The organism is Paractinoplanes aksuensis, from assembly GCF_024137025.1.
Lineage (GTDB): Bacteria > Actinomycetota > Actinomycetes > Mycobacteriales > Micromonosporaceae > Actinoplanes > Actinoplanes aksuensis.
The window spans coordinates 1-55,397 of the sequence record NZ_JAMYJR010000014.1 but is presented as its reverse complement, the minus strand read 5'-3'; the positions used below and the strand labels follow the sequence as shown (position 1 = coordinate 55,397).

Sequence of the window (55,397 nt, the reverse complement as noted above, 5' to 3'; positions counted from 1 at the left end):
GCCCACTTGTGCAGGTTGCCCACCCAGAAGTCGGCCCGGATCGAGGCGACGTCGACCGGCAGCATGCCCGGCACGTGGGCCGCGTCGACCAGAACCGGGATCTCGTGCTCGTGGGCGGCGGCGACGATCTCGCGAACCGGGAAGGCCATCGCCGTCGCCGACGAGAGCTGGTCGATGATCAGCAACTTGGTGCGTCCCGGGCGCAGGGCGGCGCGCACCCGGCTGATCAGCTCGGCGTCGGTGGCCGGCATCGGCAGCGCGACGGTCCGCACGGTCGCGCCGGCCCGGCGGCAGCGGCGCCGGGCCGCCATCGCGACCGCGCCGTAGCTGTGGTCGGTCAGCAGCACCTCATCGGCCGATTCGAGGCGTACAGAGTTGAGCACCAGCGAGACCGCGGTGGTGGCGTTGGGCACCAGCGCGCTGAGCTCGGGATCGGCCCCCAGGAAAGAGGCGATGTGGCGTCGGGTGTGGATGACGCGGTCGCTCAGGCCCTGGGCGAAGAAGCGCAGCGGGTTCGACTCGATCTCGTCGCGCAGGCGTTGCTGGGCGCGCTGCACCCCGATCGGCACGGCGCCGAACGAGCCGTGGTTGAGATAGGACACGCCGGGATCCAGCGAGAACAGAAGGCGGGCGCCGGGGAGGGTCACGGGCGGTTCAGGCGCGCTCACAATCCGATCGTACGGGGTCAGGCTCGGGGGTGCGCTTGTTTGAAGGCCGCCCGCAGGCGCTCGGTGGAGACGTGGGTGTAGATCTGGGTGCTCGACAACGACGAGTGCCCGAGCAGTTCCTGCACGGCCCGCAGGTCGGCGCCGCCGTCGAGCAGGTGGGTGGCGGCCGAGTGGCGCAGGTCGTGCGGCTTGGTGTGCGGCAGGCCGGCGGCCCGCGCGGCCCCGTCGACGATGCGGCGCACGACCGTCTGCTGCACCCGGCCCCCCTTCACGCCCAGGAAGAGCGCGTCGCCACTGGTCGTAGTGGCCAGCCGCGGGCGGCCCCGGCGCAGCCAGTCGTCGAGCGCGCGCTGGGCGGGCAGGCCGTAGGGAACGGCGCGCTCCTTGGCCCCCTTGCCGAAGACGCGGACGACCCGGCGCCCCTCGTCCAGGTCGGCCCGGTCGAGGCCGCAGAGCTCACTGACCCGTACGCCGGTGGCATAGAGCAGTTCCAGCACGGCCCGGTCGCGAAGGCCCTCGACCTCGTCGGCGGCGGTCGCCTCGACCAGGGCCGTAGCCTGGTCGGCCCGCAACACGGTCGGCAGCGTGCGGTGGGCCTTGGCGCTGGCCAGGTGCGCGCCCGGATCGGACGGGATGCGACCGTCGCGGAACGCCCACGCCGTGAAGGCCCGGGCGGCCGCGGCCCGGCGGGCCTGGGTGGCGCGGGCCGCCCCCTGCCGCATGCGCGCGGCCAACCAGGCCCGCAGCAGCGCGAGGTCGACCTCGTCCGGAGTGGTGACCCCGGCCCCCGCGGCATGATCGAGCAGCGAGACGACATCGCTGACGTAGGCCCGCACGGTCTGCTCGGAACGATTGTCGACCCGGCTCAGGTGCCGGCCGAAGTCGTCCACCGCCTCGCGCAGCGCGTGCGGCAGCCTTTCGTGCAGATCCCGCGTCCCCATCGTGTCGACAGTCTTCGTTCCGGGCGTGATCGTCAAGGCCCGCCGTGCGCGTGTTGCCCACCCTTCTTAGACTGCCCTGACCATGGCACCGATGATCCGCGGCCTCGTCGCAGTGGCCCTGCTGGGCGCGCTCTCCGGCTGCTCCCTGTTCGAATCCTCGACCGAGGGCGGCTCGGGTGCCGGCCCGACCTCAACACCGTCGGCAAATGTCGGATTTGGCGGCCCCACTTCGGCCCGCACCGCGCCCGCCGTCGTCGACGAAGCCATGTTCCGCACCCCCTCCCAGAACATCGCGTGCGCACTGACCGAGTCCGAGGTGCGCTGCGACATCGTCCGCAAGACCTGGAAGCCACCGGCCAAGCCCGCCGACTGCGAACTCGATTGGGGCAACGGCCTGGTCGTGTCCGGCGGCGAGGCCACGTTCACCTGCGCGGGGGACACCCTGGTGGGTACGTCGGAGACCACCCTCGAGTACGGCCAGGCGCTCCGTTCCGGCACAGTGCGGTGTGACAGCGACAGCGCGGGCCTGACCTGCAAGGACGACGAAACGGGACACGGCTTCACGCTGGCCCAGTCGCGCTACACGCTCTTCTGACTTTCTGTCGTACCCCCGCCCTAGGGTCAGCGACATGGCTAGCTGGCATGAGATCGAGCAGGACGCACCGGCCTTCGCCCAGCGGGTGAAGGCTCTCTTCGACGCGGGCACCAACAAGACGATCGCCACCCTGCGCCGCGACGGCGCACCCCGCATCAGCGCGAGCGAGGCGGCTTTCCAAGACGGCGAACTCACCTTCGGCATGATGGCCGACTCGGTGAAACTGCACGACCTGCGCCGCGACCCCCGCCTCGCGATGCACGCCCCCACGCTGGAACCACCCACCGACAACCCCGAGTCCGGCCCCGGCGACGCCAAACTCGCGGGCGTCGCGGTCGCCCTGCCCCACCCACCCGACTGGCCCCACGGCGACGACGCGGGCCTGTTCCGCATCGACATCCACGAGGTGGTGCTGACCTATGTGGGCGTCCCCGCCGACCACCTGGTCATCGAGTCCTGGCACACAGGCCGCGGCCACACCCGCCGCACCCGCACATAACAGGCCCAGAAACCCGATCAACCGACCACGATGCGGCGCTCCGGCCAGCTTCTCCCCTCAGCCGCTCCCGGCTGTGCCCGCACCCTCCCCAGCAACCGGCTGCGCCCAGCCCACCAGCAACCGGCTGCGCCCAGCCCACCAGCAACCGGCTGCGCCTAGCCCACCAGCAACCGGCTGCGCCCACAGCTCACCAGCGACCGGGTGCGCTCTTTCTCGACGGTGGGCAGCCCGCGGCACCTTGTTCAGCCGCTCCTGCCCCGTCGACCGTGCCAACGCCCACCAACGCTCGAGCCGGCCGGTCGCCCGCCCGGGATCGGAATGCCTCAGGTCCCGCTGTCCGCGACGACCTGGTTGTCCCGGGAAGTGCGGGTCGCGCCTCACGTCGGTTGTGGCCATCCGAGCGCTGCGATTTGCGCTGCCCGCGCGCCTTCCGCTGCCTGCGACGACGTGGTTGTCAGAGGGGTGCGAGTTGTGCCCCGCGTTACTCCCGGCCGGCCTGGCGCTGCGATTTGCTGCCTTTGCCGCCTGCGACGATGTAGTTGTCGGGGGAGGGCGGGTCGTGCCTCGCGTTGGTTGTGTGCTGCCCGCGCGGCTTGCGCTGCCCGCGCGGCTTGCGCTGCCCGCGCGGCTTGCGCTGCCCGCGCGGCTTGCGCTGCCCGCGCGGCTTGGTCGATTGTCGGGTGGCGGCTGGCCGGGGCCTTTGGGGCGGCCGGGCCGGCCCTAGGGGCGGGTGAGTTGGACGCGGTCGGCGGGGTGGACGGTTTCGGTGCCGTCGGTGGCGGTGACGACCAGGACGGGCACGCCCTCGCCGAGGCGGTATTTGCGGCGCTCGGCGTCGGTGGGCATGCGGGCGCTGGCGCGTTCGCCGCGGGCCAGGGCGATGAGCTCGATCGGCTCGGGCACGCGGACGAAGGTGCCGCGAGGACGGTCGACGGTCACCAGCCCCTCGGTGCGCAGCTGGCCGATCGCCTGGCGGACGGTGGTGCGGCTGATCCCGTATTCCTGCGCGAGGCGCAGCTCGCTGGGCAGCGGCTCACCGGGCCCCAGCGAGCCGGACTCGATCTGGTTGCGCAGCAGATCAGCCAGCTGGCGGAAGACCGCGCGGTCCGCAGAAGGATCGATCATGCCAGCCAGTCTACGTGACCACGATGTTCCATCGGATTGTACGTACGGAGCCATGTAGGTATGATAGCCCTGCCGCACTGAGAAGGCCGAGACTTGATCGGGCGGCTGGACGGGCGGCGGTAAAAGCCGCGCCACGAGGTGCCCCAAAAGCACCCCGAGCACGGCCGAGCCGCCGCCCGTTCGTCCGCTTCAACGTCCACAGTGCCCAGCTGCCGCCAACCGTCGAGCGGCCGGCGGCAAACCAGACAGGGCGGACGCATCAGCTACCGATCTCCGGCGCCGGCCCGCCCTCGTCATCACCCCGCGGGGCGACAGCAGCCTTGCGAGCCCAGGCGACAAACCGCTCAAAGAGATTGCCCGGCACGATCTGCCCCTCAGCCACCAGATCCCCCAGCGCGTCGTACATCTGAGCGGACAGATAGATCGTCAGCGTCGTCGGAAAAGCCCGGAACTCCTCGAGCAGCCGCTCCCGCGCCGTTTCGCAAGGCCAGGATTCCCCACAGGCAGTGCAGTTCCACCCCGGCCGATCATTCAGGTGATCCATCACAGCCGCCGGCCCCAGCCCTCGGGCCGCCGAAACCAGCTCAACCCCATCAGCCGTCACCACGGCCCGCCGCCGCCCCGCCGACGCGGTCACCTCAAGCGGCTGCACCGAAACAATCGGCTGAGCTGAACCAAACCCCCGCACCGAAGCAGCTCGCTGCGCCGGAATAGGCGCTCGCGCTGGACGCAGCTGTTGTGCCGGGATGGGTGGCCGCGCCGGGCGTAGCTGCGGTGTCGAGCCGGCTGGCTGTGCCGGGATGAGTGGCCGTAAGGGACGCGGTTGTTGTGCTGGACTGGACGGTTGCGTCGAGACGCGTGGCTGCGCCGGACCGAGCCGTCGTGTCGAAACGGCTGGCTGCGGCGGGCGCAGTCGTTGTACGGGAGCGCCTGGCTGCGCCGGGACAGGTGGCCGTAGCTGCTGCGCTGGGCCGGGTGGCTGGGCCGGGGAGATCGGCCACATGGGACGCGGCTGTTCTGCTGCAACGGGTGGTTGCGTAGGGATAGGCGGCTTCGCCGGACCCAGTCGCTGTATCGGAGCGGGTGGCTCGGCCGGAGCGAGTGGCTGTACCGGATCCAACTGCTGCGCCGGAATGGGTGCCCGGGCTGAACGCGGCTGTTGTGTTGTGCCGGGTGGTTGTGCCGGGTTGGGTTGTCCTGCCGCGCGGAGCTGCTGTGCTGGTCTGGACGGCTGCGCCGGACTCGGCTGCTGTGTTGGTGCGAGGCGCTGCCTCGGGACGAGTGGCCGTGCCTCGCCGGCTGGCTTCGGCGGGTCGGGTGACTTGTCCCGGACCGAATCTGCCCGAGGGGGCGCGGTGAGGAGCGTCATCGACGAGGTGTCGACGGAGCGGATCCGACTTGGTGGCGTGGTTGTCTTGGGTGCTGCTCGGCTGTCAGCGTCCCCGGTCGGACGCTGTCGTGCTGGGCCGGTATGCGGCGATCCGTCGGGTGGGTCGGGTGGAAGCTCGGTATAGGTCATTTTGGTTCCCCCAGGTGTGCCCGTCGGGACGGGCGGGTGGTGCTGTCTGCCACCGTTGGCAGATCGGCGTAGCCATCCCGTCGCCGACGAGGACGGCACAGGCGATTCGCCACGGTGAAACCTCGACGTGCCGGCGACCCGAACCGGGAAGTTCGGGTGCGAGAGCCACCTGCACCCGAGAGCCCAAAGCGACGCTGGGTGAACCCGATCAGGGATTCAGCTTCGACGGTCTGCCGGTCACGAGCCCATCGGTCAGTTTTCGGCCCGCAGTCACCGGCCCTCGGTGCGTAGCGAGCCGATCGCCCGGCGGTGGCCTCCTGCCGACTTTTCGCGGAGTGTGAAGCCCAGAGCCGATCGCTCGCCGAAGCTGAGCAGCCACCGCCGCCCCGATCGGCCTCGACGCGATGGCCGGCGCGAGGACGCAGGTTGCTCGTCCAGGCGACGCCGTCCGCCGAACCGCTTGGCCTCCGAGTCAGGTCCTGCCACTCACCGCAGTTCCGACGATGGCGATGCTGCCTATCGCGGCTCGATGCCCAACAGCGTGCGTCGCTGCGAGCGGGTCCACCGGTGACTCCGGTATGCCGGCTCCTATGCGCGCTGGGCCGTGTGCGCTGCTCGGTCACGCATCCGGATCGCCGGCGGCAGTCAGTATGGCCAGCGATCCGGATGCGGGGACTCACAGCCAACGAGGCCTGCCACCGTCTCCCGGTGTCGTCGCGTACCTGTGCCGATCGCCATGCGGGATGCCGATGGTGCGTGCTGCCTCTGGCACGCGCCGCCGGCATCTTTGAGCTGGTGGCGGTGGCGATTGACGACGCTGGTGGCGATGCCGACCGGAGGGCTTTGGCGCGGGCCTGTTCGGCTTCGGCGATGCGACTTGGGGGGTCGGGTCACCAGTGGTGCAGGTTGATGTGGCGGTGGGCCATGGCTGGGCGTCCGGGGGTCCGGGTCGTTGAGGTGCGAGACGCCGTCCGGTCGGGGTTCGCGGTCGAGGTTGCAGGGGAAGCCTTCGTGATCGGCGGCCGGTTTGCCGGACCGGGCGCCGCGGAGGGGCCTGCACAAGATGGATGCATGTTCGGCTCTTCTCGTGCGGGACTTGCTCAGGGCGACGGCCCGGCCCGCACCGATATGTCGTCGTGCTCGGGGTGCGGGGCCGGGGTGGCTCGGCCGCCGCTGTGCCTGGCCGGGCTGCGGCGGCCGCCCCCGATGGTGATGTCGGGCCGGTGAGCGGTGGACCGGGGACTGCTGCCCGGCGGCCTCTGGGGTCTCCGCGCTGGAGAGTGGGAGCCGCCGGGCGAGCAGCGTGACAGGAAGGTGGGATCGCTCCCTGTTTTGCCCGGTCTCATGGGGGGTCTGTCGTAGCGGTACCTCCTTTCCTCGATGGGGGCATGTGAGGGCGGGGAAAGGTCTGTGCCGGGTGCCGCACCCCGAGGAGGAAAGGGGAGCGGCGGAGTGGGGACGAGCGCGTCGATGCAGGGGGCGGCGAGGCCGCAACTGCAGCGGCGCCAGAACGACCGCCACACGCGTCGATGTACCGGTCCGAGGGGGACGGGCGGGGTAGTCTGGCGACGCCTTGTCATGGAGCCAGTATAGGTGACATGCGACTAGCTGTCTCCTATCAACTTGATGATTGACTAATAGTCTCACGCCTACGGTCGATCATGTGGCAGCGAAACCGATCCGGCTCATGGGGGCACACGAGATCCGCATCCGTCTGGGTGGGGTGAGCCGGCAGCGTGCGTACCAGATCACCAGCCGCGCCGACTTCCCCAAGCCGGTTGCCGATCTCGCACAGGGCAAGGTGTGGGCGACCGACGACGTCGAGGCGTGGATGAAGGTGCACCGCCGCGATCTGGACGACTCCGAGGATTGACCCCGGCCGGGCGCGTCAGCGCCCGGCGCCACGGGCGACCGCGAGGCGCCCGCCTTTGTGCTGCCCATGAACGGTCACCGTCCTTTCCGGCTGAGGGCGATCCCGGTGTCCCGGCGGTCGATCAGCCCGCTCAGCTCCAGCAGGGACAGTCGCCGCAGCACAGTTCGCAGCCCGAGCCCGGCTTTGACCGCCAGTTCTTCCGGTGTGGCCGTCCCGCGGCGGGGCACGGCCTCGAGCACCAGGGCCGACTCCTCGTCGAGCCCGTCGCGCCGATGCTCGGGTCCGCGGGCCGGGTCGCTCTGGTACTCGCCGATGCGGCCCACGGCTTCGAGCACCTGGGACACGTCGGTGACCAGCGTCGCGTCTGGCCGCTCGCGCAGCAGCGTGTGGCACCCGACCGACATGGCCGACGTGACCGGCCCCGGCACCACCATCGCGGGCCGCCCCAGCGCCAGCACCCGGCCCATGGTCTGGATCGCCCCGCTGCGCGCCGCCGCCTCGACCAGCACAGTGCCTGCCGTGGCGGCCGCGATGACCCGGTTCCGGATCAGGAAGCGGTGGCGCAGCGGCGCCGTGCCCGGTGGCCACTCGCTGATGAGCAGCCCGGACTCGGCGATCTGCTCGAACATCGCGGAATTGCCCACCGGATAGGGCCGGTCGACCCCGCAGGCCAGCACGGCCACCGTCCGCCCGCCGGCCGCGACCGCCGCCCGGTGCGCCGCCGCGTCGATCCCGAACGCACCGCCCGACACGACCGTCCAGTCGTGCGAGGCCAGCCCGTACGCGATCTCCTTCGTCACATGAACGCCGTAGCTGGACGCCGCCCGGGCCCCCACCACCCCGACCGACCGGGCCAGCGCCTCGCCCAGCGACCACGACCCGCGCACCCAGAAGCACAACGGCGGCCGCACATCGGTATTGATCCGCGTCGGAGCGTCGTCGAGGTGCAGGGTGGCCAGCGCCGCCACCCGTTGCGGCCACTCCGCGTCGGACGGCACGACGATCCGCGCCCCCAGCCGCTCGGCCCGCCGCAGGGTCAGGTCGGCCAGCCGCTGGGGGTCGATCTTGGCCGCCTTGGCCAGCGCGGATGCCCGCAGCGGACCGTCCTCGACGTCGCCGCGCAGCAGCCGGTGCAACGTCGCCGCCGCGCCGCCCTCTTGCACCAGGGCCCACACCGCGCGGTTGCCCGGCTCGGCCAGCCAGGTGAGCGCGACCCGGGCCGCACGGTCGTCGTCGTCAGCGGACATGGCTCTCTCCCATTCGCAGCTGGATGGCCTCGCCGACCTCGGCCCGGCCCGGCCGGTCGCGTCCGTCGAGGTCGGCGATCGTCCAGGCCAGCCGCAACACCCTGTCGAAGCCGCGGGCCGAGAGCAGTCCCTTGTCGAGGGACTCGCGCAGGTCGGCGGTGTCGGCGGGGGGCAGCCGCCACGGCGTCCGGCGCAGCACCGGCCCGGGCACCTCGGCGTTGAGCCCCCACCCGCCGTCCGACCAGCGTCTCGCCGCGGCCGCCCGGGCCTGGGCCACCCGCGCGGCGATCTCGGCCGACGAGGTGGCGGGCTCGGTGGACGTGGTCAGCTGAGCGGCGGTCAGCGGCGCGAGGGTGAGCCGGATGTCGATGCGGTCGAGCAGCGGCCCGGACAACTTGGCCAGGTAGCGCCGCCGCACCGCCGGCGCGCACGTGCAGTGCTGGTCGCCGGCCGGGCTCGCACATGGACAAGGATTGGCTGCCAGCACAAGTTGCACGCGGGCCGGGAACTCGGTGGTGCCCCGGGAGCGGGCCAGCACCACCCGGCCCGTCTCCAGCGGTTGTCGCAGCGCCTGCAGCGTCGCCGACGGAATCTCGGCCGCCTCGTCGAGGAACAGCACGCCCCGGTGAGCGAGCGAGAGCGCCCCGGGCCGGGCCAGCCCGCTGCCCCCGCCGACGAGAGCCGCGGACGAAGCCGTGTGGTGGGGCGCCTGGAACGGCGGGCGGCGGACCAACCGGCCGTTCGGCGGCAGCACCCCGGCGATCGACTGCAGGGCGGTCACCTCGAGCGCCGCGGCGTCGTCGAGTTCGGGCAGGATCGTGGGCAGGCGTTCGGCCAGCATGGTCTTGCCTGCCCCGGGCGCCCCGAACAGCGCCAGGTGGTGCCCGCCCGCGGCGGCGACCTCCAAGCCGTAACGGCCCATCTCTTGCCCGGCCACATCGGCCAGGTCGGGGCCGGGCGGCGGGGGCGCGTCGTCGGACGGCGGCGGGTCGAGCAGGGCGACACCGTCGCGAACGTAGTCGACCAGCCGGCGCAGGCTGTCGACCGCCTCGACCGTCATGCCCGGCACGACCGTGGCCTCGCGGGCGTTGGCCAGCGGCACGATCACCCGGCGCAGCCCGGCCCCGGCCGCCGCGGCCACCATCGGCAGCACCCCGCGCACCGGTCGTACAGCGCCGTCGAGCCCGAGCTCGCCCAGCAGCACCACGCCGTCGAGCGCAGCCGACGGCAGCTCACCGGCGCTGGCGAGCATGGCCACAGCCATCGCCAGGTCAAATGCGCTGCCGTGTTTGGGCAGCGCGGCCGGCAGCAGGTTCACCGTGATCCGGCGGTTGGGCCAGACCTGGCCGGAGTTGACCACGGCCGCCCGCACCCGGTCGCGGGCCTCGTGCAGGGCCGTGTCGGGCAGGCCGGTCAGCACGACGGCGGGCAGGCCGGGGGACAGGTCGGCCTCGACCTCGACCACGTGCCCGGTCACGCCGACCAGGCCGACGCTCAGGACGCGCGCGTAGCTCATCGCGGGCCCGGTCAGAACGCCGCGCGGATGTGGGTGACCTGCCCGGCGCCCTCGGCCGGCACGAGCACCTCGACCACGTCGAAACGGATCTCGCGCGGGTGCACGCCCGCCTCGGCCAGCCACCGGAGCGCCAGTTGCCGCAGCTTGCGCACCTTGCGATGGGTGACTGCAGCCGCCGGTGGGCCGAATTGGTCGCCGCGCCGCGTCTTCACTTCGCAGAACACGATGTCGAAACCGTCGCGCAGCACCAGGTCGACCTCGCCGTCGGCGCAGCGCCAGTTCCGGTCGAGGATCACGAGGCCCTGCCCCTGGAGGTGCTGGGCCGCGACCCGTTCGCCGTACGCGCCTACCGCCTGCCGTTGCGTCGTCATGGCGCACAACCTGGTCCGCCGGCCCCGGTCCCGCACCCGGTCCGCCCCCGGATCTGTGGACAGAGCGCAACTGTGGAAAACCGCTGTGTCACCGTCCAGGTGTGTTATGCGCCCAGCGGTGGCGTCCGTGTCCTCAGTCACTTAAGTTGCGAGATCGTGGAAGGACGCCGCTACGCCGATGACGCCGAGCCCAGCTGGTATTCCGGGCCCGGCCAGTACCCCCGTACGCCCGAGTCCGAAGTTTCGGGTTCGATCCCGGCCAACCCGTACGACTCCGGTATCCACGAACGGCCCAGCGGCGCGTTCCGGCTCCCGGATCAGCGGGCGGCCGCGACGACCGGCAGCCATGCGCGCCCGGCCGAGCCGGAAGTGCGGGTTCCCGTACGCGGAACCGAGTACCCGACGATCCGGCCCACCGCCGACGTGGTCCCCGCGACCCCCGAGCCGATGGCCGAGCCGACCGCCCTGGTCCCACCCGTGGCCCCGGAGCGGAAGGAGAAGGTCTATCAGACCCGGCGCCCGGTTACGTCCATCATCGTGGCCGTCGTCATGGTCGTCCTGATGATCCCGGTTGTCCGGTTACTGTTCGACGCCACCTTCACCGGCGACCCGAACGCCCGCGGTATCGTCCCCGCCGTGCTGCTCACGCTCGGCTTCACGCTGACCGGCATCGGGTTGTACTCCGTGGCCCGCAGCGGCCCGGTCGCGCGCGAGGCCTGGCTGCGGCCCCCGGTGGCGTACCTCCCGGCGGGTTTGATCCTGCTGATCGCGGCCGGTCTGGCGGTGGCCTGACCGCGGACAGGGGTCCGGCGAAGCTTGGCGTATGCTGGTTGACGGCGACCGCCTCGTGCGGTCGACCTCGCGTGCCCTCTGTCAGGTCCCTTCCGTCGCGGAACGGGGCCGGCAGCGACGGCCCTCCCTGGTCTCGATCATCTCGGGTCCGACCGTGGCCGCCGACCGGGCACCAGGACGCTTGCCGCCGGCGAGCGTGACAACCAGGGACCACAGGGAGTAACCCACCATGGCCGTCGTGACCATGCGTCAGCTGCTGGAGAGCGGTGTCCACTTCGGGCACCAGACCCGGCGCTGGAACCCGAAGATGAAGCGCTTCATCTTCACCGAGCGTAACGGCATCTACATCATCGACCTGCGCCAGACGCTCGACTACATCGAGAAGGCGTACGCGTACGTGCGGGACACCGTCGCCGAGGGTGGCCACATCCTCTTCGTCGGCACCAAGAAGCAGGCGCAGGAGGCCATCGCCGAGCAGGCGACGCGGGTCGGCCAGCCGTACGTGAACCACCGCTGGCTGGGCGGCATGCTCACCAACTTCCAGACCGTTTACAAGCGGCTCCAGCGCATGAAGGAGCTCGAGGCTCTGGGTGACCTGAGCGGCACCGCCGCCGGGTACACCAAGAAGGAGACCCTCCAGCTCTTCCGCGAGAAGACCAAGCTCACCAAGACCCTCGGTGGCCTCCGGGACATGACCAAGACGCCGTCGGCGATCTGGGTCGTGGACACCAAGAAGGAGCACATCGCGGTCGACGAGGCCCGCAAGCTGGGCATCCCGGTCATCGCGGTGCTGGACACCAACTGTGACCCGGACGAGGTCGACTTCCCGATCCCGGGCAACGACGACGCGATCCGCTCGGCCGAGCTGCTGACCAAGGTCATCGCGGCCGCCGTGGCCGACGGTCTGATCGCCCGTTCCGGCCGTGGCCGGGGTGGCGCCGACGAGAAGCCCGAGCCGGGCACCGTCGCCGCCGGCGAGCCGCTGCCCGAGTGGGAGCGCGACCTGTACGAGGGGGCCGAGAAGAAGGCGGCCGACGCGCCCGCCGCTGAGGCTCCCGCCACCGAGGCGCCCGCGGCCGAGCCCGTGCCGGCCGCCGCGGCTCCCGCCGAGTAATTCTCCGACGAAGCTGACATCGAGAGAGAGTCATGGCTAACTACACCGCCGCGGACGTCAAGAAGCTCCGCGACCTGACCGGTGCCGGCATGATGGACTGCAAGAAGGCGCTCGAGGAGGCGGCCGGCGACTTCGACCAGGCCGTCGAGCTCCTCCGCATCAAGGGCGCCAAGGACGTCGGCAAGCGGGCCGGCCGCACCGCGGCCAACGGCATCGTCGCCCACTCCGGCCACGCGCTGCTCGAGCTCAACTGCGAGACCGACTTCGTCGCCAAGACCCCCGACTTCGTCGCGCTGGGTCAGCAGCTGGTCGAGCTCGGCGAGCAGAGCAAGGTCGCCGACGCCGCCGCCCTGCTGGCCGCCACGCTGCCCGACGGCAAGACGGTCGCCGACACGGTCCAGGAATACTCCGCGAAGATCGGCGAGAAGATCGTCGTGAACCGCTTCGTGATCCTGGACGGCACCGTCGCTGTGTACCTGCACCGCAAGGCGCAGGACCTGCCGCCGCAGGTCGGCGTCCTGGTGGAGTACACCGGGAAGTCGGACGAGGCCGCCGACGCGGACGCCCGCGGCATCGGCATGCAGGCCGCCGCGATGCGCCCGCGCTACCTCACCCGCGAGGAGGTGCCGGCCGACGTCGTCGAGTCCGAGCGCCGCATCGCCGAGGAGACGGCCAAGGAGGAGGGCAAGCCCGAGAAGGCCCTGCCCAAGATCGTGGAGGGCCGGGTGAACTCCTTCTTCAAGGACTTCGTCCTGCTCGAGCAGGCGTCGGTCGTCGACAACAAGAAGACCGTCAAGCAGGTCGCGGACGAGGCCGGGCTGACAATCACCCGGTTCGTCCGGTTCGAGGTCGGCCAGGAGTAAGCGGGCCGCCTGTGAGGCAAGGGAGGCCGGGTACGCGATTCTGCGTCCGGCCTCCTTCTCCCATAAGGTCTCTGCTGAACATGAAGGGAAGGCGGGTCTCATGACGTTGGTGACCGAGCAGGCAGTGGCGGTTGACGATCCGACCCCGCCGCCCACACGGCCGCGCCGGGTCGTGCTGAAACTCTCCGGTGAGGTGTTCGGCGGCGGCGCCGTGGGCGTCGACCCCGACATCGTGCAGGGCATCGCCCGGCAGATCGCCACCGTCATCCGGCGGGGCATCCAGGTCGCCGTGGTGGTCGGCGGCGGCAATTTCTTCCGCGGCGCCGAGCTGCAGAAGCGCGGCATGGACCGCAACCGCGCCGACTACATGGGCATGCTCGGCACGGTCATGAACGCCCTGGCCCTCCAGGACTTCCTGGAGAAGGAGGGCGTCGAGACCCGCGTGCAGACCGCCATCACGATGGCCCAGGTCGCCGAGCCCTACATCCCGCTGCGTGCCATTCGTCACCTCGAGAAGGGGCGCTGCGTCATCTTCGGCGCCGGCGCCGGCATGCCGTACTTCTCCACCGACACCGTCACCGCCCAGCGCGCGCTCGAGATCCACGCGGACGTCGTGCTGATGAGCAAGAACGGTGTCGACGGCGTCTACAGCGCCGACCCCCGCATCGACCCCGAGGCCAAGAAGCTCGACCGTCTCACCTTCCAGGATGTGATCCAGCAGGGCCTCCGGGTGGCTGACCAGGCCGCTTTCAGCCTCTGCGAGGAGAACAACCTGCCCATGCTGGTCTTCGGTGCCCAGGGCGACGACACCATCGTCCGCGCGGTCAGCGGCGAACGAATCGGCACCCTGATCACTGCGTAAGCCACCCGTCCCCACCGAAGAAAGCAAGGAGGCGAGAAGAGCCGGTGATCGACGAGACCCTCTTCGAGGCCGAAGAGAAGATGGAGAGCGCGGTCGAGCACGCCAAGGAGGAGTTCGCCGCGATCCGCACCGGGCGAGCCACCCCCGCGATGTTCTCCAAGATCGTGGTGGACTACTACGGCGCGCCCACGCCGGTGACGCAGATGGCCTCCGTCGGCATTCCGGAGCCGCGCATGGTCATCGTCAAGCCCTACGACGCGTCCCAGCTCGGCTCCATCGAGCGGGCGATCCGCGACTCGGACCTCGGGGTCAACCCCAACAACGAGGGCACCCAGCTGCGCATCCACCTGCCGCAGATGACCGAGGAACGCCGCCGCGAAATGGTCAAGGTCGCGCGCAGCAAGGCGGAGGAGGGCCGGGTGGCCATCCGCAACGTCCGCCGCAAGGCCAAGGAGCAGCTGGACAAGCTGGTCAAGGACGGCGACGCGGGCGAGGACGACGGCCGCCGCGCCGAGAAGGAACTCGACGACACCACGCACAAGTACGTGGCGAACGTCGACGAGCTCCTCAAGCACAAGGAAGCCGAGCTGCTCGAAGTCTGATGTCCTACCTCGATCCGCGTGCCGGGCAGAGCGCCGGCGACGACACCACCGTGCCGGCCTGGCACGCGGGCGAGGACGCCCAGACCAGCCAGCTTCCCCTGGTCCCCACTCCCGCGCCCACCCCCACGACCGAGCAGAAACCCGGCAAACGTCGCGCCGGCGGCCGCGCCGGGCGGAACCTCCCGGCCGCCATCGGCGTCGGGGTCGGCCTGGTCCTGACGGTCCTGATCTCGCTGGTCATCTGGCCCGACGCCTTCCTCGGCGTCATCGCCGTCGCCTCCGCCGTCGGCGTCTACGAGATGGTTCGCGCGCTGCGCGCCTCGGGCGCCGACGCCCCGTTGATCCCGTTGATCGCCGGCTCGCTGCTGATGGTCGGCCTGGCCTGGTACGACGGCGCCGACGCGCTGCTGCTCGGCCTGCTGGTGACGATCGCCGCATCGGTGATCTGGCGCATAGCCGACGGCGCCGCCGCGTTCCGCCGCGACCTGGTGGCCAGCGTCATGATCGCGATTTACGTGCCGTTCCTGCTCAGCTTCGGTGTGCTGCTGCAGCTGCCGGATGCGGGCGAGGACGGCCGCTGGCGGGTCTTGTGCACCCTGCTCGCCGTTGTGCTGTCCGACACCGGTGGTTATGCCGTCGGCGTCTTTTTCGGCAAGCACAAGATGGCTCCCTCGATCAGCCCCGGCAAGACCTGGGAGGGTTTCGCCGGCTCGGTGCTCTCGGCCGCCATCGGCAGCTCGCTGCTCCTGTACTACCTGCTCGAGATCCCGTTCTACTGGGGCCTGCTCTTCGGCGCTCTCCTGTCGATGGTCGCGGTCGCCGGTGACCTGGCCGAATCCATGCTCAAGCGTGATCTCGGCCTGAAGGACATGAGTAACCTGCTGCCCGGTCACGGCGGCCTCATGGACCGCCTCGACTCGATCCTTTTCGCCGTTCCCACCGCCTACCTGTTGTTCGCCCTGATCGGCGCGAACACGTGAACGGCGCGCATTACGGCCAGCGTGCGAGACTGGTTGTGCCATGACGATTCTTCCGGTCATCCCGACCAGCCCCGACCAGCCCGACGCGGTCGCCGTGCGGCGCCGTCCGTCGATGCCCCCGCGTCACCTCGCCGACCTCGACCTCGCGGCCCGCAAGACGGCGGTGACCACGCTCGGCGAGCCCGCGTTCCGGGCCAAGCAGCTGTCGACCCACTACTTCGGCCGGCTCGTCCGCGACATCGACGAGATGACCGACCTGCCGGCCGCGACCCGGGCCCGGCTCACCGACGACCTGCTGCCCACGCTGCTCACCCCCGTACGGGAAATGGCCTGCGACGACGGCGCGACGCGCAAGACGCTGTGGCGTCTGCACGACGGCGCGCTGGTGGAAAGTGTCCTGATGGGCTACCCCGATCGGGTGACGGCCTGTGTGTCGAGCCAGGCCGGCTGCGGCATGGCCTGCCCGTTCTGCGCCACCGGCCAGCAGGGCCTGACCCGCAACCTGTCCGTGGCCGAGATCGTCGACCAGGTGGTCTATCTGGCCGGCGTGGCGGCGAGCGGCGCGGTCACCGGCTCCCCGCCGCGGCTGTCGCGCGTGGTCTTCATGGGCATGGGCGAGCCGCTGGCCAACTACCCCCGCGTGATCGAGGCGGTGCGCCGCCTCACCACTCCGGCCCCCGAGGGTCTGGGACTTTCGCAACGGCACATCACCGTCTCCACCGTGGGTCTGGTGCCCGCGATGCGCCGTCTGACGGCGGAAGACCTCAACGTGACTCTTGCGCTGTCCCTGCATGCCCCCGATGATGATCTGCGCGATGAGCTAGTGCCCGTGAATCAACGCTGGAAGGTGGCCGAGGTGCTCGATGCCGCGTTCGAGTACGCGGCCCGGACCGGACGCCGGATCTCGATCGAGTACGCCCTGATCAGGGACGTCAACGATCAGCCCTGGCGCGCCGACCTTCTCGGCAAGCTTCTGCGCGGCAAGCTGGCGCATGTGAATCTGATCCCGCTGAACCCGACCCCGGGCAGCAAGTGGGATGCGAGCCCGAAACCGGTCGAGCGCGAGTTCGTCCGCCGGCTACGCGAGACCGGGGTGTCGACGACGGTTCGCGACACCCGGGGCCGCGAGATCGACGGCGCTTGCGGCCAGCTGGCCGCGGGCGAGCTCACGGAGGCGAGCGCTGGGGGCGCCGCACCCGACGCGGAGGTGGCACAGTGACTGGGCACAGGTCCCAGCGAGCGGAGTGGGAGACGTTGTGACGAGTCAGGGGCAACGTTTCCGGCGGCGTGCGTTGCGCCGCGGCTACAAGGTCGACGAGGTCGACTCCTTCCTCGACCGCGTCGAGGCCACCCTGGCCGGTGAGCAGGTGGGGCCGCCCGTCGGCGCCCAGGAGGTCCACGACGTCGTCTTCCGTGTGCGCTTCGGCGGCTACGACGAGTGGCAGGTCGACCTGCACCTCGACCGGGTCGAGCGGCAGCTGGCCGAGCTCGAGGACCGCGGCGGCCGTGGCGCGCCCGCGCCCGACCCGATGCGCGACTCACTGCGCGGTGGCCTGTCCACCGGCACCTTCGGCGGTGGCCGCGAGCAGGGCGGCCTGGGCGCGGCGATGAGCGGTGGCGGCGGTGGCGGCCGGATGGCCCCGCCGACCGAGCGCCTGCCCGCCCCGCCGATCCGCGACGACCGCTTCCAGCAGCAGGGCCCGCCGCCGCGGGGTCAGATGCAGCCCGACCCGTACGGTGGTGGCCGCTACGACGAGCCGACCGGCTACGGCCAGCCGCAACAGCCCCAGTTGCCGCAGCGCCCGACCCAGCCGCCGCCGGCCTACGACCGTGACCCCCGCGGTTACGACCAGGGCTACGACAACACGGGTGGCTTCGAGACGCCGACCGGCTTCGACGGCTTCGAGGCGGGCCGGCACGGCAAGACCGACATGACGGCCGAGATCCGCATGCCCCAGCGCGAGCAGCAAGATCCGCGCGGCGGCTACGGCGGCCCACCCATGGGCGGCCCACCGATGGGCAACGCCCCGATGAGCGGCCCGCCCGGCGGCTACGGCGGCCCGCCCCAGCCCCAGCTGCCCCCGCCCATGGGCGAGCCGGGTGGCGAGCTCTACCGGGTCGACCAGCTGCGGCGTACGTTCCAGCCGCGGCGCTTCGGCAGCGGCTACGACCCGGCGCAGGTCGACCGGCTGTTCGAGGGCATCCTGCAGGCGATGACGGGTCGCGGCCCGATGCCGGTGCCCGAGAACGACCTCGACATGCTGCAGTTCGGTCTGGTCTCCGGCGGCTACTTCGAGGCCGAGGTGGATGCCGCCCTGCGTGAGGTGAAAGACATCCTGACCCGTCGGCGCTGACCACGGACATGGAAAAGGCCCGCGACTCGCGGGCCTTTTTCGTGCGCTCGGGCGTTCAGTGGTCTTCGGGACGCAGACCGTTGCGCCGCAGGATGCTGTCGACGACGACCGCGCCGACCAGGCCGAGCGCGAACACGACGAGCCAGATGTTCTCGGTGTTGCCCTCGTGGTTGCCCCAGAAGAAGGCCAGCAGCAGGACGGCGCAGATGATGGCGCCCTTCCGTCCGCGCTTGCGGTTGCCCGGCTTGAGCTGGTCCGGGGCATACACCGGTTCTTGATCGGCAGCCACGCCTAGGTCCTTCCTCCACAGGGCGATCTATCGCGTCCAGTTTCGCACGACGCCTCCGCGCGCGGCCCACCAACCCGGACCCGGTACCTTCGATGCGGTCGGGTTCTTGGATCGAGGGAGTAAACGGTGCGGATCACAGGCACTGGACACGCGAGCATGCGGATCGACACCGCCGCCGGCAGCATTCTGTGCGATCCGTGGGTCAACCCCGCGTATTTCGCATCATGGTTCCCATTCCCCGACAATTCGCTGCTGGACTGGGAGACGCTGGGCGACGTCGACTACCTCTACGTGTCGCACCTGCACCGCGACCACTTCGACGCCGAGCACCTGAAGCGCTTCATCAGCAAGAAGGCGACGGTGCTCCTGCCCGAGTACCCGACCAGCCAGCTCGAGGACGAGCTGCGCGAGCTGGGCTTCACCAGCTTCTTCAAGACCAAGTCGGACGAGGTGCACGAGCTCGACGGCGGTCTCAAGGTGATGATCCAGGCGCTGATCAGCCCCACCGACGGCCCGATCGGCGACTCGTCGCTGTGGGTCGAGCACGACGGCGTCCGGGTGCTCAACCAGAACGACGCCCGCCCGACCGACCTCACCCGGTTCAACGAGCTGGGCCACGTGCACGCCCACATGCTGCAGTTCTCGGGCGCGATCTGGTACCCGATGGTCTACGAGCTGCCCCAGGCGGCCAAGACGGCCTTCGGCAAGCAGAAACGAGACCGCCAGTTCGACCGCACCTGGCGCTACATCGACGACCTGAAGGCCGACCACGTCTTCCCGATCGCCGGGCCGCCTTGCTTCCTCGACGACTCGCTCTGGCAGTTCAACGACATCTTCGGTGACGAAGGCAACATCTTCCCCGACCAGTCGGTCTTCATGTCGGAATACGCGAAGGTGGGCGGTACGAACGGGATCGTTCTGCTTCCGGGCAGCGTCACCTCGCTCACCGACAAATCCGCCGAAACAACGCACCCGACCGATGTCGACGAGTTTTTCGCCGACAAGCAGGCCCATCTCGAAGAGATGCGGGAGCGTAAGGCCCCGATCATCGCGGCTGAGAAGGCGTCGTGGCGGCACCCCGAGATCGATGTGCTGGGGGAGATGAAGAAGCGGATCGAGCCGCTGCTCGAAGAGTCGATCTACATGGCTCAGGGGGTGGGTGGGCCGGTTCGGTTCGATCTGACCGACGGGTTCGGGCCTGATGGGGAGGTTGTCGAGTCGATCGTTGTCGACTTCCCGGGGAAGCAGGTTCGGCCCTATGCCGATGAGAAGGTGCGGTACCGGTTCAAGACTGGGCGGGCGCTGATCGAGCACCTGATGTACATCGATGAGGGTGACTGGGTCAACTCGCTGTTCCTCAGTTGTCGCTTCTCGGCGGCTCGGATCGGGCAGTACAACGAGTTCGTGTACGCGTTCTTCAAGTGTTTGAGTGAAGAGCGGTTGCAGTACGCGGAGGGTTGGTACGACGAGCACGAGAAGGCTGTGGAGGCCGAGGACACGGTTCTGGGGGATTGGACCGTGCAGCGGCGGTGTCCGCACCTCAAGGCAGACTTGAGCCGGTTCGGGATCGTGGACGGCAATGTGCTGACCTGTCAGTTGCACGGGTGGAAGTTCGACCTGCCGTCGGGGCGGTGTCTCACCAGCGTTGGGCACAAGATCCGGGCTTCGAAGGACTGAGACCTCGGGGCGCTGCCCCGAACCCCGGCTATCGCTCAGGCGAGGTCTTTGATGATCCTCTTCGCTGCGTTGTGGCCGGCGGCGCCGATGACGCTGCCTGCTGGGTGGGCGCCGGCTGAGCCTGCGTAGAGGCCGTCGAGGCCGGTGAAGTAGGGCATGCGTTCGTTGAAGGCGACCGTGTTGTCCACGTGGTGGATGTGGCCGCCGGTGATGCCGAAGTGTTGTTCGATGCCGGGTGGGGTGAGCGGCATCATGTCGACGACCAGTTCGCGGGTGCCGGGGGCGTAGCGCTCGCAGATATCGAGCAGCTTGTCGATGTAACCCGGCAGCTCGGCGTCCCAGGTCGAACCCGCGGGCTCGTACGGGACTGATTGCACGAACAGAGCCGACGAGTGATTCCCAGCGGCGTCCTGCAACGACGGGTCGACTGTCGTGTGCAGGTACCACTCGATGGTTGGCTCCTCAGGCAGGCGGCCGGCCTGGACGTCGGCCCACATGCCCCGCAGCGCAGCCATCGGCGAATCGGTGCCCGCCACCCCCGCCAGCCCGGCCGAGCCCGGCAGCAGGTGAATGGTCGACCCGAACGGTGACGCCGTGCCCGGCGGCAGGCAGCTGAACGTCGGCAGCCCACGAAGGGCCAGATTGAGCTTCATCGTCGTGCCCGTGCGCTTGACCGCCGCCATCCGCTCGGTCAGCGCCGACGGCAGCGCTCCGGACGGAACCAGGGACATCAGCTGGTACGGGTCACACGAGCCCAGCACGACCCGCGCCCCGATCGAGCGCCCGTCAGCCAGCACGACCCCGCTGGCCGCCCCACCGTCGACGGTGACCGCCGATACCGGCGTACCCGTCAGGATCTGCGCCCCAGCCGCCCGCGCGGCATCGGCGAAGATGCGGGTGACCGTGCCCATGCCGCCCTCGGCGATCATCCACGTGCCGTCTGAGCCAGGTAGGCGGCACATGTTGTGGGCGAGGAAGTTGTTGCCCGTGCCGGGGTCGTCGGGGCCCGCGTTCAGGCCGGACAGGCCGTCCGTCACGGCGTACATGCTCATCAGCAGTTCGCTCTTGAAGCCGAACCGTGCCAAGTAGTCGGCCACCGAGCCGCGCACCAGGTCGATGAACGTGCTCTGCAGCTGGGGGCGGATGAAGCGGTCGGCCGTCTCTTCGACGCTGCCGGGCTCTTGCAGCCAGGCGGGGGCCAGGTCGGCCCGCAGCGCGCCGATCTCGACCGCCAGTTGCTCGTCGGCGGCGACGTCGCGGGGCGAGAAGAAGTGGGCGAGCTGGTCGCGGGTGGCGGCGTGGTCGCGGCCGAACAGCAGGTAGGGCGAGCCGGCGGGGCCCGGCGTGGGCAGAAAGTAGTGCGGGTCGCGGCGCAGCACGGGAATGGTCACGTCGAGCGTGCGCAGCAGTTCGGGCGGCATCAGGCCCAGCAGGTAGGAGCCGGTCGACTGGCCGAGGCCGGGTGCTTTCGCGAACGGGTGCTCGGTGCGCGCGGCGCCGCCGATCACCTCGGACGCCTCGAGGACGACGACGCTCAGGCCGGCGCGGGCGAGCAGGACGGCGGAGACGAGGCCGTTGTGGCCCGCTCCGATGATCACTACGTCGGACCGGGCGGGGAGGGTGGTCATGACGACTGAGGGTAGCGCGCGTGAACGTGATGTTTCCTCAACTGTTCGTACGTGAAAAAGTCAGTTCAGGATTCACGTCGGGTCTGGAAGGCGCTGGCGCTGCGGGTGGCGGCGTAGCCGGCCAGCACGATCACGTGGAACAGGTAGAGCCACAGGCCCACGGCCACCGTGCCGCCGATCTCGTCGAACCCGCCGAAGGGGGCGCCGAGGTTGATGGGGAGCGCGCAGAAGAGCACGAAGCCGTGCAGGAACCCGGAGAGGTTGGCCGCGGTGAACGACCCCACGAGGACGGTTGACAGCCAGCGCGGGCGGCCCGGCGCCACGTACCGGTAGACCCAGATCACCACCGGCGTGAGGACCAGCCAGGCGGCCAGGAACGACAGGACCACCCCGAGTACGGAGTACCAGCCCCCGCGGACCCAGAGCGCACTGGTCGACGGCAGCGCCAGGAACATGGCCAGCAGCAGGGCGGGCGCCGCGGCGAGCAACGGCAACCACAGCAGGCGGCCGCGCCAGCCGACCAGGGGCTCGCTGCCGGGCGTGCGCAAGGACACGAACGCCCGGCGCAGTCCTTCGCCGTAGAGGGTCGCCGGCAGCAGGCTGGCCAGCGCGAACAGCGGCGTCAGCTGCAACCCGGCCTCGATGAGCGCCGACAGGGCCTGCGGCGCCCCGATCGCGTCCGGCAGCGCCGCGATGGTGTGCCCGGTGAGCCGCCGCACCCGGTCGGCCCCGGCGATCCACCCGGTTATCCACACGGCCAGCAGGGCGATCGGCACCACCGCGATCCCGGCGTAGAACGTGACCGCGGCCGCGTGCAGCGCCAGGTCCCGGCCCTTCAGGGGCTGGAACGGCGCACTCACGACCCGGCGCGCCCGCGCCACCCATTCCGGCATGGTCATCTCCATACCCAGTTGTCCACAGGCCGACGCGGGCCGATGGCGGGCATCCGGGAAGATGGGCGGCATGCGCGACCTCGTACTGCTCGGCTCGACCGGGTCCATCGGCACCCAGGCCATCGACATCGTGCGCCGCAACCCGGAAAGCTTCCGCGTGGTGGCCCTGGGCGCGGGCGGGGGCAACGTCGAGTTGCTCGCCGCGCAGGCGCTCGAGCAGGCCGTCGACGTGGTCGGGGTGGCCCGGTCCAGCGTCGTCCAAGACCTGCAGCTCGCCTTCTACGCCGAGGCCCAGCGCCGGGGCTGGGCCACCGGCGACTTCAAGCTGCCCCGGATCGTGGCCGGGCCCGACGCGATGACCGAGCTCGCCCGCCAACCCTGTGACGTGGTGCTCAACGGCGTGGTCGGCAGCCTTGGGCTGGCGCCCACCCTGGCCGCGCTCGAAGAGGGCCGCATTCTGGCCCTGGCCAACAAAGAGTCGCTGGTCGCCGGTGGGCCGCTCGTGCGCCGGATCGCCAAGGACGGGCAGATCGTCCCGGTCGACTCCGAGCACTCGGCGCTGGCCCAGTGCCTGCGCGGCGGCTCGGCGGCCGAGGTGCGCCGGCTCGTGCTGACCGCCAGCGGGGGCGCCTTCCGGGGCCGCCGGCGCGAGGAGCTGACGAACGTCACACCGGACGACGCGCTCAAGCACCCCACGTGGGACATGGGCCCGGTCGTCACGATCAACACGGCCACGATGGTGAACAAGGGGCTCGAGGTGATCGAGGCGCACGAGTTGTTCGCGGTGCCCTACGACGACATCGAGGTGATGGTGCACCCGCAGTCGGTGCTGCACTCGATGGTCGAGTTCACCGACGGCTCCACGCTGGCCCAGGCCAGCCCGCCCGACATGCGCCTGCCGATCGCGCTCGCGCTGGCCTGGCCCGACCGGGTGCCGGGGGCGGCGGCCGGCGTCGACTGGCGTGAGGCCCACAACTGGGAGCTCCGGCCGCTCGACGACGAGGCGTTCCCGGCCGTACGCCTGGCCAAGCACGCCGGTCGCACCGGGCACTGCCTGCCGGCCGTCTACAACGCCGCCAACGAGGAGTGTGTGGCCGCTTTCGTCGCCGGTCGGCTACCTTTTCTGGGCATCGTCGACACGTTGGAGCGGGTCCTCGAGGCGGCTCCCGGATTTGCCGAGCCGAGTACCGTCGAAGAGGTGCTCGCCGCCGAGTCATGGGCGCGGACCCAGGCGCAGCAGATGATCGCTACGGCGGTAAAGGGAGCTTGATGTACTACTGGCTGGGATTCGCCGCGTTCGCGCTGGCCATCCTGATCTCGGTGAGTCTGCACGAGCTGGGCCACATGATCACGGCCAAACGCTTCGGCATGAAGGTCACCAAGTACTTCGTCGGCTTCGGCCCGACGATCTTCTCGTTCCACCGCGGCGAGACGGAGTACGGCCTCAAGCTGATCCCGCTCGGCGGATTCTGCAAGATCGTCGGCATGACGCCGCAGGACGACGACGTCGCCCCGGAGGACCAGCCCCGCGCCATGTGGCGGTTCCCGGTGTGGAAGCGGACGGTCGTCATGTCGGCCGGCTCGATCACCCACTTCCTGCTGGCCGCGGTGGCCGCCTGGTTCGTCGCGATCTCGATCGGCCTGCCCAACACCGCGTACCCGCAGACGAACGCCGACCAGGCCAAGGAAAAGCCGGTCATCACGATCAGCGAGTGCACCTGGATCGACATCCCGACCACACAGCAGGACTGCGTGGTCGGGCAGAACGGCGGGGTCGCGGGCCCGGCCTACGCGGCCGGTCTGCGCGACGGCGACCTGATCACCCAGGTCGGCGATCGCCGCATCGGCAACTACGGCGACCTCACCGAGGCTGTCCGTGCCCTGCCCGCGGGCCAGGTTCCCTTCCGGTACGAGCGGAACGGCGTCGCCGGCACGGCCGAGGTCACCCTGGTCGCGGCCCAGCGCAAGCCGATCACCGACGACGACGGCCCGACCAGCACGGTCTCGGTGGCCGGCATCGGGTGGGACTTCCGCAGCCTGCCGACCCAGATCAAGTACAACGCGGCCGAGGCGTTCCCGGCGACCGCCGACTACGGCTGGTTCCTGTTCAAGAACACGTTCGAGGCCATGAAGCGGATCCCCGACAAGATCCCGGCGCTCTGGCACTCGATCACCGGCAGCGAGCGTGACCCCGAGACCCCGATCAGCGTGATCGGCGCCAGCCGGCTCGGCGGCGAGGCCTTCCAGCACGGCGTGCCCGAGCTGTTCCTCAACGTCTTCATCTCGCTCAACGTGTTCATCGGCATCTTCAACCTGCTGCCGCTGCTCCCGCTCGACGGCGGTCACATCGCGATCGCCTGGTACGAACGGGTGCGCTCGTGGCTCTACTCCCGGTTGCGTAAACCCGACCCGGGCCGTGTCGACTACTACAAGCTGATGCCTGTCACCTACGCAGTCATCCTGATTGGCGGTGTGTTCACTTTGCTGACCGCCACCGCTGACATCATCAACCCGATCACGATCTTCAACAGGTGATGCGAAAGTGACAGCGATCAGTCTCGGTATGCCGGCCGTGCCCCCGCCGCCGCTGGCCCCGCGCCGGCACAGCCGGCAGATCATGGTGGGCAACGTGCCGGTCGGTGGCGGCGCCCCGGTCAGCGTGCAGTCGATGACGACCACCCTGACCTCCGACATCAACGCCACGCTGCAGCAGATCGCCGAGCTCACCGCCTCGGGCTGCCAGATCGTCCGCGTCGCCGTGCCGTCCCAGGACGACGTGCTGGCGCTGCCCGCGATCGCCAAGAAGTCGCAGATCCCGGTGATCGCCGACATCCACTTCCAGCCCAAGTACGTGTTCGCGGCGATCGACGCCGGCTGTGCGGCGGTCCGGGTCAACCCGGGCAACATCCGCCAGTTCGACGACAAGGTCAAAGAGATCGCCAAGGCGGCCGGTGACGCGGGCGTCCCGATCCGGATCGGCGTCAACGCGGGCTCGCTCGACAAGCGGCTGCTGCAGAAGTACGGCAAGGCCACGGCCGAGGCGCTGGTCGAGTCGGCGCTGTGGGAATGCTCGCTGTTCGAGGAGCACGGCTTCCGCGACATCAAGATCTCGGTCAAGCACAACGACCCGGTCGTGATGATCCGCGCCTACCGCCAGCTGGCCGAGCAGTGCGACTACCCGTTGCACCTCGGTGTGACCGAGGCCGGTCCGGCGTTCCAGGGCACGATCAAGAGCGCGGTGGCGTTCGGCGCGCTGCTGGCCGAGGGCATCGGCGACACGATCCGGGTGTCGCTGTCGGCCCCGCCGGTCGAAGAGATCAAGGTCGGTCAGGGCATCCTCGAGTCGCTGGGGCTGCGCGAGCGCGGCCTCGAGATCGTCTCGTGCCCGTCCTGCGGGCGGGCCCAGGTCGACGTCTACACGCTGGCCGAGCAGGTCACCGCCGCGCTCGAGGGCTTCCCGGTGCCGCTGCGGGTGGCCGTCATGGGCTGCGTCGTCAACGGGCCGGGCGAGGCGCGCGAGGCCGACCTGGGGGTCGCGTCCGGCAACGGCAAGGGCCAGATCTTCGTGAAGGGGCAGGTCATCAAGACCGTCCCCGAGTCGATCATCGTCGAGACGCTGGTCGAAGAGGCGCTGCGGCTGGCCGACGAGATGGGGGCCGAGCTGCCCGAGGAGCTGCGCGACCTGCTCCCCGGCCCGTCGGTCACCGTTCACTGACGTACGGCACGACGGAAGCCCCGCTTCGGCGGGGCTTCCCGCGTTTCCGGGCGCGTGCCGAGTAGTAGTAGCGGCGGGGACGAGCGTGCGGCTGAGCCCCGGTCGACCGGGGGCGGATCACACCGCGTACGTCTAAAAAAGGACCGTGGCGAACGAGCCGGCCGACACGAACCCGCACTTGGCGTAGACCCGCCGTGCTGCCGCGTTGTAGTCGTTGACATAGAGGCTCACTGTGGGTGACACACGTCGCAGGGCGTCGCGCACCACAGTGGCCATGGCCGGCGCGGCCAGACCGCGTCCCCGGAACTCCGGATCGACCCACACGCCCTGCACCTGCGTCGTGCGGTGGGTGACGATGGCCAGTTCGGCCTTGAACACGACCCGGTCGCCGACGAAGCGCGCGTACGCCCGCTTGCCCTTGACCAGCTCGGCGATGCGCCGCCGGTAGCCCCGCCCGCCGTCGTCGAGCAGCGGGGAGACACCGACCTCTTCGGTGTACATCGACACGGCCGCCGGGAACAGCGCGTCGACCTCGTTGGGCCGCACCAGCCGCACCTCGGGGTCGGGCGCGATCGACGGGTCGCGGTCGGCCACCAGCAGCGGCTGGTGGGGGCGGACGTCCCGGGCCCGGCCCCAATGGCCGCCCAGCCTGTCCCACAGATCGAGCACGGCGTCGGACCGCCCGATGATCGACGAGCAGATGCGCGGCTCGGAGCCCAGCACCTCGGCGAACGCCGCGGTCGCGGCCGGCGTGGAGCAGACCGGCACCAGATGCGCGCCGGACCAGACGATCGATTCGACGCGGCGGCCGGGGCCGTAGCCGAAGATCCGCCCGTCCGACCGCCACCAACTGAGCCCGTGCGCCGCCACCCGCTCGGCGATCTGGGCGCCGGCGTAGGGGTCGCGGTCGAGGACTCTCTCGACCTGCGCGCGCTCGGACTCACCGAGCTGGCGAATCGGCACCGTCAGCACAGGTATCACATTGCCAGATCCGCGACCGTCCACACCCGTCCGCAACCCCATCCCGAGAAGAATCACTTGTCGCCGAGCTATTGCCGATATATCGTCTAGCTATCGACAACAGATCGGAGATAGTCATGAGGGACTTCCATCACGGCCACCACGGCTTCCGTGCTCGCGGTTTCACCTTCCCGCCCGGGTTCCCCTTCGGCGGCCCCGGCGAAGGTGGCTTCGGCCCCGGCGGCCCGTTCGGTCCCGGCGGCGGGCGTGGTTCCCGGCGCGGCGGCCGCGGCTCCCGGCCCAACGTGCGCACCGCGGTGCTGGCGCTGCTGCTCGAGCGGCCCATGCACGGCTACGAGATGATCCAGGAGCTCGACTCCCGCACGAACGGCATCTGGCGGCCCAGCCCCGGCTCGGTCTACCCGACGCTGCAGCTGCTCGAGGACGAGGGCCTCATCGAGGCCGAGCCGTCCGGCGGCCGCAAGAGCTACCACCTGACCGACGCCGGCCGGGCCGAGGCCGAGACGGCGGCCGAGAACCCGCCGTGGGCGAGCATCGGTGACGACACGATGTCGCAGGTGCAGGATTTCCGCGATGCGGCGGTCGGCATCATGGGCGCGCTCAAGCAGGTCGGCTTCAACGGCACGCCCGAGCAGCGTCAGCGCGCTCTCGAGATCCTCAACGAGACCAAGCGCAAGCTGTACGCGATCCTCGCCGACGGCGAGTGAGGCGTTCGCAGCTACTACAAGTGAAGGCGGAAAGGCGCATTCCACGGGGGTGCGCCTTTTCTGCGTCTGGTTGGTCCCGCCACTCGGGGGGGCCTTGTGGCGGGAGCTCGGGGGACGGGGATGGGGTGGGGTCAGCGGGGATTGGCGAAGGCCAGGGCGATGGAGGCGGGCTGGCCGGGCCATGTTCCGAACAGGACGGCGCCGGGCGGGGAGACGGCGTGGTTGAGGACGCGGGGAACGGTCAGCGTGAGCTTGTCGGTCTCGATCACGGACGGGTCGGACGGGTCGGTGCTGAGGATCGAGGTCACGGCGCGGTGCTCGGCGAAATCGGTGGAGATGTTGCTGGTCGTGATGGCCATGCTGGGCTGCCGCGGCTCGAGGTGGCCGTCGACCTCCATGAATTCCTGGGCCTGGCCGCTGCCGGTGAGCAGGGCCTGGGCCAGCGCCTCGGCGTAGACCGGGTCGCCGGTGGCGTCGTACACCCAGCGGGTGCCCAGCGTCGAGTGCTCCATGGTGCCGATCAGCCACTCCTCGGCGCCCTCGACCGGGGCCCCGTGATAGGTCAGCGGCACCTGGTAGGTCAGCCCGGCACCCGCCGTGACCAGCAGGGTTTCGATGCCGACCTCGCCTTCGGGGTCGTCGAACCGGTAGGACGCCACCCGCTCGACCGGGGTGCCGGCCCCGCCCGCGTACCACGAGCGGCTCGGGAGCCACGCCGCCAGCAGTTCAACCTTGGTGGGACTCAGAGTCGCTTTGTGGATCAATGCCATGAGCGGCATCGTAGTTTCCCGGCGCCCGCCACGGGCAGCCGCTTTCCGGGCAGAATTGGTAGCGCTCCCACGCCAGGCCGACAATTCGGTCGGGGTCAGCGACCCAGGGCGGTCAGCAGGTCGAGGATCGCGGTCGTGTCGCCCGAGTCCAATGTGGGCGTGGACAGCAGGGCCATGGCCGGCACGGTGATGCCGGCCTCGACGTACGCCTCGACCTTGGCCCGGCACTCGGCCGGCGTGCCGTGCACGATCAGGTCGTCGACCACCTCGTCGGGGATGGCGGCCAGCGCGGCCTTGCGATCGCCGGACGACCAGGCCTGCCACATCGGGGTCAGCACCTCGTCGCGGCCCAGCCAGCGGTGGAACGCGGCGTAGGCCGGCACCGTGAGATAGGCCGCGATCATGCGGCGGCCCAGGCGGCGGGCGTGATCGGCGTCGTCGGTGGGGCAGACGAAGATCCGGGCGGCCACGTCGAAATCGGGCTTGTCGGTCTTGACCTCGGCCAGCGCGGTGTGCACGTCCCGGGCCGAGAGCCAGTTCAGGATCACGCCGTCGGCCTCGGCCGCGGCCAGCCGGAGCATGCCGGGGCGGAGCGCGGCCAGCAGGATCTGCGGGGGCGCGGCCGGTGGGCGTTCGAGGCGGAACCGGCGTACGGAAAAGGTCTCGAACTCGCCGTCGACGAGCTCGCCCGCGAGCGCCGGCCGCAGGAAGCGCAGCATGTCGCGGCTGCGCTGGAACGGCTCGGTGAACTCGGCGGCGTTCCAATCGCCGACCACCACGGGTGACGAGGCGCCGATGCCGAGCTGGAACCGGCCCGGCGCCGTCTCGGCCAGGGCGGCCGCGGTCATCGCGAGCAGGCCGGGGCCGCGGGTGAAGACGGGCGCGACCGCCGTGCCCAGCCGCAGGCCGGGCGCCCAGGCGGCGGCCAGGGTGAGCGGGGTGAACGCGTCCGAGCCGGCCACCTCGGAGGTCCAGAGGTCGGTGAAGCCGGCGCCGGCCAGCGTCCGGTAGACCTCGGCGTGCTCGGACAGCGGGATCCCGCTCAGCGGGACGGTCATGCCCCATCGCATCGACATGCCGATGATCCTGCCTGGCCGGGGAGGTGAGGTCCACCACCAAGGCGTGGCATCGATCCGTACCGGGGGTATGTTTTTGCACTGACCAGTCAGTTTAAATTTCGGGAGCCGTCATGCCGGTGCTCATCGCGCGCGGGGCGGGCGTCCACCGCCGGCGCCACCGTTGGCTCTTTCACGACCTCGACGTGACGGCCGAGGCGGGTGACCTGGTCGCGATCACCGGACCGCCCGGCAGCGGGCGGACCACAGTGCTGCTGGCCCTCGCCCGCCGCTTCCGGCTCGGGGCGGGGAGCGTCGAGATCGACGGCCGGGCGTCGCTCGGTTACGTGCCCGACGTGTCCACCCCCGAATCTGTCTTCACCGTCACTGAGCACGTGCGGGAACGGCTGATGCTGCTCGGCCGCCCGCGCTCCGAGGCGGCCGGCGTCGAGCTGCACGGCCTTGACCCGCGGAAGCAGGGTCAAGACCTTTCCCCGTACGAGAAACAGGTCCTCGGTCTGGTGCTGGCCGAGCTCGCGGCCCCGGCCGTGATCGCGCTGGACGGCTACGACGACGGCCTCGACCATGCCGAGCGGGTCGCCCTGTGGCAGCTGATCACCTCGCTGACCGGCCGCGGCATCACCGTCCTGCTCACCGCCCGCGAGATCGACCCGGCCGAGGTGACCACCGTGATCCACCTCGGCGACGAGTCGGCCCCCGCGAACGAGCCGGTCCCCGCGAACGAGCCGGTCCCCGCGAACGAGCCGGTCCCCGCGGCGAACGAGCCGGAAGAGCAACCAGCCGCTGACGACCCCAGCCGCGAAGAGGCGAAGCCATGAAAGCCCTGTCCACGCTGTCCCTCGCGGGATACGAGCTGCGCCGCTTCCTGCGCGGCAACCTCACCCGGGCTGCCCTCGCCGCGCTGGCCGTGATCCCGCTGCTCTATGGCGCCCTCTACCTGTACGCCTTCTGGGACCCGTACGGCCGCCTCAACCACATCCCGGCCGCGCTGGTCGTCGAGGACCGCGCCGCCACCGCGAGCGACGGCACCAAGCTGCACGCCGGCAAAGACCTGGCCGATGAGCTGATCAAGCGCGAGGTCTTCGACTGGCACGTCACCGACGAGGCCGGCGCCGAGCGGGGTCTCACCGACGGCCGCTACCAGCTGTTGCTGCGCATCCCGGCCGAGTTCTCGGCCGACCTGGTCAGCGCGCCCGACGCGGCCGACCACAACCCGCGGGCGGCCGAGCTGACCGCGGTCAGCGACGACGCCACCAACTACCTGACCGGCGTCTTCGCCCGCACCGCGTTCGACGAGGTGCGCTCGGCCGCCGCGTCGAGCGCCTCGGCCGGCTACTTCGACAAGATGCTGATCGGCTTCACCGACCTCAAGCAGCAGACCGAACAGGCCGCGGACGGCGCGACCGAACTGCGCAACGGCACCGACAGCGCCAAGTCGGGCGCCGACAAGCTGGCCGGCGGTCTCGACGACGCCCGCAGCGGCGCCGGACAACTCCGAAGTGGTCTCGGCGCCGCCGGCCGGGGCGCCGGCGACCTGGCCGACGGCCTGACCCGGCTCAACGACGGGGCCCGCCAGCTGGCCACCGGCACCCGGCAGGCCGCCGCCGGTGGCCGGCAACTGGCGAGCGCGGTCGACGCAGCCGCCGACAAGGCCGAACCCTTGCTGCGCGACAACGCCGAGCAGATCGCCGACGCGGCCACCCTGGTCGCCCGGGGCGCCGACACGCTGGCCGCCAACATCGGGGCGATCGACAACGCCGCCGACCAGGCCGTCCGCAACGCCCGGCAGTTGCAGTCGTACCTGAACGGTTTGCCCGCCGACACCGAGGGCCTGGCCGACGCCAAGGCGCTGGCGGCCCGCCTGGTCACCGCGGCCGAACGCGTCCGCGACACAGTGGACGACGCCGACCTGGGCGCCCTGCGCACCGAACTGCGCCAAGTCGCGGCGACCGCCCGCCAGATCGCCGCCGCGGCGCCCCACCTGGCCGACGACGTGCAGGCCGCACGGGCCCGGGTCGACCAGCTGTCGGCCGGTCTCAACCGCCTCGCAACGGGCGCGGCCCAGCTCAGCAGTGGCACCGCCGAGGCCAAGCAGGGTGCGCTCGACCTGCGGGGCGGCCTCTACCGGTTGTCCTCGGGCGCCCGCGAACTCTCCGGCGGCCTCGGCCGGTTGGCCGGTGGCGGTCACCAACTGGCCGGCGGCCTGGGCCAGCTGCAGGGTGGCGCCGAAAAACTCGCGACCGGCCTGACCGACGGCGCCGGAAAGATCCCCGGGTACGGCGACAACCCCGGTGATCGGGCCGATGTGCTGGCCGACCCGGTGTCCCTCGACCGCAGCGTGCGTCACCCGGCCGGCACGTACGGCGTGGGTTTCGCCCCGTACTTCCTGGCCCTGGCCCTGTGGGTCGGCGCGATGATCACGTTCATGGTGCTGCGCCCGCTCAACCGCCGCTACCTGGTCTCGGAGGCCCCCAGCATCCGCGTCGCGCTGGCCGGCCTGCTCCCCGCGGTGGCGATCGGCCTGGTCCAGGCGACGCTGCTGTTCGTGGTGGTGCACTTCGCGCTCGGACTCAACCCGGTGCACCCGCCGGCCACCTGGGGACTGCTGGCGCTGACGGCGACTGTCTTCGCCGCGATCATGCAGATGCTGGGGGCGGCGCTGGGCGCTCCGGGCCGGATCGCCGCCCTGGCCCTGCTGATGCTCCAGTTGACGTCGTCCGGCGGCACCTATCCGGTGCAGACCTCGCCCGGCTTCTTCCAGGCGATCCACCCCCTGCTCCCCATGACGTACGTGGTCCAGTCGGCCCGCCACACCATCGACGGCGGGCCGTGGGGGACGGTGATCCAGGGCGGGCTGCTGCTGGTGGCGTACGGGTTGGGCGCCTTCCTGCTGACGGTGCTGACCGCCCGCCGCAAACGCCGCCTGACCCCCAGCGACCTCCACCCCGAACTGGTGCTCTGACCTGGCGAACGCGATCCAGCTCAGGCCCGGCTGCACCCGCCGAGCCGAGCTGGCTCATGGAATCGAGCGGGATGCGGCGGCGATCGCTTTGTGGATAACCGAATGCTCGTACCTGTGGACAGGCGGCACGATCGGGTTTGACAGAGCGTAAGGTCACCCCACAACGCCCCGAGGCGGGTGGGGGTTTGGGATGGCACCGGCCTCTTTTGCAAGATCCGCAACGCTTGCGCGGCCACCGAACGGCCACTGCGCTCGCTGTGGCGAGAGCATCTGGCTCTACGGGGCGTGCCGATGAGGGCTGTGCGTTGCACCGAGGGGCGCGCATCGCCGCGGGCTCGGGTCGCGGCGTGTAGCGCAGAGGATTGACTGAGATCGGTACGTGGAGAGGCGAGGGCGCGCGCAAGTGGTGGCAGCAGGGCCGGAATCGGCCGCGGACGGGCGGGCGCGGCGGCGGGTCGACACGCGGCAGCGGCTGTTCGAGGCGGCGGTCGAGTTGATCGCTGAGCAGGGATTCTCGGCCACGACCGTCGATGACATCGCGCAGCGGGCGCAGGTGGCCAAGGGCACCGTCTACTACAACTTCAAGTCGAAGACCGATTTGTTCGAAGAGCTTCTGCGCCACGGCATCGGACTGCTCACCGACGAGTTCCGGGCCGCGGTGAAAGGGCTGCCGCCGCGCGAGGCGGTGGCAGCCCTGATTCGCAGTCAGCTCGAGTACATCCGTCGCTACCGCGCCTTCGCCCAGCTGCTGCTCTCGGAGATGTGGCGCACCAACCGGGAGTGGCAGCAGACCCTGATTCTGCTGCGGGAGCAGGCCATCGGGGTGATCGCCGAGACCGTCCAGGCCGGCGTCGACTCCGGTGATCTGCCGGCCGACCTGGACGTTCGCGTGGCCTCGTCGGCCCTGTTCGGGGTGGGTCTCGTCGTGGCCGTCGACTGGTTGGTCTTCATGCCCGAGCGCCCGATCGCCGAGGTCGAGGAGTCCCTGCTGGCGATCGTGCGCCGGGTCGGTGGAACGACCGCGTAGCTACACCGTGGTGCGGGACCGCCAGGCGGTGGCCCACGAGGTCTTGCCGTTGGTGCGCAGCAGCGAACCCTCGTAGACACGGGCGCCCACCGCCAGCAGCGCGACCGCCGTGACCGCCATGACGAGCAGGGCCAGGAACGGCTCCCAGCCCGCGGCGTCGCCGTTGAAGATGCGGGTCGGCATGGCGACCGGGGCCGAGAACGGGATGTAGGACAGGATCCGCATCGCGAACTCGTTCTCGCCCAGGAAGATGACCGCGAAGAACGGCAGCATGACCGCCATCTGCACCGGCTGCGAGACGCCGTTGAGGTCTTCCGGGCGGGAGGCCAGCGCGCCCACCCCGGCCCACAGCGCGGCCAGCATCACGAAGCCGACCAGGAAGAACGCGACGAACCAGCCGATCGTGGGCTGCAACAGATCGAGCACCCCGGGGTCGATGCCGGCCAGCCGGGCGCCGATCAGGGTCACGATCGCGATCAGCGCCACCTGCACGAACGCCAACAGGGTGAGCGCCGCGACCTTGCCCGCCAGCAGGGCGCGGGTGGGCACGCTGGCGACCAGGATCTCGACGATGCGGGTCTGCTTCTCCTCGGTGACGCTCTGCGCGATCTGCAGGCCGAACAGGAACGACGTGAAGAAGAAGACGAAGGCCAGGGCGAACGGCACGATGTACGCGAGGAAGGGGTCGATCGCACCGGGGTCGAGCAGCCGCACCGGGGGCGCGGTGCTCAGCGCGGTCACGACCTCACCGGGGCGGTCGTCCATGGCGATGACCTCGGGACCGGCCAGCACGGCCGCGTCCACGTCGCCGTCCCGGACGAGCTGCTCGGCCGCGGCGTCGTTCGCGACCACCCGTACCTCAAGGTCTTCCTGCTGCTGCAGCACGGTGGCCGTGGCCTGGTCGGCCACCGCGACCGACGTCGGGCCGCCCGAGAACAGCACCGGGAGCACCGTCACGGCGATCGCGAACAGCAGGAAGAAGATCGTGCTGAAGATGAACGTCTTGTCGCGCAGCTTGACCCGGATCTCGCGGGCGGCGACGACCTTGGTGGCGTCGAACGTGGTCATCGGACGACCTCTCGGAAGATCTCGGTCAGGGACGGGACGACGGGACCGAAGGAGCGCACCGGGCCCCGCTCGAGCGCGGCGTGCAGCACCTTCTGGTCGTCGAAGCCGGGGTCGAGGTCGAAGACGGCGCGCGGGCCCTCCAGGTCGAGCAGGGTGACCCCGGGCTGGTCGCGCAGCCAGCCGGCGTCGGTGTCGACGACCAGTTGGTAGCGCGGCAGGGCGTGCTGGGCGCGCAGCGCGGCGCGGTCGCCGGCGGCCCGGATCGACCCGTCGGCGATGATCACCAGGTCGTCGCAGAGGCGCTCGACCAGTTCGAGCTGGTGGCTCGAGAAGAGCACCGGCACGCCGGCCGAGGCGCGGTCGCGCAGCACGTCGACCATCGTCTCGACGGCGATCGGGTCGAGGCCGGAGAACGGCTCGTCGAGCACCAGCATGTCGGGCTCGTGGACCAGCGCGGCGGCCACCTGCGCCCGCTGCTGGTTGCCGAGCGAGAGCGCCTCCAGCTTCTCGCCGGCCCGCTCGCCCAGCCCCAGGCGGTCGAGCAGTTTTTTCGTACGCTCCTCGGCCGCGGAACTGCTGAGGCCGTGCAGCCGCCCGAGATAGACGACCTGGTCGTGCACGGTCATCTTCGGGTAGAGCCCACGCTCCTCGGGCATGTAGCCGAAGCGCTGCCGGATCTCACGGGTCAGCGGCTTGCCGTCCAGCGTGACTTCACCGCTGTCGGCGGCCAGCACCCCGAGGATGATCCGCATCGTGGTGGTCTTGCCGGCGCCGTTGGCGCCGACGAAGCCGGTCAGTTTGCCGCTACCGACTCCGAACGTGACGTTCCTCAGAACGGCCCTGTCCCCGAAGCTGCGGCTGACGGAATCGACGTTCAGCATGCCTATGACGCTAGGCAAGATGCCCGGCGAATACGTCCGGCGCAAGCATGATCATCCGGGTCCTCCGCGCGGAGGACTACCCGCCCGGGCGGACCACCCCCAACTCGTACGCCAGAACGACGGCCTGCGTGCGGTCGCGGGCCCCCAGCTTGGTCAGGACGCGGCTGACGTGGGTCTTGACCGTGGTCTCGCCGAGGTGCAGGGCGGCCGCGATCTCGGCGTTGGTGGCGCCCCCGGCCAGCTCGACCAGCACCTCGTGCTCGCGCGGGGTCAGCTCGCCGAGCCGGGCCGCCGGTTCGGCCCGCGGCAGCCCGGGCCGGGCGAAGGCCGAGATCACGCGGCGGGTGATCTCGGGCGCCAGCAGCGCGTCGCCGCGGGCCACGACCCGGACCGCCTCGACCAGCGACTCGGGCGAGCTGTTCTTGAGCAGGAAGCCGCTGGCGCCCGCCTCGAGCGCCGCGAACAGGTAGTCGTCCCGGTCGAAGGTGGTGAGGATCAGCACCGACGGGCCACCGCCGGCGGCCACGATCCGGCGGGTCGCTTCGAGGCCGTCCATGCCCGGCATCTCGACGTCCATGAGCACGACGTCGGGGGAGTGCCGGGCGGTCGCCTCGACGGCCTGGGCGCCGTTCTCGGCCTCGCCGACGACCTCGATGTCGTCCTCGAACCCGAGGATCACCCGGAAGCCGGTGCGGACCAGCCGGTGGTCGTCCGCGAGGAGGACCCGGATCACGACGTCACCGCCCGTTGCGCGGGAACCAGCGGCAGCCGGGCCCGCACGCGGTAGCCACCGGCCGACCGGTTGCCGGTCTCGACCGCGCCGCCGAGCAGGGCGACCCGTTCCCGCATGCCGATCAGGCCCATCCCGCCCTCGCCGTCGGGCCGGCCGGCGCCCCGCCCGTCGTCGGCCACGTCGATCTCGAGCTCGCGGGCCAGGTAGCGCAGCCGCACGTCGATGGTGGACGCGCTCGCGTGCTTGAGGGAGTTGGTCACCGCCTCCTGCACGATCCGGTAGGCGGCCTGCGACGTCGAGTCGGGCAGCGGTACGGCCGGGCCGAACACCGCGAACTCGGCCGTGAGCCCGGCGTCACGGGCCCGGTCGAGCAGGTCGGCCACCTGGTCGACGCCGGCCGCCGGGGCCGACACCGGCTCGTCGGCCGTGCGCAGCGCGCCCAGCATGCGGTGAAGCTCGTCGACGGCCGTCCGCGCGCCCTCCTCGACCGAGGTCAGCGCATCGCGGGCGGTGTCGGTGTCGCGGTCCATGGCCCGCCGGGCCGCCGCGGCCTGGATGCCCATGACCGAGACGTGGTGGGCGACGACGTCGTGCAGCTCGCGGGCGATCCGCAGCCGTTCGGTGACGACCGCGCGCTCCTCGGCTGCGGCCCGGGCCTCGCGCAACTTCTCGGCCTGCTCGACCAGGGCGGCCTCCCGGCGGGCGGACAGCCAGGCGGTCTCGCCGAAGAAGAAGGAGAAGCCGAAGACCACCATGTTCATCAGAACCTGGGCGACGAGCGCGGACAGCAAGGGAGGCAGCTCGCCCGTGCCGTCGGCGAAGTCGCTCTCCTGGATCGACCCGGTCGCGATGAGCCACGCTATGGCCAGCCAGCCGAACATCACGGCGATGACCGTGATCCGGAGCCAGCGCGACCGGTTCCTGTCCCGCCCCCACGCGCCCGCGGCGTAGATGGCCGCGAAGATCGCGCCCGAGGCGAACTGGATCTCTTGCGACTCGCGCACCTGGCCGGCGACGAACACCACCGCGGTGACGACGAGGACGAGCTCGGGATGGCTGCGGCGCCAGATGAGCGGGATGCTGATCGCTAACGCGAAGGCCAGATGTTCGGCCGCGCTGCGCTCGACGCCCCACACGAACAACCCGACGCTGCGGCTGAGCATGACGTGGAACAGCGCCGCGGCCGTCACGACGAGGCCGATGACCAGGTCGATGCGGCGCTGGCGAGGGGTCGGCCCGGGCCGCTGCCAGTCGTCGAGGCTGCTCATGCCCCATAGGCTGCCACAGCCGCCCCGGCGGGATCAGGGTGCGCGGTAGTACTGGGTTTTTGCGATGTCGGGGTGGGTCTGGGTGGGGATGTCGGCATCGTCGTCCGAGGTCAGGACGCCGCCGAGCTCGACGATGCGGCGGTGGGCGGCGGCCAGCCGGTCTTCCAGGGTGACGATGCGGCAGGCGGCGCCGATCTGGATGCCCTCGTCGAGCAGTTGGCGGGCCCGCAGGGCGAGTTGCAGCTGGTGACGGGAGTAGCGGCGGTGGCCGCCGAGGGAGCGCTCGGGCTCGATCAGGCCCGCGGCGCCGAGGCTGCGGAGGAAGGCCGGCGTCACGCCGATCATGTCGGCGGCGCGGCCCATCGTGTACGCCGGGAAGTCGGCGTCGTCGAAGGTCGTGCTCACGGTGCCCTTCTTCGGGGGTGTGCCGAGGGGTCACGCACAATCCAAGGCCCCGGCGGGTAACCGGGGCCTTGGCTTTTCAATTCTGGTGCCGGCCGTCGCCGGCGCGTTCGGTCGTCCGCCTGCGTGCCGCTAGCGGACCACCTGAGTAAATGGCATCGGCTGCGATCACCTCTTGTCGGGTCAGGGACGTTGCGCTTAGGCGTTGCTGCGGTATCTCGTCCTCCTTAACCAACTGCAGGGTCTTTGCCATGTGCTTGTCGGCTGTGCGTGGCCGACGCCACAGACTCTATGCCGATGACCGCCGGATTTCTAGTACCAGCGCTGCAGATTTTTTGGACAAATCGCAAAAGGTATTCGTGTTGTCGCAGGTGAGCGCTGGGGCTGGAGTGCGGGGCGCGGGGCGGGCGCACGGCGCGGCGATGCCGCGTGAGAGAGAGGTGACCGCGCCCCGCGCCGCCGCGGGAACGGGGCGCGAGTGGCGGCCCCGGGTGCTCGCGAAGCCGGCCGAGGGCTCGCGTGCAACGTGTGATCTGCGTACAAGTGTGTGGGTTGGGCCGGGGGCCGGGCAACGCAATTAACGCTGATCATTGACGTGTGTAACAGTGCGGCGAGATCATCACGGCACGCCGTGGCCTCGGTCACAGCACCCTTCGGTAAGGGAGCCGCAGATGAGCGTCAACCCCGCACCCAGCACCGACGAAGAACGCCTTGCCCAACTCGGCTATCAGCAGGAACTGCATCGCCGACTGTCCGGCTTCTCGAACTTCGCGGTCTCCTTCTCGATCATCTCCATCCTGGCCGGCGCGATCACCTCGTACGGCATCGCCATGACCGCCGGCGGCCCGATGGCCATCACCCTGGGCTGGCTGTTCGTCGGCATCATGGTGACCTTCGTGGCCCTGGCCATGGCCGAGGTCTGCTCGGCCTATCCGACCGCCGGCGCGCTCTACTGGTGGGCGGCGGCACTGGCCAAACGCAACAAGGCCGCCTGGGCCTGGTTCGTCGGCTGGTTCAACTTCCTCGGCGAGGTCGCGGTCACCGCCGCCATCGACTTCGGCGCGGCCATCACCACGTCGGCCTTCCTCAGCCTGACCTTCGACATGGAGGTCACCACCGGCCGCACGTTCCTGATCTTCCTGGTCATCATCATCGTGCACGGCCTGCTCAACACGTTCGGCGTCAACCTCGTGCGGGTGCTGTCGGACGTCAGCGCCTGGTGGCACCTGGTCGGCGTGGCCGTGATCGTGGGCGTGCTGGCCATCGTGCCGGACACCCACAAGCCGATCTCCGAGGTGTTCACCGAGGTTCACAACGCCACGGGCTTCACGTTCGCCGGGGCCGGGGTGTACGCGGTGTTGATCGGTCTGCTGATGGCCCAGTACACGTACACCGGCTACGACGCCTCGGCCCACGTGGCCGAGGAGACGCACGATGCCGCGCGGGCCGCACCGCGGGGCATCGTGATGTCCGTGGTCGTCTCGGTGATCGCCGGGTTCGTGCTGCTGTTCGCGATCACCTGGTCGATCCAGGACTACGAGGCGCAGCGGACGACCGATCTCGGCCTGCCCCCGGCGCAGATCTTCATCGACGCCGCCGGTCACAACACGGGCACGTTCCTGCTGTTCATCTGCATGGTCGCGCAGTGGTTCTGCGGCATGGCCTCGGTGACCGCGAACTCGCGGATGTCGTACGCCTTCGCCCGCGACGGCGCGCTGCCGGGCTCGCGGCTGTGGAAGAAGGTCAACCCCCGCACGGGTACGCCGACCAACTCCATCTGGCTCTGCGTCACCCTCTCCACCCTGCTGGTGCTGCCGTCGCTGTGGAACACGACGGCCTACCTGGCGGCGACCTCGGTCGCGGTCATCGGGCTCTACATCGCGTACGTCATGCCAGTTTTCCTGCGGCGGATGAACCCGGGCTTCGAACGGGGCCCGTGGCACCTGGGCAAGTGGAGCGCGCCGGTCGGCTGGATCGCGATCGTGTGGGTAGGAATCATCTGTGTGCTCTTCGTCCTGCCCACGGCCAGCCCGATCACGGCGGCTAACTTCAACTACACGATCTTCGCGGTGCTGGTCGTGCTGGCCTTCGCCACGATCTGGTGGTTCGTGAGCGCCCGCAAGTGGTTCACCGGCCCGAAGCAGAATCTGATCGAGAAGGCCCACCACGGCGAACAGACGATGCCGACCGAGAACTGATCGATGGGGCCGGGCTCCCACAGAGCCCGGCCCTCACAGAGGGGACAACCTGATGGATCTCGAGGAACTGGACGTCTCCGTCGACAACGGCAGCATCGACACCGTGCTGCTGGCGCTCACCGACATGCAGGGGCGGTTGCAGGGCAAACGGCTGCACGGCCGCTACTTCATGGACGAGGTGGTCAGCGGGGGCAGCGAGGGCTGCAACTACCTGCTCGCGGTGGACGTCGACATGAACACCGTGGACGGCTACGAGATGTCCTCGTGGGCCAGCGGCTACGGCGACTTCGTGATGAAGCCCGACTTCACCACGCTGCGCCGCGTGCCCTGGCAGGAGGGGACGGCGCTCGTGCTGGCCGACCTCGAGACCACCAGCGGTGTGCCGGTCTACGCGTCGCCCCGGCAGATCCTGCAGAAGCAGCTCGACCGGCTGGCCGCGCACGGGCTCACGGCGTACGCGGGAACCGAACTTGAATTTGTGCTCTACAAGGACACGTACGAGCAGGCGTTCGACAAGGGCTACCGCGATCTGCTGCCCGCGAATCAGTACAACGTGGATTATTCGATGCTCGGGACGGCCCGGGTCGAGCCGCTGCTGCGTCGCATCCGCAACGACATGTACGGCGCCGGGCTGCTGCCCGAGAGCGCCAAGGGCGAGTGCAACTTCGGCCAGCACGAGATCGCGTTCCGCTACGCCGACGCGCTGACCGCGGCCGACAACCACGTGATCTACAAGAACGGGGCCAAGGAGATCGCCGCCCAGGAGGGCATGGCGCTGACCTTCATGGCCAAGCCGAACGGGCGCGAGGGCAACTCGTGCCACATCCACTTCTCGCTGCGCGGACAGGACGGCAAGTCGGCCATGCTCGGCGACGGCCCGGCCCACCTCAGCGTGACCGGGCAGCGGGTGCTGGCCGGGCTGCTGGCCACGATGCGTGAGTTCAGCCTGCTGTTCGCACCCAACATCAACTCGTACAAGCGGTACCAGCCGGGCTCGTTCGCGCCGACCGCGCTGCGCTGGGGTGTCGACAACCGCACCTGCGCGCTCCGGATCGCCGGCCACGGGCAGGGCATGCGGGTCGAGAACCGGGTGCCGGGCGGCGACGTGAACCCGTACCTGGCCATCGCGGCGCTGGTGGCGGGGGCGCTGCACGGGCTCGAGAACGAACTCGAACTGGAGCCGGAGACCCCGGGCAACGCGTACGAGGACGCGACCGCGGAGCGCGTGCCGACCACTCTGCGCGAGGCCCACCAGCTGTGGCTGGGCAGCGAGGTGGCGCAATCGGCGTTCGGGCCCGACGTGGTCGGCCACTACGCCAACATGGCCCAGGTGGAACTGACGGACTTCGACGCCGCCGTCACCGACTGGGAGCTGCGCCGCGGCTTCGAACGTATGTGATTTCGTCGCCCAACATGCCCACCCCGCCCGACCTGGGGGCGGGCCCGACCCTATCCGAGATCGGGCGGACCGATCGGGTTGTCCACAGGCCGATTTCACGTGTGTAAGGATCCAGCTCGTGAGCACAACTGACGTGATCAACCCGGCGACGGGTGCGGTCTTCACGACCGTGCCGTCGCTGGATCTCGCCCAGACCGACGCCGCCATCGAGCGCGCCGCGAAGGCGTTCACCGCCTGGCGAGCTGTGGCGCCCGGTGACCGCGCCCGGCTGCTGCGCCGGTTCGCGGCCGTGGTCGACCAGCATCTGGAAGAGCTGGCCGACCTCGAAGTACGCAACGCCGGCCACACCATCGGCAACGCCCGCTGGGAAGCGGGCAACGTGCGCGACGTCCTCGACTACTACGCGGGGGCGCCCGAGCGGCTCAGCGGCCGCCAGATCCCCGTGGCCGGTGGCCTGGACGTGACGTTCCACGAGCCGCTGGGCGTGGTCGGCATCATCGTGCCGTGGAACTTCCCGATGCCGATCGCCGGCTGGGGTTTCGCCCCCGCGCTGGCGGCCGGCAACACCGTCGTGCTCAAGCCGGCCGAGCTCACCCCACTGACCGCGATCCGGCTCGGCGAGCTCGCCCTCGAAGCGGGCCTGCCCGAGGGCGTCTTCACGATCGTCCCCGGCAAGGGTTCAGTGGTCGGCCGGCGGTTCGTCACCCACCCGGCCGTACGCAAGATCTGCTTCACCGGCTCGACCGAGGTCGGCAAGGGGATCATGGCGGGCGCGGCCGACCAGGTGAAACGGGTGACCCTGGAGCTGGGCGGCAAGAGCAGCAACATCGTCTTCGCCGACGCCGATCTGGAGAAGGCGGCCGCGTCCGCCCCGGGCAGCGTCTTCGACAACGCGGGCCAGGACTGCTGCGCCCGCTCCCGCCTGCTGGTGCAGGAGTCGGTGTACGACAAGTTCCTGGCGCTGCTCGAACCGGCCGTCAAGTCGTTCCGCGTCGAGGAGCCGGCGAACGCGACCGCCGAGATGGGCCCGTTGATCTCGGCCGGTCATAGAGACACCGTCATGTCGTACGTGGAAGGCTCCGATATCGCCTTTCGGGGCACCGCTCCGGAAAGCGACGGCTGGTGGTTCCCGCCGACGGTGCTGCTGGCCCACTCGACGGCCGACCGGCACTGGCGTGAGGAGGTCTTCGGGCCGGTGCTCTCGGTGCTGCCGTTCAAGGACGAGGCGGACGCGATCCGGCTGGCCAACGACACCGAGTACGGACTCTCGGGCTCGCTCTGGACCCGCGACCTGGGCCGGGCCCTGCGCGTCTCGCGCGCCGTGGAAACCGGAGCGCTGAGCGTCAACAGTCATTCGTCGGTGCGCTACTGGACCCCGTTCGGCGGCATGAAGCAATCCGGACTCGGTCGTGAGCTGGGCCCCGACGCCCTACTGTCCTTCACCGACGTCAAGAACGTATTCCTGGCAATGGGAGATTAAGTGGAGCGTTTGCAAGATCGCGTCGCCGTCATCACGGGCGCCGGCAGCGGTATCGGGCTGGCCACGGCCCGGCGGTTCGCGGCCGAGGGGGCCAAGGTCATCGCGGTCGACATCTCGGAGGAGGCCGGTCAGGCCGTCGCCGACGAGACCAAGGGCGAGTTCGTCGCCTGCGACGTGTCCGACGAGGAGCAGGTCAAGGCGCTCTTCGACGGTGTCGCCGAGCGCCACGGCCGGGTCGATATCGCGTTCAACAACGCCGGCATCTCCCCGCCCGACGACGACTCGATCCTGGTCACCGGTCTCGACGCCTGGGAACGGGTGCTCAAGGTCAACACGACCTCGGTCTTCTTCTGCTGCAAGTACGCGATCCCGCACATGCAGCGGCAGGGCAAGGGCTCGATCATCAACACCGCGTCGTTCGTGGCCCTGCTCGGCGCCGCGACCTCGCAGATCGCCTACACCGCGAGCAAGGGCGGGGTGCTGGCGATGACCCGCGAGCTGGGCGTGCAGTTCGCCCGCGAGGGCATCCGGATCAACGCGCTCTGCCCCGGCCCGGTGGCCACCCCGCTGCTGATGGAGCTGTTCGCCAAGGATCCGGAGCGGGCCGCGCGCCGGCTGGTGCACGTGCCGATGGGCCGGTTCGCCGAGCCCGACGAGATCGCCGCGGCGGTCGCGTTCCTGGCCAGCGACGACGCCTCCTTCATGACCGCGTCGCAGTTCGTGGTCGACGGCGGAATCACCGGCGCCTATGTAACTCCGCTGTGATTGTTTAAGACTCCGTTTTCACGGGCACGACCCCTTAACACCCGAATGTCCGGGTGCAGGGGTCGAATCCCCGCTCGCGCCGGTCGATCCCGGTGCGGGTGGGACAGAGGGACCCGGGCGCGGCGCCGCTCTCGAAAGAGGGCGACGCCGCGCGCCCCCTTTTATCGGCCGTTCAGCGGTTGATCCGAATCCTGATCTGGATACGGTGACGAGATGCGTCCGATCATCGGCATCACAACCTATGTGGAATCGGCCACCTGGGGTGTGTGGCGCGACCTCCCCACCACGCTGATCCCGCACGACTACGTGGCCGCGGTCAGCCAGGCCGGCGGCCGTCCCGTGCTCCTGCCCGAGCACGAGGACACGGATGTGCTGGGAATGCTCGACGGTCTGGTGCTGGCCGGCGGCCCCGATCTGGACCCCCGGTTCTACGGGGCCGAGCCCGAACCGCTCACCGTCACCCGCCCCGATCGGGACCGGGCGGAAATGCTCCTGGCCCGCCGGGCGTTGGACATGGAAGTACCTGTTCTCGGCATCTGCCGCGGGATGCAACTGTTGACCGTGGCCGCCGGTGGCACCCTGCACCAGCACCTGCCCGACGTCCTCGGTCACGAGAAGCACCGCCCGGCGCCCGGCGTCTACGGCGAGCACGACGCGTCGTTCGAGCCCGGCAGCCGCATCGCCGGACTGATGGGCGACGACCTCGCGATCCGGTGTTTTCACCACCAGGGTGTGGCCGATGCCGGGAAGCTCACAGTGACCGGACGCGCCGAGGACGGCCTCGCCGAAGCAGTCGAGGATCCCGACCGGCGGTTCGTACTGGGCGTGCAATGGCACCCCGAGGTCGTTCGCGACGAACGGCTCTTCGGCGCGCTCGTTGCCGCCGCACGTCAGCACCGCAGCTCATAGGAGGAAAGCACCAGATGCGCAGGCCCCTGATCGGCATGACCTCGTACGCCCAGCAGGTCCAGTACGGCAGCAACGACCTCATGGCCGGCATGCTCCCCATGACGTATGTGCGCGCCGTGCACGCCGTAGGTGGCCGCGCGGTGCTGATCACCCCGGACGACCCGGGCGCCGACGTCCTGGAATCGCTCGACGGCATCGTCTTCTGCGGCGGCAACGACATCGACCCGGCGTACTGGGGAGCCGAGCGGCACCCCGAGACCGAGATCGACAAGGAGCGGGACGAGTCCGAGATCCTGCTCATGCGGGCCGCGCTCGAGGCCGACCTGCCGCTGCTCGGCGTGTGCCGGGGCATGCAGGTGATGGCCGTCGTCGGCGGCGGCTCGCTGCACCAGCACCTGCCCGACCTGATCGGCCACGACCGCCACCGCGCCTCGTCCGGCACCGACCCGCTGGCCGCGGACGCCTCGGCGTACGGGCGGCACGACCTGATCACCGAGCCCGGCTCCCTCGTGCACGGGCTGCTCGGCGGGCACACGATCGTGAACTCCTTCCACCACCAGGGGGTCGACGACCCGGGCTCGTTCACGGCGACCGGCTGGTGCCCCGACGACCGGGTGATCGAGGCGTTGGAAGACCCGGATCACACGTACGCGTTGGGCGTCCAGTGGCACCCGGAGCGCACGAACGACCTGCGGGTGTTCGCCGGTCTGGTCGAGGCCGCGGCCAAGCGCTCCGGACTGAGGCCGGAGGCCTTCGCCGCGTAACCACTCAGCGCGCCCGGAGCCGTTCGTGGTGTTACGGTGCTCAACCGAACCGGTTGGTCGGACGGGGTGGGAGGGCCATGGCCGCGAGCTCGGACGACGTCCTCCCGGGGCGGCTCCGCGCGGCCTTCGAGCGAGGCGGCGAGATGGGCCGCCGCATGCTCGAGCTCGACTGGTCGGCGAGCCCGCTCGGCCCGCCCGCCGGGTGGCCGCCCGAGTTGCAGAGCGCGGTGGCCACGATGCTCGCATCCCGGGCCCAGATCGTCATCTTCTGGGGCCCGGAGTATTGCTCGCTCTACAACGACGCCTACATCCCGGCCATGGGCGACAAGCACCCCTCGTTCCTGGGCCGGCCCGGCCGCGAGATGTGGGCCGAGGCGTGGTCGGTGCTCGAGTTGCTGTTCGACGGCGTACGGGCCGACGGCGAGGCGTTCTGGGCCGGCGACCACCCGTTCATGCTCGAACGGCACGGCTTCCTCGAAGAGACCTACTTCGACATCTCGTACGACCCCATCCGCACCGAGTCGGACCAGGTCGACGGCATTTTCTGCATCGTCAGCGACACCACCGGCCGGGTGCTGGGCGAGCGGCGGGCGCGCACGCTGAGCGCGCTCGGCTCGCGTCTGGCCGACTCGCCCGACCAGGTGGCGCTGACGGCCGAGGTGGCGGCCGTGTTCGCCGAGAACGCGGCCGACGTCCCGTACGCCGAGCTCGTCCTCGTCGACGAGGACGAGCTCGACGAGGTCACGCCGCCACCTGCGGTCGTCCGGCAGGTGGTCGAGACCGGGCAGCAGGCGTCGGCGACGTTGCGCGAGATCACCGCCGCGCCGCCCTCGGCCGCCGACCAGGCGCTCGTGCTGCCGGTCACCGTCGGCACGCAGCGGGTCGGCGCGCTGATCGTCGGGGTGAGCCGCTATCTGGCGCTGAGCGGGGGCTATCGCGACTTCCTCGAGCTGGCGACCGCGCAGATCTCGCGGGCGGTGGGCAACCTGCGGGCGTACGAGCAGGAAAGGGCCCGGGCCGTCGGGCTGGCCGCGCTCGACCGGGCCAAGACCAACTTCTTCTCGAACGTCAGCCACGAGTTCCGTACGCCGCTGACCTTGATCCTGGGCCCGCTGGAAGACCTGCTGGACGACCCCGAGCTGCCCGACGACCAGCGCGAACGGCTCCTGCCCATGCAGCGCAACGGGCTGCGCCTGCTCAAGCTGGTCAACACGGTGCTCGACTTCTCCCGCCTCGAGTCGGGGCGGTTGCGCGCCGCGTACCGGCCGACTGACCTCGCCGACTACACGGCCCGGCTGGCCAGCACGTTCCGCTCGGCCGTGGAACGGGCCGGCCTGGTGCTGGCGGTCGACGCCCCGCCGCTGCCGGCGCCGGTCCACGTCGACCGCGAGATGTGGGAGAAGATCGTCCTCAACCTGCTCTCCAACGCGGTCAAGTACACCGAGCACGGCCGCATCGAGGTCGCCGTGCGGGTGGCCGACCGGGGCGCGGAGCTGACCGTGCGCGACACCGGGGTCGGCATCCCGGCCGACCAGTTGCCGCTGCTGTTCGACCGGTTCCACCGCGTCACCGGCGTCTGGTCCCGCAGCCACGAGGGCACCGGCATCGGCCTGGCCCTGGTCCGCGAGCTGGCCGAGCTGCACGGCGGGACGGCCGGGGTCGAGAGCGAGCCCGGCCAGGGCAGCGTCTTCACGGTCACCGTGCCCTTCGGCACGGCCCACCTGCCGGCCGACCGCCTGTCCGGCGGGGGCGAACGGGTGGTGGCCGAGTTCGACGCCCGCCCGTACGTCGAGGAGGCCGGGCACTGGTGGGCCGGGGACGAGCCGGCGCCGCTGCCGGTCGCGCCGTCCGCCGCCACCGGCCGTCGCCGGGGCCGCATCCTGCTGGCCGACGACAACGCCGACCTGCGCGACCACCTGGCCCGGCTGCTGCGCCCGCTGTGGGACGTCACCACCGCGGTCGACGGCCGGGCCGCCCTCGAACTGGCCGCCCGCAACGAGTACGACCTGGTGCTGACCGACGTGATGATGCCGCGGCTGGACGGCTTCGGCCTGATCACCGCGCTGCGGTCCGACGCCCGCACCCGGGAGGTGCCGATCGTGGTGCTCTCGGCCCGGGCCGGTGAGGAGGCGTCCAGCGAGGGGCTCGCCGCCGGCGCCGACGACTACCTGGTCAAGCCGTTCTCGGCCCGCGACCTGACGGCCCGGGTGCGGGCCAACCTCGACCTCGGCCAAGCCCGCCGCGAGATCGTCAACCGGCTGCGGGGGCTGGTCGACACGGCGGTCGCGGTGAGCACGGTGCGCACCACGGCCGAGGTGCTCGACGTGGCCGCCCAGCACGTGCGCGACATGACCACGGCCGGCCGGGTGGTGGTCACCGTGCCCGGGGCCCGGGCCGAGGTGGACGCCGGGGCCGACCCGGTGGCCCGGCCCGACGTGGTGCTGCCGCTGCCCGACACGTCCGGCGCGACCGTCGGCGAGCTGCGGGTGTGGGCCTCCCCGCTGGGCACTCCGGAGCCGGCCGTGCTGACCCAGCTGGCCCGCATCATCGGGCTGCGGCTCGAGAACGCCCGGCTCTACGAGGCCGAGCACCGGATCGCCAGCACCCTGCAGCACAGCCTGCTGCCGCAGACCCTGCCCCGGGTGCCGGGGGCCGTCGTGGCCAGCCGCTACCTGCCGGGCAGTTCCGAGGCCGAGGTCGGCGGCGACTGGTACGACGTGATCGCCACCCCCGGCGACCAGGTGTTCCTGGTCATCGGCGACGTGGTCGGCAAGGGCGTGCAGGCCGCGGCGGGCATGGGCCAGCTGCGCAACGCGCTCCGGGCCTACATCCTCGAAGGCTTCGACTGCGGCGAGGCGCTGACCCGGCTCAACCGGCTGGTCGACAACCTGGGCCGGCGGCAGTTCGCGACCGTGGTCTGCGTGCGTTTCGATCCGCGGCAGCGGCGGCTGCACTACTCGTCGGCCGGTCACCCGCCGCCGGTGCTGGTGCCGCCGGGCGAGGCCGGCTCGTTCCTCTACAGCACGGCCCTGGGCCCGCCGATCGGCGCGCTCAGCGACGTCGAGTACCCGACGCTGGTGACCGACGTGCCCGGCAACTCGAGGCTCCTGCTGTTCACCGACGGCCTGGTCGAGGATCGTACGACCGGCATCGACGCCGGGCTGGCCGAGCTGGTCAGCGACGCCGCCAAGCCCGCCGAGCACGTCGAGGACCTGCTGGACACGCTGCTGGCCAAGGCGGCCCGGCGGCCCCGGCGCGACGACATCGCGCTGCTCGCGCTCGAGGCGACCGAGCCCCGCGAGTTCGTGCTGCGGCTGCCGGCCGAGCCGACCCGGCTCAGCGTGCTCCGCCGCCGCCTCGACGACTTCCTGACCGGCAACGACGTGCCTGAGGCGGACATCTTCGACCTGACCGTGGCCGTCTCCGAGGCGGCGGCCAACGCGATCGAGCATCCGGTCGATCCGGCCGAGGCGAGCATCACGGTCGAGGCGGCGGTGACCGACGAGGCGGTGACCGTAACCGTGCGGGACACGGGCCACTGGAAGCCCAGCGAGTCGGGCGGCTTCCGCGGCCGGGGGCTGGCGCTGATCGGTGCGCTGACCGAGTTGTCGGTGGTGCGGTCCGAGGCCGGCACCGCGGTGACGCTGCGGCGCCGGTTCAGTCGCTGAGCCAGGGCTGGGTCGACAGCCCGGAGATCTCGAGCACGCGGCGCACCTGCGGCGACGGGAGCACGGTCAGCCGCTCGCCGTAGTGCTCGGCCAGCCGCAGCAGCGCATGGATCGCGGCCGAGTCGAAGAAGGTGACCGCCCGCAGGTCGAGCGTCGCCGCGGGCCGGCCGTCCCGGATGCTCGTCTCGAACATCACGTCCGCGGTGGACATGTCCACCTCGCCACCGACCGTCACGACGACCCGGTCGGCCTCCATCGCCGCCGTGGCCGTGAAGTTCGGGTCCGCCCCCTCTTGATCCACGCTGACACGATTACACAGGGGCCTGGGAGCGGCAAGAACCGGCCGATCGGCCTCAACCGAGCCGTTATGGTGCGGTGGCCGCCACAGTGAATGGCGGCGGTCCGGCTTATAGGCTTCGGGTATGACCGACTGCACCGAGCGGCACCCGGCCGCGCCGACCTACGACCTCGCAGGCGAGGGCCAGGAGGGCATGCCCCAGGAGGCTCAGCCATGACCGTGCGCGCGCCGTTGGCGCCGGGGAAGCAGACGCCCTGGCGGGCGGTCCCGGCCCAGATCGTCCGTCCTGAGTACGTCGGCCAGAAGCGCCCGAAAGAGTGGCGCGGATCGCACGTGCAGACCGCCGAGACCATCGACAAGATGCGGATCGCGGGGCGGTTGGCCGCGCAGGCGACCCAGCTCGCCGGTGAGCACTGCAAGCCCGGGGTCACCACCGACGAGATCGACGCGGTCGTCCACGAGTTCCTGTGCGACCACGGGGCCTACCCGTCGACGCTGGGTTACAAGGGCTTCCCCAAGTCGTGCTGCACCTCGCTCAACGAGGTCATCTGTCACGGCATCCCCGACTCGACCGTGCTCGAGGACGGCGACATCATCAACGTCGACGTCACCGCCTACCTGAACGGCGTGCACGGCGACACCGACGCCACCTTCCTGGTCGGCGAGCCCAGCGAAGAGGCCCGCCTGCTGGTCGAGCGCACGCACGAGGCGATGATGCGCGGCATCAAGGCGGTCGCGCCGGGCCGCCCGATCAACGTGATCGGCCGGGTCATCGAGTCGTACGCCCGCCGCTTCGGCTACGGCGTGGTGCGCGACTTCACCGGCCACGGCATCGGCGAGACGTTCCACTCCGGGCTCTACATCCCGCACTACGACAACCCGCGCCTCGACACGGTGATGGAACCGGGCATGACCTTCACCATCGAGCCGATGATCACGCTCGGCACCTACGAGTACGAGATCTGGAAGGACGGCTGGACCGTGGTCACCAAAGACCGCCGGTGGACGGCCCAGTTCGAGCACACCCTGGTGGTCACCGACGACGGGGCCGAGATCTTGACCCTGCCGTGACGGCGGGCGGGTGATCACTCGAACAGCAGCGCCAGGTTGCCGTCGACCGGTTTGCCCCGGGCGGTCAGCTCCTCGGCCTGCTGCTTGAGCACCCCGCCCAACTCCTGCACGTCGGCCCCGGCCAGTCCGGTGCGCTTGACGGCGTCGGCCGTGTTGCGGAAGTACGTACGGGTGAGCAGCCCCGTGACCAGGGCCGCGTGCAGCCGCGACTCGGCGATCATCACGAGCGCGGCGTCCGTCTCGTACCACTCGGCCAGGCGTACGGCCCGGCTGTGCGCGGACGAGGCGATCTGCCAGTCGTGCCGGGCCAGACCGCTGAACTCGGCCGGCCGGGTCTCGGCCAGCCGGCCCAGGTGGGCATCGCGCTGGCGGCCGAACCACCCACGCGGGTCGAGCAGCGCGCGGGTGGTGACGAACCGCTCGGCCTCCAGCGGCCAGCGCGGGGTGAGCTGTCGGGCCTGGCGCAGCCCCTCGTCGGCCGTCACCACGTGCAGGTCGACCAGGATGCCGTCGACCTTGCGGAGCACCGGGCGGGGACCGGCCCCGGGGCGATAGGTGACGACGGTCAGATTGACGTCGCTGCCGTCCCGGTCGTCGCCGTGCGCGAGCGAACCGTGCACACCGATCGCCTGCACCTCGGCCGGCCAGCGGTGCTCGATCACGTCGCACAGGCGGGTGGCCAGGCGGCCCCGGGGCGAGGTGGAGTCGATCTCGTCCTGCACCCCGTCATTCTCGGGCATCCATGCGTACGCGGAAGGTCTACGCCGCGTAGCTAGGAAAGGAACATAAGGGTCTGGTCGGGGTCATTCGGGGCGGCCGGGGAAGGGGAGCGTCGCGGGGGTGACCTCGGCCAGGCGGCGCCAGCGGGTGGCGCGTACGGCGGCCTCGGTCATCGCGGCCAGGGCCGTGCCGCGGTCGTTGCCGGTGGTCACGGCCAGGACCGGCCGCCACGACTGGGCGACACCGTCCTCGATCTGGATCGCCAGCTTCAGCGCGGTCGCCCGATCGGTGACCGGGAACGGCAGCTCGTAGCCGGCCGGTGAGGGCGCGGAGCTGGCCTTGACCGCGGCCAGCCGGGCCACGAGATAGTCGCGACGGCCGCGGTGGGCCTGCTCGGCCACGCGCGCCTCGGTCTCGTCGCCCCGGCTGTTCAGCCGGACCCCGATCACCCCGTACGCGTAGATCGCCGCCTCCTCGGCCGCCAGCGCGGCCCCCAGCTGCGGGTTCATCGCAGCGCCTCGGCGTGGGTGGCCCGGCACGCGGCGATCGAGCCGACCAGACCGGCCCGCTCGGGGGTGGCCGCCTTGCATGCGGCCACCGCGGATTTCTGCGCCGCCTGCTCGGCCGTGCGCAACGAGGCCACCGTCCCGGCCGCGGCGTCGGCCGGCCCGCTCGGGGCCGAGCTCGCCCCGGCCGACGGCACCACCGCCCCGATCAGCCGGGCCAGTTCGGCGGCGTGGACGCGATGGTCGTCGGCCAGGGGAGTGAGCCGCGCGGCCAGGCCGGGCTGGCTGAGGATCGCCCGATCGTAGGACGCGGCCAGGGCCAGGGCTTCGTCGAGCAGCGGCTGGAGGGGGTCGGGGGCCGCGGGTGGCTCGGGTTCGTCGTCGAGGAGCCCGCAGCCGCTCATTCCTAAAACGGTCAGCCCCAGAACGTTCAGCCCGGCGGTGCCGAGCACGCGTCGCCGGCTGTGTCGCGTCACACTCATCCGCACCGCGCCAGTCAACACCATGAGTCACGCGTCGTGAGCTGCGGATGGCGCGGAATCGGTGCGGCGCTGAACCGGCTCCCCGCGCAGCGCGTTACGCTCTGTCTCAGCCGCGGGGCATTCCTGCCCGGCGGCATACAGTCGTTTGTCCAATCGCTGAAAGAAGGTCGAGCACCGATGACGCAGCGTGGTGGTCGCGCCGGCGCCCGGCCCGGTCAGGGTCCCGGTGCGCGGCGTCGCCGCGAGGACGAGCAGGCCCGCGTCCCCGCCGCCCCACGCGTCGACCTGGTCGCCGCCCGCGCCCGGGTGCGCGCGGTGATCGAACCCGTCGTCTCACAGGCCGGCTACGACCTCGAGGACGTCGCCGTCGCCCGGGCCGGCCGCCGCCACGTGGTGCGCGTGCTGGTCGACACCGACGGCGGCATCAGCCTCGACGACGTGGCCGTCGTCTCCCGCGAGATCTCCGCCGCGCTCGACGCGGCCGAGGAGTCGGGGGCCGAGGTGATCGCCGGCGAGTACCAGCTCGAGGTCGGCTCGCCCGGCATCGACCGGCCGCTCACCCTGCCCCGCCACTGGCGGCGCAACCGGGGCCGGCTGGTCGCGGTCAACGGGCTGACCGGCCGCATCGTCGAGACCGGCGACGAGGGCATCGTCCTCGACGTCGACGGCACGCGGCACGAGCTCAGCTTCGACGGTCTGGGCGCGGGCAAGGTGCAGATCGAGTTCAAGCGGCTGGACGAGGCCGATTTCGGCGACGACGAAGACGAAGACGACGACGAAGGGGAGGGCGAGGAATGAACATCGACCTCGCGGCGCTGCGCGCCCTGGAGCGCGAGCGGGAGATCCCGTTCGAGACGATTCTGGCGGCCATCGAGACGGCACTGCTCACCGCCTACCGGCACACCGACGGCGCGCAGGGCCACGCCCGCGTCGAGATCGACCGCAAGAGCGGCGTCGCCTCGGTGCTGGCCCAGGAGCTCGACGCCGACGGCACGGTCGTGCGCGAGTGGGACGACACCCCGCACGACTTCGGCCGCATCGCCGCCATGACGGCCAAGCAGGTGATCCTGCAGCGGCTGCGCGAGGCCACCGACGAGCAGCACTTCGGTGAGTACGCGGGCCGCGACGGCGACCTGATCACCGGCATCGTCCAGGCCGACGCGGCCCGGGCCGAGAAGGGCATCGTGCTGGTCGACCTCGGCAAGATCGAGGCCGTGCTGCCGCAGTCCGAGCAGGTCCCGGGCGAGGCGCCCTACCAGCACGGCACCCGGCTGCGGGCGATCGTGGTGCACGTGGCCAAGGGCTTCCGCGGCCCCCAGGTCACCCTGTCGCGCTCCCACCCGGCCCTGGTCAAGAAGCTGTTCGCGCTCGAGGTGCCCGAGATCGCCGACGGCACGGTCGAGATCGCGGCCATCGCCCGTGAGGCCGGTCACCGTACGAAGATCGCGGTGCACTCGAAGGTGCCGGGCGTCAACGCCAAGGGCGCCTGCATCGGCCCGATGGGTCAGCGGGTGCGGGCCGTCATGAGCGAACTGCACGGCGAGAAGATCGACATCATCGACTGGTCGGAGGACCCGGCCCAGTTCGTCGGCAACGCGCTCTCCCCGGCCAAGGCGCTGCGGGTCGAGGTGGTCGACGCGGCCAGCCGGACGGCCCGGGTCACCGTGCCCGACTTCCAGCTCTCGCTGGCGATCGGCCGCGAGGGGCAGAACGCCCGGCTCGCCGCCCGGCTCACCGGCTGGCGCATCGACATCCGCCCGGACAACGAGCCGGCCACCCCCTCCGCACCGGCCGACCGTGATGCGGCCGAGGCGGGAAGCTGACCGGATACGCGTTCCGGACGCACGAGGAGTAGACTTTCGAATGGTCGGCCCGACGCGCACGTGTGTCGGTTGTCGCAAGCGCGCGCCGGCTGCCGAGTTAATTCGGTTCGTCGTGGCCGGTTCCGGGGTTGATCTCCGGCTCCAGCCCGATCCGAGCCGCCGACTGCCGGGCCGGGGAGCGCATCTGCATCCCGATCCGGCTTGCTTCGCGCTGGCGGAGCGGCGCCGAGCCTTCGGGCGGGCGCTGCGACTCACCGGTGTTGCTGACACCGGTTTGCTGGCCGAGCACATCCGTACGGTCATGCCGCACGGAACGACCGATGACGTGGCCATGGTGGCCACGTCACGACCCAGCAAGGTAGGACGACCAAGATGAGCACACGATGAAGTCCCTGAAATGAACAGGCTTCTAGTGCACGAGTGAGGTCGTTGCGGGTGCGCTCGCACGACCTCGAAGTGAGGAGTGCAGTGCCAGGAAAGGCCCGCGTACACGAGCTCGCGAAGGAGCTCGGGGTCGACAGCAAGACCGTTCTCGCCAAGCTCAAAGAGATGGGCGAGTTCGTCAAGTCCGCATCCAGCACGGTCGAGGCCCCGGTGGCCCGGCGGCTGCGTGGCGCCCTCGAGGCAGGTTCCGCTCCGGCGGCCCCCGCCGCGTCGGCTCCGAGCGCACCCGCGCCCACCTCCGCCCGGCCGGCCCCGCCGAACGCACGGCCTCAGCCGCCGCGTCGGCCCACGGCCGCCCCGGCCGAGGGAGCGCCCAGCGCCCCCACGTCCCCGGCGCCGTCGCCCGGTCCCTTCGCGAGTCCCAAGCCGTCGGCTGCCCGCCCGGGTCCCAGGCCCGGTCCGGTCGCCAAGCCGGCGAGCGCCCACGACATCGAGGTCGCGGCGGCCGAGGCCCGTGCCTCGGCCCTCAAGGCCGAGCAGGAGGCCGCGGTCAAGGCCGCACAGGCCGCCCGCACCCGCGACGCCGAGCGTCGCGCCCAGCAGCCGCCGGCCGACGGTGGCTCGCGTCCGCGCACCCCCGGCCCCGGTTCGGTGCCGCCGCGTCCGGGTTCCCCGGCCGCCGGCCGTCCCGCGGCTCCCGGTGCGCCGGGCGGTCCGCGTCCCGGCCCCGCCGGTGGCGCTCCGCGTCCGCCGCAGCGCGGTCCCGGTAACAACCCGTTCGGGGTGTCCGGCGGTGGGGCTCGTCCCACGCCCGGTTCGATGCCCCGGCCCAACCAGCCCGGCATGCCGCCGCGGCCGAGCCCGGCGTCCATGCCGCCGCGGCCCAGCCCCGCGTCCATGCCCGCGCAGCGCCCGGCCGGTCCCGGCCGGCG

General features: G+C 70.8%; 54 protein-coding genes (1 of these 54 running past the window's edge). 32 read left to right on the top strand and 22 right to left on the bottom strand.

From position 1 onward, the window contains the following. Positions 1 to 668, bottom strand: the 5' portion of a protein-coding gene (locus M1L60_RS15040; protein ID WP_253238036.1) for an aminotransferase class V-fold PLP-dependent enzyme. Its footprint begins 520 nt before the window's first position; the window shows 668 of its 1,188 coding nt (coding positions 1–668); its start codon is at positions 666 to 668; its stop codon lies beyond the left edge, outside the window. A 17-nt stretch (positions 669 to 685) separates the two neighbouring features. Then, positions 686 to 1,609, bottom strand: coding sequence for a tyrosine recombinase XerC (locus M1L60_RS15035; protein ID WP_253238035.1), 924 nt, complete (start codon positions 1,607 to 1,609; stop codon positions 686 to 688). An 82-nt stretch (positions 1,610 to 1,691) separates the two neighbouring features. On the opposite strand from M1L60_RS15035, the gene M1L60_RS15030 reads away from it, so the two are divergent. Further along, positions 1,692 to 2,204, top strand: a complete 513-nt coding sequence (locus tag M1L60_RS15030) for a DUF6636 domain-containing protein (RefSeq protein WP_253238034.1) — start codon at positions 1,692 to 1,694, stop codon at positions 2,202 to 2,204. Between the two features lie 34 nt (positions 2,205 to 2,238). Continuing rightward, positions 2,239 to 2,703, top strand: coding sequence for a pyridoxamine 5'-phosphate oxidase family protein (locus M1L60_RS15025; RefSeq protein ID WP_253238033.1), 465 nt, complete (start codon positions 2,239 to 2,241; stop codon positions 2,701 to 2,703). 720 nt (positions 2,704 to 3,423) lie between these two features. Here M1L60_RS15025 and M1L60_RS15020 read toward each other — a convergent pair. Both M1L60_RS15020 and M1L60_RS15015 read right to left on the bottom strand, forming a co-directional pair. Further along, complete coding sequence (locus tag M1L60_RS15020) at positions 3,424 to 3,828, bottom strand: winged helix-turn-helix domain-containing protein (RefSeq protein ID WP_253238032.1); 405 nt, start codon at positions 3,826 to 3,828, stop codon at positions 3,424 to 3,426. Between the two features lie 259 nt (positions 3,829 to 4,087). Next, entirely contained in the window at positions 4,088 to 4,480 is a 393-nt protein-coding gene (locus M1L60_RS15015; RefSeq protein ID WP_253238031.1) for a hypothetical protein, read from the bottom strand. A gap of 1,938 nt (positions 4,481 to 6,418) precedes the next feature. Between M1L60_RS15015 and M1L60_RS15010 the strand changes: the two genes are divergently transcribed. Next, positions 6,419 to 6,574 carry a hypothetical protein gene (locus tag M1L60_RS15010; protein WP_253238030.1) on the top strand — a complete coding sequence of 52 codons (156 nt, stop codon included), beginning with the start codon at positions 6,419 to 6,421 and terminating at the stop codon, positions 6,572 to 6,574. A gap of 460 nt (positions 6,575 to 7,034) precedes the next feature. Next, positions 7,035 to 7,220 (top strand): DNA-binding protein, encoded by a 186-nt coding sequence (locus M1L60_RS15005; RefSeq protein WP_215784742.1) that lies wholly within the window; start codon positions 7,035 to 7,037, stop codon positions 7,218 to 7,220. 74 nt (positions 7,221 to 7,294) lie between these two features. Here the strand turns inward: M1L60_RS15005 and dprA are convergent, their stop codons facing one another. From dprA to M1L60_RS14990, 3 genes are read right to left on the bottom strand one after another with little or no spacing between them, the layout of a single operon-like run. Continuing rightward, a complete protein-coding gene (gene dprA / locus M1L60_RS15000) occupies positions 7,295 to 8,467 on the bottom strand; it encodes a DNA-processing protein DprA (RefSeq protein ID WP_253238029.1) in 1,173 nt (390 codons plus the stop codon). Next, positions 8,457 to 9,983, bottom strand: coding sequence for a YifB family Mg chelatase-like AAA ATPase (locus tag M1L60_RS14995; RefSeq protein WP_253238028.1), 1,527 nt, complete (start codon positions 9,981 to 9,983; stop codon positions 8,457 to 8,459). The genes dprA and M1L60_RS14995 overlap by 11 nt, the downstream gene beginning before the upstream one ends. An 11-nt stretch (positions 9,984 to 9,994) precedes the next feature. Beyond that, the gene (locus M1L60_RS14990) at positions 9,995 to 10,354 is read right to left on the bottom strand and encodes a YraN family protein (RefSeq protein ID WP_253238027.1); all 360 of its coding nucleotides are present in this window, start codon (positions 10,352 to 10,354) and stop codon (positions 9,995 to 9,997) included. Between the two features lie 156 nt (positions 10,355 to 10,510). On the opposite strand from M1L60_RS14990, the gene M1L60_RS14985 reads away from it, so the two are divergent. The 8 genes from M1L60_RS14985 to M1L60_RS14950 all read left to right on the top strand — a co-directional run bounded on the left by M1L60_RS14985 (position 10,511) and on the right by M1L60_RS14950 (position 17,921). Continuing rightward, on the top strand, positions 10,511 to 11,146 hold the full coding sequence (locus tag M1L60_RS14985) for a hypothetical protein (RefSeq protein ID WP_253238026.1): 636 nt from the start codon (positions 10,511 to 10,513) through the stop codon (positions 11,144 to 11,146). A gap of 229 nt (positions 11,147 to 11,375) precedes the next feature. Then, positions 11,376 to 12,260 carry a 30S ribosomal protein S2 gene (gene rpsB, locus M1L60_RS14980; protein WP_253238025.1) on the top strand — a complete coding sequence of 295 codons (885 nt, stop codon included), beginning with the start codon at positions 11,376 to 11,378 and terminating at the stop codon, positions 12,258 to 12,260. 32 nt (positions 12,261 to 12,292) lie between these two features. After that, positions 12,293 to 13,123 (top strand): translation elongation factor Ts, encoded by an 831-nt coding sequence (tsf, locus tag M1L60_RS14975; RefSeq protein ID WP_253238024.1) that lies wholly within the window; start codon positions 12,293 to 12,295, stop codon positions 13,121 to 13,123. 100 nt (positions 13,124 to 13,223) lie between these two features. Beyond that, complete coding sequence (pyrH, locus tag M1L60_RS14970; RefSeq protein WP_253238023.1) at positions 13,224 to 13,985, top strand: UMP kinase; 762 nt, start codon at positions 13,224 to 13,226, stop codon at positions 13,983 to 13,985. Between the two features lie 44 nt (positions 13,986 to 14,029). Next, positions 14,030 to 14,587 carry a ribosome recycling factor gene (frr, locus tag M1L60_RS14965; protein WP_253238022.1) on the top strand — a complete coding sequence of 186 codons (558 nt, stop codon included), beginning with the start codon at positions 14,030 to 14,032 and terminating at the stop codon, positions 14,585 to 14,587. Beyond that, entirely contained in the window at positions 14,587 to 15,567 is a 981-nt protein-coding gene (locus M1L60_RS14960; protein ID WP_438862109.1) for a phosphatidate cytidylyltransferase, read from the top strand. The genes frr and M1L60_RS14960 overlap by 1 nt, the downstream gene beginning before the upstream one ends. Before the next feature lie 40 nt (positions 15,568 to 15,607). Further along, the gene (rlmN, locus tag M1L60_RS14955; RefSeq protein ID WP_253238021.1) at positions 15,608 to 16,786 is read left to right on the top strand and encodes a dual-specificity RNA methyltransferase RlmN; all 1,179 of its coding nucleotides are present in this window, start codon (positions 15,608 to 15,610) and stop codon (positions 16,784 to 16,786) included. Between the two features lie 37 nt (positions 16,787 to 16,823). Further along, positions 16,824 to 17,921, top strand: coding sequence for a DivIVA domain-containing protein (locus M1L60_RS14950; protein WP_253238020.1), 1,098 nt, complete (start codon positions 16,824 to 16,826; stop codon positions 17,919 to 17,921). 55 nt (positions 17,922 to 17,976) lie between these two features. Here the strand turns inward: M1L60_RS14950 and M1L60_RS14945 are convergent, their stop codons facing one another. Further along, positions 17,977 to 18,210, bottom strand: a complete 234-nt coding sequence (locus M1L60_RS14945) for a DUF2631 domain-containing protein (protein ID WP_253238019.1) — start codon at positions 18,208 to 18,210, stop codon at positions 17,977 to 17,979. Between the two features lie 126 nt (positions 18,211 to 18,336). Here M1L60_RS14945 and M1L60_RS14940 point away from each other — a divergent pair, with 126 nt between their 5' ends. Then, a complete protein-coding gene (locus M1L60_RS14940) occupies positions 18,337 to 19,887 on the top strand; it encodes a Rieske 2Fe-2S domain-containing protein (RefSeq protein ID WP_253238018.1) in 1,551 nt (516 codons plus the stop codon). Between the two features lie 35 nt (positions 19,888 to 19,922). Here M1L60_RS14940 and M1L60_RS14935 read toward each other — a convergent pair whose 3' ends face one another. Together M1L60_RS14935 and M1L60_RS14930 are read right to left on the bottom strand one after the other, a co-directional pair. Beyond that, positions 19,923 to 21,515 carry a phytoene desaturase family protein gene (locus tag M1L60_RS14935; protein ID WP_253238017.1) on the bottom strand — a complete coding sequence of 531 codons (1,593 nt, stop codon included), beginning with the start codon at positions 21,513 to 21,515 and terminating at the stop codon, positions 19,923 to 19,925. A gap of 65 nt (positions 21,516 to 21,580) precedes the next feature. Beyond that, the gene (locus M1L60_RS14930) at positions 21,581 to 22,408 is read right to left on the bottom strand and encodes a YhjD/YihY/BrkB family envelope integrity protein (protein WP_253238016.1); all 828 of its coding nucleotides are present in this window, start codon (positions 22,406 to 22,408) and stop codon (positions 21,581 to 21,583) included. A gap of 61 nt (positions 22,409 to 22,469) precedes the next feature. Here M1L60_RS14930 and dxr point away from each other — a divergent pair, with 61 nt between their 5' ends. From dxr to ispG, 3 genes are read left to right on the top strand one after another with little or no spacing between them, the layout of a single operon-like run. Next, positions 22,470 to 23,678, top strand: a complete 1,209-nt coding sequence (gene dxr, locus M1L60_RS14925; protein WP_253238111.1) for a 1-deoxy-D-xylulose-5-phosphate reductoisomerase — start codon at positions 22,470 to 22,472, stop codon at positions 23,676 to 23,678. Then, a complete protein-coding gene (locus M1L60_RS14920; RefSeq protein ID WP_253238015.1) occupies positions 23,678 to 24,943 on the top strand; it encodes a M50 family metallopeptidase in 1,266 nt (421 codons plus the stop codon). Before dxr ends, M1L60_RS14920 begins: the two co-directional genes overlap by 1 nt. Before the next feature lie 7 nt (positions 24,944 to 24,950). Continuing rightward, a complete protein-coding gene (gene ispG, locus M1L60_RS14915) occupies positions 24,951 to 26,123 on the top strand; it encodes a flavodoxin-dependent (E)-4-hydroxy-3-methylbut-2-enyl-diphosphate synthase (protein ID WP_253238014.1) in 1,173 nt (390 codons plus the stop codon). 132 nt (positions 26,124 to 26,255) lie between these two features. Here ispG and M1L60_RS14910 read toward each other — a convergent pair whose 3' ends face one another. Further along, positions 26,256 to 27,095: a GNAT family N-acetyltransferase gene (locus M1L60_RS14910; RefSeq protein WP_253238013.1), complete on the bottom strand. Its 840-nt coding sequence runs from the start codon at positions 27,093 to 27,095 to the stop codon at positions 26,256 to 26,258. A gap of 125 nt (positions 27,096 to 27,220) precedes the next feature. On the opposite strand from M1L60_RS14910, the gene M1L60_RS14905 reads away from it, so the two are divergent. After that, positions 27,221 to 27,811, top strand: coding sequence for a PadR family transcriptional regulator (locus tag M1L60_RS14905; RefSeq protein WP_253238012.1), 591 nt, complete (start codon positions 27,221 to 27,223; stop codon positions 27,809 to 27,811). A 131-nt stretch (positions 27,812 to 27,942) separates the two neighbouring features. On the opposite strand, the gene M1L60_RS47570 is transcribed toward M1L60_RS14905, so the two are convergent. Beyond that, positions 27,943 to 28,581 (bottom strand): CG0192-related protein, encoded by a 639-nt coding sequence (locus M1L60_RS47570; RefSeq protein WP_274622882.1) that lies wholly within the window; start codon positions 28,579 to 28,581, stop codon positions 27,943 to 27,945. Between the two features lie 95 nt (positions 28,582 to 28,676). Beyond that, complete coding sequence (locus M1L60_RS14890) at positions 28,677 to 29,639, bottom strand: LLM class F420-dependent oxidoreductase (protein ID WP_253238110.1); 963 nt, start codon at positions 29,637 to 29,639, stop codon at positions 28,677 to 28,679. Between the two features lie 131 nt (positions 29,640 to 29,770). Here M1L60_RS14890 and M1L60_RS14885 point away from each other — a divergent pair, with 131 nt between their 5' ends. The 3 genes from M1L60_RS14885 (at position 29,771) to M1L60_RS14870 (ending at position 33,646) form a co-directional block, all read left to right on the top strand. Then, positions 29,771 to 30,475 carry an ABC transporter ATP-binding protein gene (locus M1L60_RS14885; RefSeq protein ID WP_253238011.1) on the top strand — a complete coding sequence of 235 codons (705 nt, stop codon included), beginning with the start codon at positions 29,771 to 29,773 and terminating at the stop codon, positions 30,473 to 30,475. Beyond that, positions 30,472 to 32,619 (top strand): YhgE/Pip domain-containing protein, encoded by a 2,148-nt coding sequence (locus M1L60_RS46975; RefSeq protein WP_256516499.1) that lies wholly within the window; start codon positions 30,472 to 30,474, stop codon positions 32,617 to 32,619. The genes M1L60_RS14885 and M1L60_RS46975 overlap by 4 nt, the downstream gene beginning before the upstream one ends. Before the next feature lie 403 nt (positions 32,620 to 33,022). After that, complete coding sequence (locus tag M1L60_RS14870) at positions 33,023 to 33,646, top strand: TetR/AcrR family transcriptional regulator (RefSeq protein ID WP_253238010.1); 624 nt, start codon at positions 33,023 to 33,025, stop codon at positions 33,644 to 33,646. Here M1L60_RS14870 and M1L60_RS14865 read toward each other — a convergent pair whose 3' ends face one another. From M1L60_RS14865 to M1L60_RS14845, 5 genes are all read right to left on the bottom strand, one after another. Continuing rightward, a complete protein-coding gene (locus M1L60_RS14865; protein ID WP_253238009.1) occupies positions 33,647 to 34,714 on the bottom strand; it encodes an ABC transporter permease in 1,068 nt (355 codons plus the stop codon). Next, positions 34,711 to 35,595: an ABC transporter ATP-binding protein gene (locus M1L60_RS14860; RefSeq protein WP_253238008.1), complete on the bottom strand. Its 885-nt coding sequence runs from the start codon at positions 35,593 to 35,595 to the stop codon at positions 34,711 to 34,713. Before M1L60_RS14860 ends, M1L60_RS14865 begins: the two co-directional genes overlap by 4 nt. 76 nt (positions 35,596 to 35,671) lie before the next feature. Continuing rightward, positions 35,672 to 36,328: a response regulator gene (locus tag M1L60_RS14855; protein ID WP_253238007.1), complete on the bottom strand. Its 657-nt coding sequence runs from the start codon at positions 36,326 to 36,328 to the stop codon at positions 35,672 to 35,674. Next, complete coding sequence (locus tag M1L60_RS14850; RefSeq protein ID WP_253238006.1) at positions 36,325 to 37,596, bottom strand: sensor histidine kinase; 1,272 nt, start codon at positions 37,594 to 37,596, stop codon at positions 36,325 to 36,327. The genes M1L60_RS14855 and M1L60_RS14850 overlap by 4 nt, the downstream gene beginning before the upstream one ends. 33 nt (positions 37,597 to 37,629) lie before the next feature. Then, the gene (locus M1L60_RS14845; protein WP_253238005.1) at positions 37,630 to 38,001 is read right to left on the bottom strand and encodes a MerR family transcriptional regulator; all 372 of its coding nucleotides are present in this window, start codon (positions 37,999 to 38,001) and stop codon (positions 37,630 to 37,632) included. A 668-nt stretch (positions 38,002 to 38,669) separates the two neighbouring features. Here M1L60_RS14845 and M1L60_RS14840 point away from each other — a divergent pair. The 7 genes from M1L60_RS14840 to M1L60_RS14810 all read left to right on the top strand — a co-directional run bounded on the left by M1L60_RS14840 (position 38,670) and on the right by M1L60_RS14810 (position 49,181). Continuing rightward, positions 38,670 to 40,196 carry an amino acid permease gene (locus M1L60_RS14840; RefSeq protein ID WP_253238004.1) on the top strand — a complete coding sequence of 509 codons (1,527 nt, stop codon included), beginning with the start codon at positions 38,670 to 38,672 and terminating at the stop codon, positions 40,194 to 40,196. A gap of 52 nt (positions 40,197 to 40,248) precedes the next feature. Continuing rightward, complete coding sequence (locus M1L60_RS14835; protein WP_253238003.1) at positions 40,249 to 41,595, top strand: glutamine synthetase family protein; 1,347 nt, start codon at positions 40,249 to 40,251, stop codon at positions 41,593 to 41,595. 118 nt (positions 41,596 to 41,713) lie between these two features. Further along, on the top strand, positions 41,714 to 43,075 hold the full coding sequence (locus M1L60_RS14830) for an aldehyde dehydrogenase family protein (RefSeq protein WP_253238002.1): 1,362 nt from the start codon (positions 41,714 to 41,716) through the stop codon (positions 43,073 to 43,075). After that, complete coding sequence (locus tag M1L60_RS14825) at positions 43,076 to 43,840, top strand: 3-oxoacyl-ACP reductase (RefSeq protein ID WP_253238001.1); 765 nt, start codon at positions 43,076 to 43,078, stop codon at positions 43,838 to 43,840. Positions 43,841 to 44,053: 213 nt separating this feature from the next. Beyond that, positions 44,054 to 44,749 (top strand): gamma-glutamyl-gamma-aminobutyrate hydrolase family protein, encoded by a 696-nt coding sequence (locus M1L60_RS14820; protein ID WP_253238000.1) that lies wholly within the window; start codon positions 44,054 to 44,056, stop codon positions 44,747 to 44,749. Between the two features lie 14 nt (positions 44,750 to 44,763). Continuing rightward, the gene (locus tag M1L60_RS14815; RefSeq protein WP_253237999.1) at positions 44,764 to 45,513 is read left to right on the top strand and encodes a gamma-glutamyl-gamma-aminobutyrate hydrolase family protein; all 750 of its coding nucleotides are present in this window, start codon (positions 44,764 to 44,766) and stop codon (positions 45,511 to 45,513) included. Positions 45,514 to 45,590: 77 nt separating this feature from the next. Then, complete coding sequence (locus M1L60_RS14810; RefSeq protein ID WP_253237998.1) at positions 45,591 to 49,181, top strand: SpoIIE family protein phosphatase; 3,591 nt, start codon at positions 45,591 to 45,593, stop codon at positions 49,179 to 49,181. On the opposite strand, the gene M1L60_RS14805 is transcribed toward M1L60_RS14810, so the two are convergent. Beyond that, positions 49,171 to 49,482 (bottom strand): STAS domain-containing protein, encoded by a 312-nt coding sequence (locus M1L60_RS14805; protein ID WP_253237997.1) that lies wholly within the window; start codon positions 49,480 to 49,482, stop codon positions 49,171 to 49,173. The genes M1L60_RS14810 and M1L60_RS14805 overlap by 11 nt on opposite strands. 210 nt (positions 49,483 to 49,692) lie before the next feature. On the opposite strand from M1L60_RS14805, the gene map reads away from it, so the two are divergent. Next, entirely contained in the window at positions 49,693 to 50,550 is an 858-nt protein-coding gene (gene map / locus M1L60_RS14800) for a type I methionyl aminopeptidase (RefSeq protein ID WP_253237996.1), read from the top strand. A gap of 14 nt (positions 50,551 to 50,564) precedes the next feature. Here the strand turns inward: map and M1L60_RS14795 are convergent, their stop codons facing one another. The 3 genes from M1L60_RS14795 to M1L60_RS14785 form a co-directional block, all read right to left on the bottom strand. Further along, positions 50,565 to 51,290, bottom strand: a complete 726-nt coding sequence (locus tag M1L60_RS14795) for a nucleotidyltransferase domain-containing protein (RefSeq protein WP_253237995.1) — start codon at positions 51,288 to 51,290, stop codon at positions 50,565 to 50,567. A 63-nt stretch (positions 51,291 to 51,353) separates the two neighbouring features. Further along, positions 51,354 to 51,779 carry a ferritin-like domain-containing protein gene (locus M1L60_RS14790; protein WP_253237994.1) on the bottom strand — a complete coding sequence of 142 codons (426 nt, stop codon included), beginning with the start codon at positions 51,777 to 51,779 and terminating at the stop codon, positions 51,354 to 51,356. Then, the gene (locus M1L60_RS14785) at positions 51,776 to 52,258 is read right to left on the bottom strand and encodes a hypothetical protein (protein ID WP_253237993.1); all 483 of its coding nucleotides are present in this window, start codon (positions 52,256 to 52,258) and stop codon (positions 51,776 to 51,778) included. The genes M1L60_RS14790 and M1L60_RS14785 overlap by 4 nt, the downstream gene beginning before the upstream one ends. A 177-nt stretch (positions 52,259 to 52,435) precedes the next feature. On the opposite strand from M1L60_RS14785, the gene rimP reads away from it, so the two are divergent. The 4 genes from rimP to M1L60_RS14765 form a co-directional block, all read left to right on the top strand. Further along, complete coding sequence (gene rimP / locus M1L60_RS14780; protein ID WP_253237992.1) at positions 52,436 to 53,056, top strand: ribosome maturation factor RimP; 621 nt, start codon at positions 52,436 to 52,438, stop codon at positions 53,054 to 53,056. Continuing rightward, entirely contained in the window at positions 53,053 to 54,081 is a 1,029-nt protein-coding gene (gene nusA / locus M1L60_RS14775) for a transcription termination factor NusA (protein WP_253237991.1), read from the top strand. Before rimP ends, nusA begins: the two co-directional genes overlap by 4 nt. After that, positions 54,059 to 54,457, top strand: a complete 399-nt coding sequence (locus tag M1L60_RS14770) for a YlxR family protein (protein WP_438862111.1) — start codon at positions 54,059 to 54,061, stop codon at positions 54,455 to 54,457. Before nusA ends, M1L60_RS14770 begins: the two co-directional genes overlap by 23 nt. 92 nt (positions 54,458 to 54,549) lie before the next feature. Further along, a partial coding sequence (locus tag M1L60_RS14765; RefSeq protein ID WP_253237989.1) for a translation initiation factor IF-2 N-terminal domain-containing protein occupies positions 54,550 to 55,397 on the top strand: 848 nt, incomplete at its 3' end.

What these genes read in the sequence shown, in the direction of transcription:
- rimP (WP_253237992.1), top strand. Translation starts at nt 52,436, where the DNA reads ATGACGCAGCGTGGTGGTCGCGCCGGCGCCCGGCCCGGTCAGGGTCCC.
- M1L60_RS15020 (WP_253238032.1), bottom strand. Translation starts at nt 3,828, where the DNA reads ATGATCGATCCTTCTGCGGACCGCGCGGTCTTCCGCCAGCTGGCTGAT.
- M1L60_RS46975 (WP_256516499.1), top strand. Translation starts at nt 30,472, where the DNA reads ATGAAAGCCCTGTCCACGCTGTCCCTCGCGGGATACGAGCTGCGCCGC.
- pyrH (WP_253238023.1), top strand. Translation starts at nt 13,224, where the DNA reads ATGACGTTGGTGACCGAGCAGGCAGTGGCGGTTGACGATCCGACCCCG.
- nusA (WP_253237991.1), top strand. Translation starts at nt 53,053, where the DNA reads ATGAACATCGACCTCGCGGCGCTGCGCGCCCTGGAGCGCGAGCGGGAG.
- M1L60_RS14820 (WP_253238000.1), top strand. Translation starts at nt 44,054, where the DNA reads ATGCGTCCGATCATCGGCATCACAACCTATGTGGAATCGGCCACCTGG.
- M1L60_RS14920 (WP_253238015.1), top strand. Translation starts at nt 23,678, where the DNA reads ATGTACTACTGGCTGGGATTCGCCGCGTTCGCGCTGGCCATCCTGATC.
- M1L60_RS14960 (WP_438862109.1), top strand. Translation starts at nt 14,587, where the DNA reads ATGTCCTACCTCGATCCGCGTGCCGGGCAGAGCGCCGGCGACGACACC.
- M1L60_RS15030 (WP_253238034.1), top strand. Translation starts at nt 1,692, where the DNA reads ATGGCACCGATGATCCGCGGCCTCGTCGCAGTGGCCCTGCTGGGCGCG.
- rlmN (WP_253238021.1), top strand. Translation starts at nt 15,608, where the DNA reads ATGACGATTCTTCCGGTCATCCCGACCAGCCCCGACCAGCCCGACGCG.
- dprA (WP_253238029.1), bottom strand. Translation starts at nt 8,467, where the DNA reads ATGTCCGCTGACGACGACGACCGTGCGGCCCGGGTCGCGCTCACCTGG.
- M1L60_RS14905 (WP_253238012.1), top strand. Translation starts at nt 27,221, where the DNA reads ATGAGGGACTTCCATCACGGCCACCACGGCTTCCGTGCTCGCGGTTTC.
- M1L60_RS14990 (WP_253238027.1), bottom strand. Translation starts at nt 10,354, where the DNA reads ATGACGACGCAACGGCAGGCGGTAGGCGCGTACGGCGAACGGGTCGCG.
- M1L60_RS14890 (WP_253238110.1), bottom strand. Translation starts at nt 29,639, where the DNA reads ATGACCGTCCCGCTGAGCGGGATCCCGCTGTCCGAGCACGCCGAGGTC.
- M1L60_RS15035 (WP_253238035.1), bottom strand. Translation starts at nt 1,609, where the DNA reads ATGGGGACGCGGGATCTGCACGAAAGGCTGCCGCACGCGCTGCGCGAG.
- M1L60_RS14840 (WP_253238004.1), top strand. Translation starts at nt 38,670, where the DNA reads ATGAGCGTCAACCCCGCACCCAGCACCGACGAAGAACGCCTTGCCCAA.
- M1L60_RS14865 (WP_253238009.1), bottom strand. Translation starts at nt 34,714, where the DNA reads ATGACCACGTTCGACGCCACCAAGGTCGTCGCCGCCCGCGAGATCCGG.
- M1L60_RS14815 (WP_253237999.1), top strand. Translation starts at nt 44,764, where the DNA reads ATGCGCAGGCCCCTGATCGGCATGACCTCGTACGCCCAGCAGGTCCAG.
- M1L60_RS14935 (WP_253238017.1), bottom strand. Translation starts at nt 21,515, where the DNA reads ATGACCACCCTCCCCGCCCGGTCCGACGTAGTGATCATCGGAGCGGGC.
- M1L60_RS47570 (WP_274622882.1), bottom strand. Translation starts at nt 28,581, where the DNA reads ATGGCATTGATCCACAAAGCGACTCTGAGTCCCACCAAGGTTGAACTG.
- M1L60_RS14790 (WP_253237994.1), bottom strand. Translation starts at nt 51,779, where the DNA reads ATGAACCCGCAGCTGGGGGCCGCGCTGGCGGCCGAGGAGGCGGCGATC.
- rpsB (WP_253238025.1), top strand. Translation starts at nt 11,376, where the DNA reads ATGGCCGTCGTGACCATGCGTCAGCTGCTGGAGAGCGGTGTCCACTTC.
- M1L60_RS14930 (WP_253238016.1), bottom strand. Translation starts at nt 22,408, where the DNA reads ATGCCGGAATGGGTGGCGCGGGCGCGCCGGGTCGTGAGTGCGCCGTTC.
- M1L60_RS15010 (WP_253238030.1), top strand. Translation starts at nt 6,419, where the DNA reads ATGTTCGGCTCTTCTCGTGCGGGACTTGCTCAGGGCGACGGCCCGGCC.
- M1L60_RS14885 (WP_253238011.1), top strand. Translation starts at nt 29,771, where the DNA reads ATGCCGGTGCTCATCGCGCGCGGGGCGGGCGTCCACCGCCGGCGCCAC.
- dxr (WP_253238111.1), top strand. Translation starts at nt 22,470, where the DNA reads ATGGGCGGCATGCGCGACCTCGTACTGCTCGGCTCGACCGGGTCCATC.
- M1L60_RS14995 (WP_253238028.1), bottom strand. Translation starts at nt 9,983, where the DNA reads ATGAGCTACGCGCGCGTCCTGAGCGTCGGCCTGGTCGGCGTGACCGGG.
- M1L60_RS14850 (WP_253238006.1), bottom strand. Translation starts at nt 37,596, where the DNA reads ATGAGCAGCCTCGACGACTGGCAGCGGCCCGGGCCGACCCCTCGCCAG.
- M1L60_RS14860 (WP_253238008.1), bottom strand. Translation starts at nt 35,595, where the DNA reads ATGCTGAACGTCGATTCCGTCAGCCGCAGCTTCGGGGACAGGGCCGTT.
- M1L60_RS15025 (WP_253238033.1), top strand. Translation starts at nt 2,239, where the DNA reads ATGGCTAGCTGGCATGAGATCGAGCAGGACGCACCGGCCTTCGCCCAG.
- tsf (WP_253238024.1), top strand. Translation starts at nt 12,293, where the DNA reads ATGGCTAACTACACCGCCGCGGACGTCAAGAAGCTCCGCGACCTGACC.
- map (WP_253237996.1), top strand. Translation starts at nt 49,693, where the DNA reads ATGACCGTGCGCGCGCCGTTGGCGCCGGGGAAGCAGACGCCCTGGCGG.
- M1L60_RS14795 (WP_253237995.1), bottom strand. Translation starts at nt 51,290, where the DNA reads ATGCCCGAGAATGACGGGGTGCAGGACGAGATCGACTCCACCTCGCCC.
- M1L60_RS14785 (WP_253237993.1), bottom strand. Translation starts at nt 52,258, where the DNA reads ATGAGTGTGACGCGACACAGCCGGCGACGCGTGCTCGGCACCGCCGGG.
- M1L60_RS14835 (WP_253238003.1), top strand. Translation starts at nt 40,249, where the DNA reads ATGGATCTCGAGGAACTGGACGTCTCCGTCGACAACGGCAGCATCGAC.
- M1L60_RS14810 (WP_253237998.1), top strand. Translation starts at nt 45,591, where the DNA reads ATGGCCGCGAGCTCGGACGACGTCCTCCCGGGGCGGCTCCGCGCGGCC.
- M1L60_RS15005 (WP_215784742.1), top strand. Translation starts at nt 7,035, where the DNA reads ATGGGGGCACACGAGATCCGCATCCGTCTGGGTGGGGTGAGCCGGCAG.
- M1L60_RS14770 (WP_438862111.1), top strand. Translation starts at nt 54,059, where the DNA reads ATGCGGCCGAGGCGGGAAGCTGACCGGATACGCGTTCCGGACGCACGA.